Annotated in this window: 55 protein-coding genes, 2 pseudogenes and 1 riboswitch; of the genes and pseudogenes, 32 read left to right on the top strand and 25 right to left on the bottom strand. The window is 63.5% G+C overall.

The window, feature by feature from the left end; all coding sequences use genetic code 11:
- Positions 1-105: 105 nt before the first annotated feature.
- Both mnmH and selD read right to left on the bottom strand, forming a co-directional pair.
- Positions 106-1,218 carry a tRNA 2-selenouridine(34) synthase MnmH gene (mnmH, locus tag ACK4OE_RS06950; protein ID WP_409883946.1) on the bottom strand — a complete coding sequence of 371 codons (1,113 nt, stop codon included), beginning with the start codon at positions 1,216-1,218 and terminating at the stop codon, positions 106-108.
- A gap of 20 nt (positions 1,219-1,238) precedes the next feature.
- Positions 1,239-2,276, bottom strand: a complete 1,038-nt coding sequence (gene selD, locus ACK4OE_RS06945) for a selenide, water dikinase SelD (RefSeq protein WP_409883945.1) — start codon at positions 2,274-2,276, stop codon at positions 1,239-1,241.
- A gap of 128 nt (positions 2,277-2,404) precedes the next feature.
- Between selD and ACK4OE_RS06940 the strand changes: the two genes are divergently transcribed.
- Entirely contained in the window at positions 2,405-3,070 is a 666-nt protein-coding gene (locus ACK4OE_RS06940; RefSeq protein WP_409883944.1) for a YkgJ family cysteine cluster protein, read from the top strand.
- Between the two features lie 61 nt (positions 3,071-3,131).
- The gene (locus tag ACK4OE_RS06935) at positions 3,132-3,662 is read left to right on the top strand and encodes a hypothetical protein (RefSeq protein ID WP_409883943.1); all 531 of its coding nucleotides are present in this window, start codon (positions 3,132-3,134) and stop codon (positions 3,660-3,662) included.
- Positions 3,663-3,792: 130 nt separating this feature from the next.
- Here ACK4OE_RS06935 and ACK4OE_RS06930 read toward each other — a convergent pair whose 3' ends face one another.
- The 4 genes from ACK4OE_RS06930 to ACK4OE_RS06915 form a co-directional block, all read right to left on the bottom strand.
- Positions 3,793-4,101, bottom strand: a complete 309-nt coding sequence (locus ACK4OE_RS06930) for a hypothetical protein (protein WP_409883942.1) — start codon at positions 4,099-4,101, stop codon at positions 3,793-3,795.
- A 92-nt stretch (positions 4,102-4,193) separates the two neighbouring features.
- The gene (locus ACK4OE_RS06925) at positions 4,194-4,436 is read right to left on the bottom strand and encodes a hypothetical protein (RefSeq protein ID WP_409883941.1); all 243 of its coding nucleotides are present in this window, start codon (positions 4,434-4,436) and stop codon (positions 4,194-4,196) included.
- Between the two features lie 36 nt (positions 4,437-4,472).
- Positions 4,473-4,619: a hypothetical protein gene (locus tag ACK4OE_RS06920; RefSeq protein ID WP_409883940.1), complete on the bottom strand. Its 147-nt coding sequence runs from the start codon at positions 4,617-4,619 to the stop codon at positions 4,473-4,475.
- Positions 4,620-5,091: 472 nt separating this feature from the next.
- Positions 5,092-5,310, bottom strand: a complete 219-nt coding sequence (locus tag ACK4OE_RS06915; RefSeq protein WP_409883939.1) for a hypothetical protein — start codon at positions 5,308-5,310, stop codon at positions 5,092-5,094.
- 445 nt (positions 5,311-5,755) lie between these two features.
- Between ACK4OE_RS06915 and ACK4OE_RS06910 the strand changes: the two genes are divergently transcribed.
- The 3 genes and pseudogenes from ACK4OE_RS06910 to ligD all read left to right on the top strand — a co-directional run.
- Positions 5,756-7,288, top strand: coding sequence for an iron-containing redox enzyme family protein (locus ACK4OE_RS06910; protein WP_409883938.1), 1,533 nt, complete (start codon positions 5,756-5,758; stop codon positions 7,286-7,288).
- A 125-nt stretch (positions 7,289-7,413) separates the two neighbouring features.
- Entirely contained in the window at positions 7,414-7,590 is a 177-nt protein-coding gene (locus tag ACK4OE_RS06905; RefSeq protein ID WP_409883937.1) for a DUF3606 domain-containing protein, read from the top strand.
- Between the two features lie 297 nt (positions 7,591-7,887).
- Positions 7,888-8,158, top strand: a pseudogene (gene ligD / locus ACK4OE_RS06900) (ATP-dependent DNA ligase); the annotation flags it as partial.
- A 157-nt stretch (positions 8,159-8,315) separates the two neighbouring features.
- Here ligD and ACK4OE_RS06895 read toward each other — a convergent pair.
- A complete protein-coding gene (locus tag ACK4OE_RS06895) occupies positions 8,316-8,930 on the bottom strand; it encodes an ATP-dependent Clp protease proteolytic subunit (RefSeq protein ID WP_409883936.1) in 615 nt (204 codons plus the stop codon).
- 125 nt (positions 8,931-9,055) lie between these two features.
- Between ACK4OE_RS06895 and ACK4OE_RS06890 the strand changes: the two genes are divergently transcribed.
- Positions 9,056-9,856 carry an RNA polymerase sigma factor gene (locus ACK4OE_RS06890; protein WP_409883935.1) on the top strand — a complete coding sequence of 267 codons (801 nt, stop codon included), beginning with the start codon at positions 9,056-9,058 and terminating at the stop codon, positions 9,854-9,856.
- 71 nt (positions 9,857-9,927) lie between these two features.
- Positions 9,928-11,007 (top strand): serine hydrolase domain-containing protein, encoded by a 1,080-nt coding sequence (locus ACK4OE_RS06885; protein ID WP_409883934.1) that lies wholly within the window; start codon positions 9,928-9,930, stop codon positions 11,005-11,007.
- A gap of 87 nt (positions 11,008-11,094) precedes the next feature.
- On the opposite strand, the gene ACK4OE_RS06880 is transcribed toward ACK4OE_RS06885, so the two are convergent.
- From ACK4OE_RS06880 to ACK4OE_RS06860, 5 genes are all read right to left on the bottom strand, one after another.
- Positions 11,095-11,526, bottom strand: coding sequence for a GreA/GreB family elongation factor (locus ACK4OE_RS06880; RefSeq protein ID WP_409883931.1), 432 nt, complete (start codon positions 11,524-11,526; stop codon positions 11,095-11,097).
- A 713-nt stretch (positions 11,527-12,239) separates the two neighbouring features.
- Positions 12,240-12,671, bottom strand: a complete 432-nt coding sequence (locus ACK4OE_RS06875) for a GNAT family N-acetyltransferase (protein ID WP_409883930.1) — start codon at positions 12,669-12,671, stop codon at positions 12,240-12,242.
- Positions 12,672-13,366: 695 nt separating this feature from the next.
- Entirely contained in the window at positions 13,367-13,576 is a 210-nt protein-coding gene (locus tag ACK4OE_RS06870; protein WP_409883929.1) for a hypothetical protein, read from the bottom strand.
- Positions 13,577-14,171: 595 nt separating this feature from the next.
- Positions 14,172-14,627, bottom strand: coding sequence for a LysE family translocator (locus ACK4OE_RS06865; protein ID WP_409883969.1), 456 nt, complete (start codon positions 14,625-14,627; stop codon positions 14,172-14,174).
- 15 nt (positions 14,628-14,642) lie between these two features.
- Positions 14,643-14,813: a LysE family transporter gene (locus ACK4OE_RS06860; RefSeq protein ID WP_409883927.1), complete on the bottom strand. Its 171-nt coding sequence runs from the start codon at positions 14,811-14,813 to the stop codon at positions 14,643-14,645.
- A 360-nt stretch (positions 14,814-15,173) separates the two neighbouring features.
- Between ACK4OE_RS06860 and ACK4OE_RS06855 the strand changes: the two genes are divergently transcribed.
- Positions 15,174-16,385 carry an IS4 family transposase gene (locus tag ACK4OE_RS06855; protein WP_409883968.1) on the top strand — a complete coding sequence of 404 codons (1,212 nt, stop codon included), beginning with the start codon at positions 15,174-15,176 and terminating at the stop codon, positions 16,383-16,385.
- Positions 16,386-16,440: 55 nt separating this feature from the next.
- Here the strand turns inward: ACK4OE_RS06855 and ACK4OE_RS06850 are convergent, their stop codons facing one another.
- The 8 genes and pseudogenes from ACK4OE_RS06850 to ACK4OE_RS06815 all read right to left on the bottom strand — a co-directional run bounded on the left by ACK4OE_RS06850 (position 16,441) and on the right by ACK4OE_RS06815 (position 23,748).
- The gene (locus ACK4OE_RS06850; RefSeq protein ID WP_055393898.1) at positions 16,441-16,656 is read right to left on the bottom strand and encodes a molybdopterin-binding protein; all 216 of its coding nucleotides are present in this window, start codon (positions 16,654-16,656) and stop codon (positions 16,441-16,443) included.
- 232 nt (positions 16,657-16,888) lie between these two features.
- Positions 16,889-17,698 carry an ATP-binding cassette domain-containing protein gene (locus tag ACK4OE_RS06845; protein ID WP_409883926.1) on the bottom strand — a complete coding sequence of 270 codons (810 nt, stop codon included), beginning with the start codon at positions 17,696-17,698 and terminating at the stop codon, positions 16,889-16,891.
- 74 nt (positions 17,699-17,772) lie between these two features.
- Positions 17,773-18,636, bottom strand: a complete 864-nt coding sequence (gene ssuC, locus ACK4OE_RS06840) for an aliphatic sulfonate ABC transporter permease SsuC (protein WP_409883925.1) — start codon at positions 18,634-18,636, stop codon at positions 17,773-17,775.
- A gap of 26 nt (positions 18,637-18,662) precedes the next feature.
- Positions 18,663-19,840: pseudogene (gene ssuD / locus ACK4OE_RS06835) on the bottom strand (FMNH2-dependent alkanesulfonate monooxygenase).
- Between the two features lie 62 nt (positions 19,841-19,902).
- Positions 19,903-20,901 carry a sulfonate ABC transporter substrate-binding protein gene (locus tag ACK4OE_RS06830; protein WP_409883924.1) on the bottom strand — a complete coding sequence of 333 codons (999 nt, stop codon included), beginning with the start codon at positions 20,899-20,901 and terminating at the stop codon, positions 19,903-19,905.
- A gap of 24 nt (positions 20,902-20,925) precedes the next feature.
- Positions 20,926-21,894, bottom strand: a complete 969-nt coding sequence (locus ACK4OE_RS06825) for a sulfonate ABC transporter substrate-binding protein (protein WP_409883923.1) — start codon at positions 21,892-21,894, stop codon at positions 20,926-20,928.
- Positions 21,895-22,067: 173 nt separating this feature from the next.
- Positions 22,068-22,658: an NADPH-dependent FMN reductase gene (gene ssuE / locus ACK4OE_RS06820; RefSeq protein ID WP_409883922.1), complete on the bottom strand. Its 591-nt coding sequence runs from the start codon at positions 22,656-22,658 to the stop codon at positions 22,068-22,070.
- A gap of 70 nt (positions 22,659-22,728) precedes the next feature.
- The gene (locus tag ACK4OE_RS06815; protein ID WP_409883921.1) at positions 22,729-23,748 is read right to left on the bottom strand and encodes a sulfate ABC transporter substrate-binding protein; all 1,020 of its coding nucleotides are present in this window, start codon (positions 23,746-23,748) and stop codon (positions 22,729-22,731) included.
- A 155-nt stretch (positions 23,749-23,903) separates the two neighbouring features.
- On the opposite strand from ACK4OE_RS06815, the gene ACK4OE_RS06810 reads away from it, so the two are divergent.
- The 14 genes from ACK4OE_RS06810 to ACK4OE_RS06745 all read left to right on the top strand — a co-directional run bounded on the left by ACK4OE_RS06810 (position 23,904) and on the right by ACK4OE_RS06745 (position 37,340).
- The gene (locus tag ACK4OE_RS06810) at positions 23,904-24,176 is read left to right on the top strand and encodes an oxidative damage protection protein (RefSeq protein ID WP_409883920.1); all 273 of its coding nucleotides are present in this window, start codon (positions 23,904-23,906) and stop codon (positions 24,174-24,176) included.
- Between the two features lie 184 nt (positions 24,177-24,360).
- Positions 24,361-26,271, top strand: coding sequence for an FAD-dependent 5-carboxymethylaminomethyl-2-thiouridine(34) oxidoreductase MnmC (gene mnmC / locus ACK4OE_RS06805; RefSeq protein WP_409883919.1), 1,911 nt, complete (start codon positions 24,361-24,363; stop codon positions 26,269-26,271).
- Between the two features lie 147 nt (positions 26,272-26,418).
- Positions 26,419-27,222: a sulfite exporter TauE/SafE family protein gene (locus ACK4OE_RS06800; RefSeq protein ID WP_409883917.1), complete on the top strand. Its 804-nt coding sequence runs from the start codon at positions 26,419-26,421 to the stop codon at positions 27,220-27,222.
- Positions 27,223-27,233: 11 nt separating this feature from the next.
- Positions 27,234-29,018: a nitrite/sulfite reductase gene (locus ACK4OE_RS06795; protein WP_409883916.1), complete on the top strand. Its 1,785-nt coding sequence runs from the start codon at positions 27,234-27,236 to the stop codon at positions 29,016-29,018.
- 40 nt (positions 29,019-29,058) lie between these two features.
- Positions 29,059-29,448, top strand: coding sequence for a DUF934 domain-containing protein (locus ACK4OE_RS06790; RefSeq protein WP_409883967.1), 390 nt, complete (start codon positions 29,059-29,061; stop codon positions 29,446-29,448).
- 8 nt (positions 29,449-29,456) lie between these two features.
- Entirely contained in the window at positions 29,457-30,092 is a 636-nt protein-coding gene (locus ACK4OE_RS06785) for a phosphoadenosine phosphosulfate reductase family protein (protein ID WP_409883914.1), read from the top strand.
- Between the two features lie 9 nt (positions 30,093-30,101).
- Positions 30,102-31,067, top strand: a complete 966-nt coding sequence (cysD, locus tag ACK4OE_RS06780; protein WP_409883913.1) for a sulfate adenylyltransferase subunit CysD — start codon at positions 30,102-30,104, stop codon at positions 31,065-31,067.
- Positions 31,067-32,440: a sulfate adenylyltransferase subunit 1 gene (locus ACK4OE_RS06775; protein ID WP_409883912.1), complete on the top strand. Its 1,374-nt coding sequence runs from the start codon at positions 31,067-31,069 to the stop codon at positions 32,438-32,440. Before cysD ends, ACK4OE_RS06775 begins: the two co-directional genes overlap by 1 nt.
- A 125-nt stretch (positions 32,441-32,565) precedes the next feature.
- A complete protein-coding gene (gene fdxA, locus ACK4OE_RS06770) occupies positions 32,566-32,895 on the top strand; it encodes a ferredoxin FdxA (RefSeq protein ID WP_409883911.1) in 330 nt (109 codons plus the stop codon).
- A gap of 27 nt (positions 32,896-32,922) precedes the next feature.
- Positions 32,923-33,990, top strand: a complete 1,068-nt coding sequence (locus tag ACK4OE_RS06765) for an NAD(P)/FAD-dependent oxidoreductase (protein ID WP_409883910.1) — start codon at positions 32,923-32,925, stop codon at positions 33,988-33,990.
- A gap of 127 nt (positions 33,991-34,117) precedes the next feature.
- Complete coding sequence (locus ACK4OE_RS06760) at positions 34,118-34,477, top strand: nuclear transport factor 2 family protein (RefSeq protein ID WP_409883908.1); 360 nt, start codon at positions 34,118-34,120, stop codon at positions 34,475-34,477.
- A 16-nt stretch (positions 34,478-34,493) separates the two neighbouring features.
- The gene (locus ACK4OE_RS06755) at positions 34,494-35,375 is read left to right on the top strand and encodes a helix-turn-helix domain-containing protein (RefSeq protein WP_409883907.1); all 882 of its coding nucleotides are present in this window, start codon (positions 34,494-34,496) and stop codon (positions 35,373-35,375) included.
- Positions 35,376-35,412: 37 nt separating this feature from the next.
- Positions 35,413-35,517, top strand: a riboswitch (TPP riboswitch).
- A 73-nt stretch (positions 35,518-35,590) separates the two neighbouring features.
- Entirely contained in the window at positions 35,591-36,874 is a 1,284-nt protein-coding gene (locus ACK4OE_RS06750; RefSeq protein WP_409883906.1) for a purine-cytosine permease family protein, read from the top strand.
- 70 nt (positions 36,875-36,944) lie between these two features.
- On the top strand, positions 36,945-37,340 hold the full coding sequence (locus ACK4OE_RS06745; RefSeq protein WP_409883905.1) for a glutaredoxin family protein: 396 nt from the start codon (positions 36,945-36,947) through the stop codon (positions 37,338-37,340).
- Positions 37,341-37,385: 45 nt separating this feature from the next.
- On the opposite strand, the gene thiD is transcribed toward ACK4OE_RS06745, so the two are convergent.
- On the bottom strand, positions 37,386-38,240 hold the full coding sequence (gene thiD, locus ACK4OE_RS06740; RefSeq protein ID WP_409883904.1) for a bifunctional hydroxymethylpyrimidine kinase/phosphomethylpyrimidine kinase: 855 nt from the start codon (positions 38,238-38,240) through the stop codon (positions 37,386-37,388).
- Positions 38,241-38,517: 277 nt separating this feature from the next.
- On the opposite strand from thiD, the gene thiO reads away from it, so the two are divergent.
- The 4 genes from thiO to ACK4OE_RS06720 all read left to right on the top strand — a co-directional run bounded on the left by thiO (position 38,518) and on the right by ACK4OE_RS06720 (position 41,658).
- Positions 38,518-39,651, top strand: a complete 1,134-nt coding sequence (gene thiO, locus ACK4OE_RS06735) for a glycine oxidase ThiO (protein WP_409883903.1) — start codon at positions 38,518-38,520, stop codon at positions 39,649-39,651.
- The gene (thiS, locus tag ACK4OE_RS06730; protein ID WP_409883902.1) at positions 39,648-39,845 is read left to right on the top strand and encodes a sulfur carrier protein ThiS; all 198 of its coding nucleotides are present in this window, start codon (positions 39,648-39,650) and stop codon (positions 39,843-39,845) included. Before thiO ends, thiS begins: the two co-directional genes overlap by 4 nt.
- An 81-nt stretch (positions 39,846-39,926) precedes the next feature.
- A complete protein-coding gene (locus ACK4OE_RS06725; RefSeq protein ID WP_409883901.1) occupies positions 39,927-40,736 on the top strand; it encodes a thiazole synthase in 810 nt (269 codons plus the stop codon).
- On the top strand, positions 40,729-41,658 hold the full coding sequence (locus ACK4OE_RS06720) for a thiamine phosphate synthase (protein WP_409883899.1): 930 nt from the start codon (positions 40,729-40,731) through the stop codon (positions 41,656-41,658). The genes ACK4OE_RS06725 and ACK4OE_RS06720 overlap by 8 nt, the downstream gene beginning before the upstream one ends.
- 140 nt (positions 41,659-41,798) lie before the next feature.
- Here ACK4OE_RS06720 and ACK4OE_RS06715 read toward each other — a convergent pair whose 3' ends face one another.
- Complete coding sequence (locus ACK4OE_RS06715; protein ID WP_409883898.1) at positions 41,799-43,970, bottom strand: FimV family protein; 2,172 nt, start codon at positions 43,968-43,970, stop codon at positions 41,799-41,801.
- 72 nt (positions 43,971-44,042) lie between these two features.
- Between ACK4OE_RS06715 and ACK4OE_RS06710 the strand changes: the two genes are divergently transcribed.
- The 5 genes from ACK4OE_RS06710 (at position 44,043) to ACK4OE_RS06690 (ending at position 49,682) form a co-directional block, all read left to right on the top strand.
- Positions 44,043-45,566, top strand: a complete 1,524-nt coding sequence (locus tag ACK4OE_RS06710) for a 3-hydroxyacyl-CoA dehydrogenase (protein WP_409883897.1) — start codon at positions 44,043-44,045, stop codon at positions 45,564-45,566.
- 7 nt (positions 45,567-45,573) lie between these two features.
- Positions 45,574-46,353: an oxepin-CoA hydrolase, alternative type gene (locus ACK4OE_RS06705; protein WP_409883896.1), complete on the top strand. Its 780-nt coding sequence runs from the start codon at positions 45,574-45,576 to the stop codon at positions 46,351-46,353.
- A gap of 183 nt (positions 46,354-46,536) precedes the next feature.
- Positions 46,537-47,256: a Crp/Fnr family transcriptional regulator gene (locus tag ACK4OE_RS06700; RefSeq protein WP_409883894.1), complete on the top strand. Its 720-nt coding sequence runs from the start codon at positions 46,537-46,539 to the stop codon at positions 47,254-47,256.
- Positions 47,257-47,272: 16 nt separating this feature from the next.
- Complete coding sequence (locus tag ACK4OE_RS06695; protein ID WP_409883892.1) at positions 47,273-48,358, top strand: phosphotransferase; 1,086 nt, start codon at positions 47,273-47,275, stop codon at positions 48,356-48,358.
- 49 nt (positions 48,359-48,407) lie between these two features.
- Positions 48,408-49,682 carry an acyl-CoA dehydrogenase family protein gene (locus ACK4OE_RS06690; RefSeq protein WP_409883891.1) on the top strand — a complete coding sequence of 425 codons (1,275 nt, stop codon included), beginning with the start codon at positions 48,408-48,410 and terminating at the stop codon, positions 49,680-49,682.
- A gap of 123 nt (positions 49,683-49,805) precedes the next feature.
- Here the strand turns inward: ACK4OE_RS06690 and ACK4OE_RS06685 are convergent, their stop codons facing one another.
- Positions 49,806-50,519 (bottom strand): hypothetical protein, encoded by a 714-nt coding sequence (locus ACK4OE_RS06685; RefSeq protein ID WP_409883890.1) that lies wholly within the window; start codon positions 50,517-50,519, stop codon positions 49,806-49,808.
- A 230-nt stretch (positions 50,520-50,749) separates the two neighbouring features.
- Here ACK4OE_RS06685 and ACK4OE_RS06680 point away from each other — a divergent pair, with 230 nt between their 5' ends.
- Positions 50,750-51,331: a hypothetical protein gene (locus ACK4OE_RS06680; protein ID WP_409883966.1), complete on the top strand. Its 582-nt coding sequence runs from the start codon at positions 50,750-50,752 to the stop codon at positions 51,329-51,331.
- 84 nt (positions 51,332-51,415) lie between these two features.
- Here the strand turns inward: ACK4OE_RS06680 and ACK4OE_RS06675 are convergent, their stop codons facing one another.
- Both ACK4OE_RS06675 and ACK4OE_RS06670 read right to left on the bottom strand, forming a co-directional pair.
- Positions 51,416-52,435 (bottom strand): asparaginase, encoded by a 1,020-nt coding sequence (locus tag ACK4OE_RS06675; protein WP_409883889.1) that lies wholly within the window; start codon positions 52,433-52,435, stop codon positions 51,416-51,418.
- A gap of 28 nt (positions 52,436-52,463) precedes the next feature.
- A partial coding sequence (locus tag ACK4OE_RS06670) for a penicillin acylase family protein (protein ID WP_409883888.1) occupies positions 52,464-53,909 on the bottom strand: 1,446 nt, incomplete at its 5' end.

Here is a 53,909-nt window from a genome sequence, read left to right as displayed (position 1 = left end):
TTTGTTGTTGTGGGTTTTTTTGTGGGGGGGGGGGGGGGGGGCCGCCCCCCCCCCCCCCAAAAAAAAACCCCCCACGGCAAGATCCGCGACCAGACTTCGACAAGCTCAACGCGAACCGCCCGCAGCCTGCTCGCGAAGGTAGGCCAGCACCGCTGCCTCATCCCCCTCAAACACAACGCGCTCGGCCCGGCTGCTGCGCTGAAACGCATACATGGGGTCGTAATACTGCCGCATCAGCACGGTGATCCAGTCGCGGTGCAGGTCCACATTGCCGGTGTCTTTCTGCAGCACAAGCGCGCGTTGCATCACTTCGCGCAAAGTCTGGTGCAGGCTGCCACCCAGCCGCTTTGCCAGTTTGTCCAGGCTCTCCAGCAGGCGGGCTGCAAACAGGTCAGCGCCCGCCACGGGCCCGTGCGCGGCCACAAAGGCTGCGCATTGCTGCACCACATAGTCTTGCAATATGCGTTCGACCCGGCGGTCAAAATCATCCGTCAGGCAGACGATGGGCACCTGCTCCAGCCGCTGGCGCAGCGGCAGCGGCACCGAGCATTTGCCCACGTGGCGGCCTTCGTCTTCCACCACCAAGGTGTGGTGCCCAGCGGCACGTTTTTTCAGGATGTCGATGGCCAGGTGGTTTTCAAAATCAATCTGCGCAGGCTGGCCGGTAACGCGGCTGCCAAAACTGGAGCCGCGGTGGTTGGCATGTCCTTCCAGGTCCAGACCGTGGGCCAGCTGCGCCAGCACTTCGGTCTTGCCGGTGCCCGTCAAGCCGCTCAGCACAACAAACCCGCACTCTGCGGACGCGGCCTCTGTGGTCTGCAGCAAAAACGTGCGCATGGCCTTGTAGCCACCAATGACGCGCGGGTAGGCAATGCCCGCCACGCTCTGCAACCACTGCTGAACAATCTGCGACCGCAGCCCGCCGCGAAAGCAGTACAGCACCCCGTGCTGCGCGTGCGCTTTGGCAAACGCGGCCCAGGCTTCGATGCGGTCTTGCTTGTTGTGGCCTGACACCAGCTGGTGGCCCAGCGCGATGGCGGCCTGCTGGCCCTGCTGCTTGTAGCAGGTGCCTACCTGCTGGCGCTCGCTGTCGTTCATCAACGGCAGGTTGACGGCGCCGGGGAACGCGCCCTGCGCAAACTCCACCGGCGCGCGCACGTCCATCAGGGGCACATCGTTCAGAAAGATGTGCGCGTAGTCGACGAGGTTGTCACGCATCGGCACAGTCCATGAGGCGGTCAATGCACTTCAACAGCAAACCGCTGTCGCGCTGTCATCTGGCCGATGGGCTGCAGTGCCAAGCCCAACGCTTGGGCTACCGATAGGAACTCGGCTTCGCCATCGGGCTCCACGGCCACCAGCAGGCCACCGCTGGTTTGCGGGTCGCACAGCAGCAGCTTTTGCTCCTCCAGCGCCAGCGGGGCGATCTTGTCGCCATAGCTGTCAAAGTTGCGCAAGGTGCCGCCGGGCGCACAACCTTCGGCCAGGTAGTGCGACACGCCCGCCAGGCGCGGCACGGCGGCGTAGTCGATCTGTGCGGTCAGCCCGCTGCCGTCGGCCATTTCCAACAGGTGGCCCAGCAGGCCAAAGCCGGTGACATCGGTCATGGCGGCCACGCCGGGCAGCTTGCCAAAGCGGCTGCCGGGGTTGTTCAGCGTGCACATCCAGTCGCGCGCCAGGCCCACGTCTTCGGGCCGCAGTTTGGACTTTTTTTCGGCGGTGGTCAGGATGCCGATGCCCAGCGGCTTGGTGAGGTACAGGCGGCATCCTGCGGTGGCGGTGTCGTTGCGCTTGAGGTGCCGCTTGTCCACCACGCCGGTCACTGCCAAGCCAAAGATAGGCTCTGGCGCGTCGATCGAGTGCCCGCCCGCCAGCGGTATGCCGGCTGCATCACACGCCGCCCGCCCGCCGCGAACCACCTCGCGTGCCACCTCAGGCGGCAACACGTTGACAGGCCAGCCCAATATGGCAATGGCCATCAACGGGTCGGCGCCCATGGCATAGATGTCGCTGATGGCATTGGTGGCTGCAATGCGGCCAAAGTCGTACGGGTCATCGACGATGGGCATGAAGAAGTCGGTGGTGGACACTACGCCGCGCTCGCCGTCCAGCGCGTACACCGCAGCATCGTCGCGCGACGTGTTGCCCACCCACAGGCGCGGGTCCAGGGTTTGCGATCCGCTGCCGGCCAGGATCACGTCCAGCACCTTGGGGCTGATCTTGCAGCCACAACCGGCGCCGTGGCTGTATTGGGTAAGGCGAATGGGCTCGGTCATGGGGTGGATCTCGGTGGGTCAACGGTGGGCCGACTGTGGGCGGTGAAGCCGGTCAATATAGCAAGGCATCGCACGCACAGCCCACCGGTTCAGTCGGCGGACAGGGGACAGGCGGTATAAGACACGCCATGCTTTCCGACGACGAACAATCTGCCTTTCAGGAATCCATCGCCCGGGTGCGCAGCCTGGCGGCGCGCGCGCTGCAGCAAGCCCACGGTGCCGACGAAGCCATTGCCTTCACCGCCCAACTGCACCGCAGCCTGGACACCGTGGCCGTGCAGGCCAGCGCCGCCGGCCCGGTGCCCGACTGCAAGGCGGGTTGCGCCCACTGTTGCCATGTGCGGGTGGAGGCCACCGAGCCCGAGGTGTTTCGCATTGCGCAGCACCTTGCGGCCGAGTTGGCTGACAGCATGGACGCCATCACGGCCCGGCTGCGCCAGCACATCAGCAATGCACACAGCGGCGCAGTGCGCCAGCCCTGCAGCTTTTTGGTGGACGACCGCTGCGCCATCTACAGCGTGCGCCCCGCCGCGTGCCGCAAGGCGCATTCACTGTCGGTACAGCACTGCGCCACGCAGGCGCCGCAGATTCCGCAAAACCTGCGCCTGCTGCTGGACGCCGAGGCGCTGATGGCGGGCACCGCACAGGCGTATGGCGATGTGCAGCTGGCCGCCAACGCGCACGAACTGAACGCGGCCGTGCTGGCGGCGATGACCGAAGCGACTGCGAAAGAACGTTGGTACCAGGGAGACAGAAACGCGCTGGGCCCGGCTTGCAAAATGGATGCGCCTTGACTTCCGTCAAGCCCAGCAACCCACCCGTCGGCACACAATGCCCCAGCCCCGCCAACACCCGATGAACATGCCCTCACCCCTGCGCCCCCTGATTGCCGCCACGCTGCTGCTGCCGCTCATGTCCCTGCTGGGCTGCGGCAAGCCCGAAACCGGCGGCCCCGCGCAAACAGGTTTTGATGCGTTGGTGGCGTCGTGCACCCAGTTTTTGGCCGCGCGCGAACCGCACGTGCGCCCCGGCGGCAGCGGCGAGTGGATCAAGACCGGCTACAGCCCTGCCCTGGTGGTGCCGGAGCTGAACCGTACCGAATCAACGGTGACTCCGTTTGTCGGCAAGATCGTTGTCAAAGACAACGAAGCCCAGGCCGCCGCCACCACACAGGATGGCGCCCAAGCCATCACCCTGACGCCTGCGCACCTGCTGTCCAACCGCACGCACACCTTTGTGTACAGCTTTGACGGCAAAACGTGGCGCTGGCAAAACGGCCAGCTGCTGACCAAGATTCCGGGGCAGAACGACACCACGGTGGCGTTGGCGCTGGCGGACGTGTCTGCGGTGGGGCCCAAAGGGTTTACAGGATGCCTGCCACGCTGATGTGAGCAGGCATCGGCGGCGCCAATCGCTACTAAATTGATAGCTGTCAGCGCTTATTCAACAAGCGCAAATAACCAATTTCTCTAAATATTTCGACCCGGTATGAGGCCAGCCATGGTTCGGCCGGGTGCTACAGGTCCTCCGCAGCGGGTGCGTCTGGGTAGACGCTTTCGCCTCCCACGGTGGTCACGTAGCGCTCTTGCAGCGCCAATGCTTCGGTGCGTGGAGCAGCAGGCGCAGGCAGCGCTGCCAGGTCCCGAATCGTCGGCGCACCGGGCATGTAGTCAGCGCCAATGGGGCTGAAAGCCAGGGCGCTCAGGAACATCGCAATCAGGACCACGCCCACCAGAAAAGTCCGCCAATCGCCCGGCGCACCGGACGGGTACGGTGCAGGCACCACAGGCTGGGTTTCGCTGGTGAAGTGACCGGACGATTTCATGGCGACCTCGGCTCAAAACGGGGGTTGGAAATGGTGCAGCGCGACGCTACGGGTTGTGACGCGGCAATGGCGCGAAAGGGAAGCAGACTGCGCTACCGCTTCTTGTCATCCGTCTCGCCAATGTCGGCACGGCCCATGCGTGACGATGGCTTGGGCGAAGGATGCTCTTCGATCTTTCCCTCGCGATGGCCTGATGGATCTACCGCGTCAGCGGGGCCCACTCCGGGCTGCTCACCGCCCTCACGGTTGGCATAGGTCTGTTGAGCAGTCCCGTCGCTGTCCTCGTCCTTGAGGCCGTACTGGTTGAAATCTGGATAGGGTGGCTTGGCGGTCATGTTGATGCTCCGGGCTTTGCGGCACAGGTTTTGTCTTCAGCCCAAGGGCTTCCACACAGGAGGGTCGGGATACGGAAACTGCACGGGTTCGCGGCGCGGGCGCAGCGCTGCTTCGGACTGCCGCTGGCGCTTAAGCGCGCGCGGTTTGAGCGCATGGGAACCGGTGGATCGACTGGTGTGCATGGCGGTCTCCTGAGGCGGTGGGCTGTGAGCCCAAGCGTCGTGCCGGGCTCTGGCTCTATTAATGCCGCCCCCGCGCTTGCAGAACGTAAGACAACGCTGATTCCGTGGATCAGAAGCCAGCCACCGGTACAGCACGCCCCGACAGGACTACAACCCGCTGCGGCCACCCCTACGGGCGACCACCGCCGCCGCACATCCACACCGCAATCGGTACCGCAACACGTGCAAGGATGGCCGGTATGCAACGAGCGCTGCGCAGAAAAATGGCACGCGCCAACAGGCGCTGCTGCTGACGCTTGAAACGTTTATGGCAACGACGGATATGCCCAAATCACAGCAGCACGACCGCGGTGGGCGAAGAGTGAAAGATGCAGTGAGCGACGATGCCCCACCGCTGTTGAGCAGTGGGGCCAAGAGGCGTTGGCAGCGGCGCAACCACCCCGATGAATGAGAGGCTGCGTGGCTGCGCGCGCTACGGAGATCGCTCCAGCTCCTGTGCGAGCATCTGCCGGCCTTTGGGTGTGATGGCCAGCACCCGTGCAAACTGCTGCGTATCGGCTGTGGCGCTGGGCAGCATTACAGACACAAGGTCTGCCGCGCGCAAAACCCGCAGCTTGTCGATATTGGCTTCCGTATCCACGGTCAGTGGAAGTTGGGTTCGCGCAATCTCTCGGAGGTATTCAAACGGCATGTCGTTTCTCCTGCGGGCGTGACAGAAGGTGCATTGTGGTAACCAAGGCGCCCGTCGCCTGTAACAAATTCACAATTCCACAACGTGTACAGGGAGGCAGCTTCTGGGTAGTCACGGTCGCTACCCGACGTTTTGAATGCATATCCATCAGTTCAAAACTGACTATGCCGCGCGTGCCGAGTTCGCCGAGTTCGCCGAGTTCGCCGAGTTCGAATCAAACCCTTCGCCGCTCAATCACCGACGCGCTCCTTGCCAATGCTCAAAACCACTGCACACAGCCCGAGAGCCATGTTTGGCGGGCGCCTGCCCTTCGATGCAGACCAGTACACAACCAACCGCCGTAGGAGACAGCCCACGCAGGCAAGGGCTTCAGCCCGATGCAGCGATGACGCAGGTGTGGCCATGCTTGAGGTACCCCTCCACTTCGGCCACTTTTTGCCACGCCATGTCCGCCATTCTCAAAGCACCACAACACAGCCCATACACCCCACAGAACTCTGACCCAGCCAATCGCCTCGACAACATCGCCGCCCCTTTGCCGCCCCAAAACCCTGGCCCGTTCCGCGCTTTGTACGAGCCCTTGGTCAACGGCATTCCCACCCAACAGGAGCGCGCCGCTGCAGCCGATTTCTTGCGGGTCTCGCTGCGAGACACCGCATTTGGAGTGGACGATCTGCCCAGCAGCGGCGCGGGCCTGATCGAGTGGATGGAGACCAATATGCGGGCGGTGCATGGCAAGTACCAAAGCTATCTGCAGTCACGCCAAAGCGGCGCGCCGCGCAAGTACTTTGTCAACCGAGCGCACGCGCTGTACTTCTTGCGGCAGGTGGCTCCCACCAAGCTGGTGGACGGCGCGTGGCTGTATGGCTTGTGCGTGTATGCAGACAACCCACGCCTGTCAGACCTGGTGGTGACGTATCTTGAAGAGCTGGGCAACGGCGACGCGGACAAGAACCATGTGACGCTTTACCGCGGGCTGCTTGCGCGCTACGGGCTCGACCCGGTGGATGGACTGCCCGACACACACTACGAGCAGGGCCTGATCCAGCTGGCGCTGGGCTGGAATGCGCAGGATTTTTTACCCGAGATCGTGGGCTTCAACCTGGCCTATGAACAACTGCCTCTGCACCTGTTGATCAGTGCGTATGAACTGAACGAACTGGGGATTGACCCCTACTACTTCACGCTGCACGTCACGGTGGACAACACCGACACCGGCCACGCACGGCGCGCCTGCCAGGCCGCCATCGATGCAGCTCCACGCATGGACGACGGCAGCGAATACTGGCGCAGGGTGCGCGCTGGCGCCAAGCTGGGTAACCTGGGCGTCGGATCGCTTGATGTGGTTCGCGGCTTCAACATCGACAACGAGGTGGTGCGCATATTTGCCCACAAGGCGCCTGCGGGCAACGGCGCGCATTCGGACTTTTGCAAAGTGGCCGGGCGCAAGGTGAATGACTGGCTGGCACACCCGAAGGATGTCCCGGCTTTTCTGGCGGCACTGGAGCAGGCAGGATGGATCAAGAGAAACCAGCCCGCTGTCGAGAGCAGGTTCTGGAACCTGCTGCAGGGAGACCGGGCCGAGATGTTTGGCGTGTTTTCGCCGTACGAGCTTCAGGTCATTCATGACTGGATTCGCGGAGACGCCTGCACGGATGGCGCGTCGTTCGAAGCGACCGCTGCGGCGTCAGGCACTGGCACAGTCGCCCAGGTGCCGCGCCGTCCTGTGAGCTTTCGGGTTGCTGAAAGACTGCGCCTTGCCCGCAGCGGAGGCAGCCATGCCAGCCATCAAAGCGCTGCCAGCAATGAACACCAGTGGCTGGATACCGACCTGTCACTCTTGCGTGAGCAGCTGCCCACCCTGGGCCCTGCCGAGCAGCGCGATTTGCTGGTACGCGCCATGTCGCCCGCGCTGCACTGGACACCCGCAGGGCTGGTGGCAACCAAGGCGTTTGTGGTGCGCGCGTATTCCGCCTGATCGGCACGCCGCTGGGGTGCGAGGCAGCTTCAGCAGCACCCTACTGCGTGGCTGGGGCTTGTCTTACAGCGCCTGCGCCGCAGCCGCATTACGTTTGAGTCTGTTTGTTATTCAGGAGTTGGCAAATGAGCGACGACACCCACGAAATCGTGCATGACCGCAATTTCATCAGCCTGACGGAGCGCGGCGAGGTCCGCGACTGGACCAACAGCCTCGCCGTGACTGAGACAGAACTGAGGGAGGCCGTTGCAGCCGTTGGTCACTCGGCCGACAAGGTGCGCGAATACCTGGCTTCGCAATAAATTAAACAACCAAGCACGGAGTTGCCCATGGCAGAAGACGCAGGCCAAGCGCCCTCATCCACATCCACACGCACGCGCACGATGTGAAAAGGCGCCATCAGTTTTGGCAAAGGGACCGCCACGCCGACATTGTCAAAGGCGTTGAATATGAAGGCGGCCGCTACGTGATGCTGTCTCCCGAAGCTGTCGCCCGAAGAGACTGCCGCCGCGTTCCCCAACGTTACGCAGCCCATTGAAATCGAAGCGTTTCTGGATGCCGACGAAATTCCGTTTGTGTCCGTGGAGCGGCCCCACTAGACCGTCAAGGGCTTCAGCCATGAGGTGGTGCAACACCTGGCCCGCACCATTTCGCAGCGGTTTGTGGCCAAGAGCAGCCCCAAGAACCGCGTGGCCAGATCGTTGCCGGCTACCTGCGCAACGGCCTCGGCACCACCACCAGCGCCTGGACCGCCCCGGCATGGGCATGTCAGTGCCTGTGGCGTGGGACGAGCTGGGCAAGGTCACCAGCGGCGCGCACTGGACCGTGCAATCAGACGGCCGCAGGGTGCGCACCGGCAATGGCCCGTAGCAGGGGTATGACAAGGCGGCGGTGTCTTTGACTGCCGCCATGAAGGCGCTAGGACGCGCCCGCTGAAAATCAAAATTGATAGCTGCTAGCTCTTATGCATCAAGCGCTAGAGCCCTATTTCATTCAAATTTGGGGGCAAAGCGCTGCGAGGCAGGCTTCAAACAGCGCGCAGCTCTGTCTTGCGCTCAATGATCCGCGACACCAGGCCGTAATCCACCGCCTCTTCGGCCGACAGCCACCGGTCGCGTTCGATGTCGATCAGAACCTCCTCCAGCGACTTGCCCGTCTCGCGCGCAATGGTGCGAGCAATGCGTTCGCGGGCCTTGACGATCTCGCGCGCCTGGATGGCGATGTCGCTGGCCGGGCCACCAGAGCCGCCGCTGGGCTGATGGATCAGGAAGCGCGTGTTGGGCAGGCAGTAGCGCCTCTCGCGGGGCACGGACAGATACAGGTGCGTGGCAGCGCTGCCCACCCAGCCCGTGCCGATCATGTTGACCGGCGCAGCGATGAACCGCACGACATCGTGGATGGTGTCGCCCGACTCCAGGTGCCCGCCGGGTGAGCTGACCAGGATGTCGATGGGGTCGGCGCTGTCGGCGTCCAGCGCGATCAGGCGGCGCGTGACATCGGCGGCGGTGACGTCCGTCACAGAGCCAAAGATCAGCAGGGTGCGCGCCTTGAAGGCTTTTTCTTCCAGATAAGAGGTGCGCGGCTCGGTCGCGCTGGATGGCGTGGGGGTGTCGGGCATGTGGGGGGAGTCAGGGGTGTCCATGGCGCAGGTTCAAAGTGGGTGAACTGCCATGACGAACGAGGCACACGTTTCGTGACATCGCGCGTGCCACAGCCTCTGCGCGGTTCTGAAACCCGCCCCACAAACGGCTATGGCAAGATTTGAAAATGCAAGATGACCACGCACTGTCCCTCATCAACGCCGACCACCGCCGCCTGGTGCGCGCCGCCACCCGCCTGCTGGGCCCGGTCGACGCAGAAGATGCCGTGCAGGACGCATATGTGCGCGCCCTGGAGGCCGACGCGCTGCACCTGAACGCAGCACAGGCCTGGCTGCTGACGGTGGTGCGCAACCTTGCCATCGACCGACTGCGCAGGCGCCAGTGGATGCAGCAGTGGGTGAGGGGTGAAAACGCGGTGCATACCGAACCCATATCAGCCTCCGCCGAAGCGGATGCCGCGCTGGCGCAGGAGGCCCACCACGCGCTGCGCACGCTTGCGGCACACCTGGCGCCCACAGACGCAGCGGCCGTGCTGCTGCACGAGGTGTTCGAGGCCAGCCACGCAGAAATCGCACAGGCCACCGGCCGCACAGAAGCCGCCAGCCGCCAGCAGCTGCGCCGGGCACTGCTGCGGTTGCGGCGGCCAGGCCCATCGCCAGCGCCCCACGCCACCGCGGAGCGAACCGCTGAAGATGACACTGTATTGCGCCTGTACGTGCAGTCGCTGCAGCTGCGCGACCCGAAAGCCCTGTGGGCCATGCTGCGCCAGCCACCGATTCATGCCTTGGCGATGGGTGGGGAACCCACAGGGACGACCCACGCGGCAGCGCACGCGCCCGTCACTAGGTGCGGTGTTGTGCAGGTGGGCGGACAACTGGGCCTGGTACTGACACTGGACGGGGTCACCCTGTGCGTAGTGCCGCTGGGCGTGCAGAACCTTCGCGACGAAGCGGCTGTGCTGCTGTAGATAAAGATTCAACTGCGCCTGCCGCTGCAGCAGTTTCGCTCTCTGGCCCATTGCCCCACCACGGAAACGCCATGCAAACAAATCAACGAGCCAGAACGCCGCTGCACGCTATAGCGGCCCTTGCCATTCTTCTGTGGGCGGGGCAGGCAATGGCAGCAGCCAAGGCGGCCACCACGGTTCCGTCGGCGCAATGGCAGCGCATCGCATCGCCAGAAGCCGTGGGCTGGTCCACCGAAAAACTCGCCCTGGCGCGCGAGCATTCCAAAAGCCTCGACACGACTGCAGTGATGCTGGTGGTGAACGGCCAGATCCTGGATGAATGGGGCCGCACCGACGAGCGGCTGAACATCCACTCCATCCGCAAAAGCATTCTGAGCAGCCTGATGGGCACAGCGGTGGCCAATGGCCAGGTGCGGCTTGACGCCACCCTGGCCGAACTAGGCGTGGACGACAACAAACCCGCGCTGACGGCAAGCGAGAAACAGGCCACGGTGGCAGACCTGCTCAAGTCACGCTCGGGCATCTACCACCCTGCCCTGTATGAAACAGCGGCCATGGCCGCCCGCCGGCCCACGCGCGGCAGCCACGCGCCGGGGGCGTTCTGGTACTACAACAACTGGGACTTCAACGCGCTGAACACGATTTACGAAACGCGCACAAAGACCAGCATCTACACCGCGTTTGCCACCCAGCTGGCCAAGCCGCTGCAGATGCAGGACTGGCGCGCGCAGGACGGCAGCTACTACACCGGCAAAGAGTCGGTGCACGCCGCCTACCCCATGCGCATGTCGGCACGCGACCTGGCCCGCTTTGGGCTGCTGTACCTGCGCGATGGTCGCTGGGCTGGCAAGCAGGTGGTGCCCGCAGCGTGGGTGCGCCAAAGCCTGCAGCCCTATTCAGACACCGGGGCGGATGGCGGCTACGGTTACATGTGGTGGGTGTCGGTGGACGGGCGCCACCTGCCTTCCATCAAGGTGCCTGCAGGCACCTTCTCAGCCCAGGGGTACGGCGGGCACATGGTGGTTGTGGTGCCAGCGTACGACCTGGTGGTGGTGCACCGGGTGAACACCGACATTGCCACGAACGTGGTGAGCGATGCGCAGTTCGCCAAGCTGCTGGAGCTGATCCTGGCTGCGCGCCTGCCGCGATGACCACGCCGACCACCCTGCCCCCGCAACCGGCTGGGGTGGTCACCCCGTTTGCAGGGCAACCATCCCATTCGACTGCCGTTGCACTGGTTACGTGAGGTAGTCGCCCGTGGCCTCCGGCTGGAACAGAATGCTCTCGACCACGGCCGCGCACTCTTCGCCATGCGGTGTGTGCCACCTGGCCACATCGCCGGTTCGAAGGCCCAACAAGCTCATGCCCACGGGCGACAGCACCGAGATAAATCCCGCTGCGGGTTCAGCGTCCTGCGGGTAGCAAATGGTCAGCACCTGGCGCCGGTGGGTGTGCACGTCCACCAGCTCCACCCGCGAATACATGGTGACCACATTGGCCTGTACGGTGCGCGAGCTGGTGACATCTGCGTTGGCCAGCAGATGGTCAAGAACGGGCGGGGGCTGGTGGCCCACCAACTTGGTCAGGCGCGAATAGTCCAGGTCGGTGAGCATGCGCTCGCCATGGGCCACGACACCAACATCAATACCAACAACTGCTGCTGCATGCATAAAAAGCACTCCATCAAATGCGGCTGTCGCCCCGTGTAAACAGGACAGCCGCGACCGCGCGAGGCTGGTGCCCGGCGGTGGATGGTTGCGCAAAAAGAGGATGAGGAGAGAGGGTGCCGCCGGGCTTAGGAATGTGCTGGCGTCAGCTGACGACGCGCGTTTTTCTTGGCCACCGCTCGCGCGCAGGCCGCTGCGTGGAGCAGTGCTGTCAGGGCGGCAAAAGTGCAAACCAGGAGGGTCGTCATGGGCGGGAGTGTAGGCCGCGTGGGGTGATTTGCGGTCAATGGCCCCAGGGTTCTTGCCAGATAGAGGGTGGCGGTGGACTCATTTTTTGATAGCTACTAGCGCTTATCCATCAAGCGCTAGAGGCCAATTTTGCTTGAAAATCTACATATCCCGGATCTGCCGGTGTCCGTTCGGGCTGCGTCTGTCGAAGCCATGGAACGCTATGGGAACAGCCTTCGACCCGTCTCAGACCGCAGGGCAATCCGACAGGCTTAGGACGAGCGCACGGTCTATCTGAGTCAGGCGCCGCCCCTCTCGACTGAAGGGCTAGTGCAGTGTTTCATGCTTGATGGCACAAATAAAAAGGATGGATTTTTGACTCTGGCAAGGCGCAAACCGGAGCAATACCGGGTGTATCGCGAGGATTTGCAACGCCGCCAGGGGCGAAAAGACGCCTTTTTATGTGCCAGATAGCGTGAAACACTGCACTAGACCTCTCTGAGGTAGCCCCGCTCCACCTGCTGCTGCTGATTCTCAAAGATGGCCATCGCAGTCTTCATGCGCATGAAGCCGAACTTTCTGTAAAAAGGCTCTTTGCCAGGGACCGCATACAAGATGATTTTCTTGTGACCGCGTGACATTTCCACCAGGTCGCTCACCACCTGTTTACCAAGGCCTGTGCCTTGATGGCTCGGCAAGACCGCAATGTCGCAGATGTACGAACAGTCCCCACCATCTGCGAGCGCACGCCCCGCCGCCACGAGTTTTGCATTCTCATAGACGAAACACTGAAACATGCTGTTTGAAAAGACCTTCAGCAAATGATGCGGCGGCTTCTCGCCCAGTGGGGCGGCCCGATACAGGGCCGAAAGTTCTGCCCAGTCGACTCCATCGGTGGAGTGTTTCCATTCCAGTGTCACTTGACGTCTCCTTGTGAAGCCTAACGTTGGCGATGATTGGGCGACACCGGCGTGACCGCTACCGAAGAATGGCAGCTGCGCTGGCCGCCGGTGGCGGTCCAATCGATCAACAGGTTATGAGGCCCGCTACTCATAGATCTTCCCCAGGTACAAGAAGGTAGCGAATTTCTTCCAAGGAGATGCGCCTCGAAGACCCTGCGACTCACCAAAACCCGTGTCTTCGGCCCACGAACATGCGGACTCCAAAAAAGACTCGATCGTCACGTTCTCCCAACCACTCTGAGTCGGTCCATATGGGCTGGAAGGTGACGCCTTTTCAGCGGCGACGTCTACTTCGCGATCCTTTCGCAGAGCGCTCACGAACGTCAAGAACGACTGCTCGTCCGAGACCGACTCAAGAAGGTCGTGGAGTTCCATCGGTTGGCTCAAGCCTAATAACGAAAAAGTTCAGTGGGCGGCGTAGCCGATCCACTGCAACGCCGGGTTAGCACGGCGCTTACTACTGTGCACCTGCGCAAACCAACGGAATTATGAAAAAAAGAGCGGATAGCGCAAGCCACACCTGCTGGAGCACGATTTGACCTCAAACCTCCGGCCACCATCGGAACCGCGAGCGCGAAGGCAGTGGCGAGATGGAGGAAAAAGCGCGGGATTAACCATGGCAGATTATTAAGGCTGACCAGCTAAAATTTGGCTCATCTTTGGCTTTCAAGTAGCAACTCTTGCTCAAGCAAACGCGATCCTTCGAAAAATAATAGTCCAAGCGGGAAGTGCCTGCCCGCGCTACCGATAAAAAATGCGGTACCAAAACCATCACTATTAATATACTGAAGGGCGGAGAGTAAATAAATTACTGAGGGCAAAATGCTGAGCGCCATAAGAAGGACTGCGACGATCCGGAGCATGCGGACCGGGCCAGATCTAGTAATAGTATAGAGTTTAAATTTTCCAAATGCTACGCCGAATATTCTGAAGGCAACCAAAGATAAAACTGCCAGTTCCGCGACATTTGTTATCACAACGATCAATATGGTTGAAAAGTTGTACGTCTCGAAACGATGTAGCACTTGCAACGTAAGGTAGAGGGGAGGAATTGAAGGAATTCCAGCAAAAATTAAGCAAATGCAGTAAAGGGACCGAACAAATAAATTTGACGGAGTAAGCATAACTTTAGATTGATAAGAAAATAAGGCTAACGTAATTTAGACCGCAAAACCTGCAGGATAAACTGGAAATTGCGGGATATTCTGGACACCGATTTCCTCTGAAAGTGGCTCGCAGCTTGCGATTGCGGACGATCTACTGCATAAATGCACAGGTATAAAAATTTCGACAAACCCGGCGCGCTGTTTTGGTGAGGACTATAACTTTCACGTACCGGACGGCGGCTTGGCTGCAGTTGATCGCCTATGCCCAACCACACCGCGTAATAGCGGCACGACAGCCTCCTATGGCACAGCACCCCGCGCTGCCTCAGAACCCAACACCCAGTGCTGAGCGTCAGCTCACATCGCGAGACATCAACAACCGTAAACTCGCGTAGGCAAAAACGACCGACAAAGTCGCGTTGAACCACCGTTGGGTTTTCAGATAGGCAGAGCGCGCCACCGTTGTAGAGAACGCGATGGCATACCCAAAGAACACACACTCCCCGAGCGCAGCGCAGGACGCCACCACCGCAAAGGCATGCCCCTGGCCTGAGCCAGGCGGCAGCGCCAAAGCCACGATAGAAAGCCAGACGAAGATGGCCTTGGGGTTGGTGATGTGCATGCCCAGGCCATTGATGAACGCCCGCGCGTTGGAGGCTGCTTCAATCTGAGGTGACTGCGTTGGTGTGTGGGGCGCCCACGCGGACCGCGCTGCTTTCCAGGACAGGTACAGCAAATAGGCTCCGCCCAACAGCTTGAGCACGACCATCGTCCATGAATAGGTGACCATGAAGGCTGACAAGCCCAGTGCCGCTGCCAGGCCTCAGGCGAGCGAGCCGCAAACAACGCCTGCCGCCAACGCCATGGCCTGCCTGCGGCCTTGGGACATGGCGGTGGACATGATGGCCATGTTGCTCGGGCCGGGGCTGGCAACACCCAGGGCGTAGGCCGAGAGTGCGATGGCCAGCGAAGGTGAGAGAAATTCAGCAGTCATGAGTGGGGTGGTGTTGCGCCGCCTGAAGCATCGCGTCAGGCGACGCAACCCGGATAGGGGCGAAGCACCGTAGTGCTTGGCGCGCCAGAGTAACGCAGCAGTGCATGCGAAGCGAGGCGCGTGCATGCCGTTGGCTTGCACACGCTGGAGAAACAATCAATTTTCATAGCTACCAGCGCTTAACCACCAAGCGCTGGAGCCCTATTTCATACAAATTTACACTACTGTCCGGTAAACCTCCCAGAAAAGTAGTTCAAACATAGACTGGGCGCGGTCTCCCAGAGGATTCTCAATTCCGGCGATTTGAAACGCGATCCACGTCAGTGGCGTACCGTGACCTCATTTTTTGAGGGCTACACCATGAACACTGGGCGCACAGTATTCGCACAACTGCTGGGGGTCGTGCCGTTTAGCCACTTTGAACACCTTGTTGACAAATACCAAGCCAACCGATGGACGCGCGACTTCACCGCATGGAGTCACTTCATCTGCATGGCTTACGCGCAGCTCACCCGCAGAGAGGGTTTGCGTGATCTGATCGCGTGCTTGAACTCTCACAGCAGCAAGCTCTATCACCTGGGCCTGCGCCATCGGGTGTCACGTTCCACCTTGGCCGATGCCAACGAGCGGCGCGACTCGGCATTGTTTGAAGCGTTGGGTCATCGGCTGACAGAGATGGCGCTGGCTTTGTACCAAGACCATGACATTGGGTTGGGCCTGAAGGAGCCGTTGTATGCCATGGACTCCACCACCATCGATTTGTGCCTGAAGGAGCCGTTGTATGCCATGGACTCCACCACCATCGATTTGTGCCTGAGCTTGTTTCCCTGGGCTGACTTTCGATCCACCAAGGCAGGTGTCAAAGCCCACACCGTGATCGACTTGCGTGGCGCAATTCCGGTCATGCTCACCATCACCACAGGCAAGGTCAGTGATGTGAGCTTGCTTGACAGTTTGACTCTGCCAAAGGGCTCCATCGTGGTGCTGGACAGGGGCTACGTGGACTTTGCCCGGCTGTACCTGCTGGTGCAGCAGGAATGCAGCTTTGTGGTGCGCGCCAAAGACAACTTGAGTTTCCATTGCATTGACGCAAACCCCACCGACGCCAAGGCAGGAGTCTGGTCAGACCAGACAATTGTGCTGACCGGGGAGCGCTCCAAGAAGGGCTACCCACAGCCTTTGCGTCGGGTACGCTTTTATGACGCTGTGAGTTGCCTGGAGTTAGTGTTTCTGAGCAATCGCCTGGACTTATCGGCCCTGACCATCGCAGCGATCTACAAGCAGCGTTGGCAGGTAGAGTTGTTCTTCAAGTGGCTCAAGCAGAACTTGAACGTCAAACACTTCTTTGGCAACTCCCTGAACGCGGTGCGCTCGCAAATCTGGATTGCACTGTGTACCTATCTCATGGCCTTGATCGCCCACAAGCCGTTTCATGCGCGGATTTCATTGCGCAACTTCCTGCATCTGGCGGAGGTCAACATGTTCGAGAAGGTCACCCTGGCACAGATGGTGACCAACGCACTCACCGGAGATGAGATTGAGCAGGGGCAGCATCAGACGGAGCTATTCTGATACACCAGGGAAATTTACCGGACAGTAGTGACAAATTTACTGCATTCCTGCCGCGTCACAGCTTGGCAATTGACACCTCCGTGGACTTGACCAGCGCGACCACGTCGGAGCCGACGATGAGCCCGAGGTCGTCCACCGAGCGGGTGGTGATGACGGAGGTGACAACGCCCCAGGGCGTTTCGACATCGACCTCGGAGACGACGTCACCGCGGATGATTTCGCGGACTTTGCCTTTGAATTGGTTGCGTACGTTGATGGCTTGGATGGACATGGGGTTCTCCTTGAAAGTCCGTTGAAAAAAGCAGGGGTAAAACAAGTAGGCAGATGGGCGGTATCAGAGCTGGCGGTGCCCGCTTCAGCGTTCGCACTGAGTCTGTCGAAGGGCTGCGCGCAGAGGGCGCCACGGCTTCGGCGGGCTCAGCCCGAAAGGATTGAGGCGGCGCTCTGGCTTCGCCACGTTCAGCCCGAACGGTTGTTGTGTTGACATAGGCAGCACACGCAAATCACACCGCCCATCGCAGGCCATGCGCGGCCACGCCGGGCCACGGCGCCACGTGCGCTGGCTCCCCATCAGGCTTTTGCAGCACGCGGTCGAGGATGCGTCTTTCAATCGCCGCAAACGCTGCGTCGCCTTGCGAGCGGGGGCGCGGCAGGTCGATGTGCTGGTCCAGCGCGATCTGGCCGTCTTCGATCAGGATCACGCGGTCGGCCAGGGCCACCGCCTCTTGCACGTCGTGAGTGACGAGCAATGCGGTAAAGCCGCTGCTGCGCCACAGGCCTTCGATGAGGCGGTGCATCTCGATGCGGGTCAACGCATCCAGCGCGCCCAGCGGTTCATCGAGCAGCAGGAGGCGCGGGTTGTGCACCAGGGCGCGGGCCAGGGCAACACGCTGGCGCTGGCCGCCGGACAGGCGCGCAGGCCATTCGCCCAGGCGGTCACCCAGTCCCACGCGGGCCAGCACGTCGGCGGCTGCACCACGCTGTGCGGGCGGCAGGCCCAGGGCCACGTTGTCGGCCACGCGCTTCCACGGCAGCAGGCGCGAGTCCTGGAACATGATGCGGGTTTCGCTGCTCAGGCCTGTGATGTCTTTGCCATCGAGGCGAATAGCGCCGCCGGAGACAGATTCGAGCCCCGCCACCAGGCGCAGCAGCGTGCTTTTGCCGCAGCCGCTGCGGCCCACGATGGCAACGAACTGGCCGGGCTCAATGATGAGTTCAGTCTTCTTGAGCACGTCGCGCGTGCCGTAGCGTTTGTCGACGCTGCGCACTTCCAGGCGCACGCCTTGGGGTTGTGGAGATGAATTAATGGTCAAAATGGCCTCCTGCGCTTATCTATCAAGCGCTAGCAGCTATAAAAATGTGAGTACTCAGGCGCTCAAAGCGGATGTCACGCCTGATAGCCGGGATGCCAGCGCAGCCAGTAGCGCTCGAGGCCCTTGGCAAAGACATCCGCCAGCTTGCCCAGCAGCGCATACAGCAGGATGCCCACGAGCACGATGTCGGTCTGCAAGAACTCCCGCGCATTCATCGTGAGGTAGCCAATGCCCGCCTGCGCCGAGATGGTTTCGGCCACGATCAGGATCACCCACATCAACCCCAGCGAGAAGCGCAGGCCCACCAGGATGCTGGAGAGCGCGCCAGGCAGGATGATCTGCCGGTACAGCTGCCAGCGGCCCAGGCCGTAGGTGCGGCCCATCTCGATCAACCCAGGGTCCACGTTGCGGATGCCGTGAAAGGTGTTGAGGTAGATCGGGAAGAACACCGACACGCTGATGAGGAACAGCTTGGCCGATTCGTCGATGCCGAACCACAGGATCACCAGCGGGATCAACGCCAGCGCGGGGATGTTGCGCACCATCTGGATGGTGGAGTCGAGCAGCGTTTCGAACAGCTTGACCGAGCCGGTGAGCAGGCCCAGCAGCAGCCCCAGGCCGCCGCCAATGGCCAACCCGGCCAAAGCGCGGCCCGCACTGACTTTGACGTGGGTCCACAGCTCGCCCGAGGCGGCCAGCGTCCACGCGGCTTTCACGACCTCCAGCGGCGCGGGCAACACACGGGTAGACAGCCAGCCTTGCGACGACGCGATCTGCCACAGCGCGATGAGGCCGATGGGCACAGCCCATGGCAACAGGCGCTGTGCGACGTTGGCGAGAAAGCGGGTCAGCGGCGCGGGGAGTAGAGGCCCCTCAATAGGCAGGTCCACGGCGTCGGCCACCGGGGATACCTGCAGTTCTCTTGCGATGTTGGTCATGGTTGGGTTCCGGTTCAGTTGGCTGTTCAGCTTTGCGACGCACGCGGCACAAAGTCGTTGGCCACGGTTTCGCCGAACGGGCCCAGCGGGTTGCCAAACAAGGGGTTGCTGCTGGCCAGCTGGTTGCGCAATGGCAGGGGCAGCAGCGGGAACACCAGCTCGGCAAAGCGGTAGGCCTCGTCCAGGTGCGGGTAGCCCGACAGCACGAAGGTGTCGAGCCCCAACGCGGCGTATTCCTCGATGCGCGCAGCCACGGTTTGCGGGTCGCCTACCAGGGCGGTGCCTGCGCCGCCGCGCACCAGGCCCACGCCGGCCCACAGGTTGGGGCTGATCTCCAGGTCTTTGCGACTGCGTTTTGCGCCTCCCGCATGAGGGACGCCATGCGGCGCTGGCCTTCGGAGTCCATGCGTGCAAACACCGCTTGAGCGCGCACCACGGTGTCGTCATCCACGTGGCGGATCAGGTCTTCAGCGGCGGCCCATGCCTGCTCGTCGGTCTCGCGCACGATGACGTGCAGGCGGATGCCGAAATTGACGGTGCGGCCATGTTTGGCGGCACGGGCGCGCACGTCAGCCACCTTTTTCGCCACTTCGGCCGGTGGCTCGCCCCAGGTGAGATACGTCTCGACCTGCTCGGCCGCCAGGTCGTGGGCTGCATCGGACGAGCCACCAAAGTACACCGGTGGATACGGCTGCTGCAGCGGCGGGAAGAGCAGCTTGGCGCCCTTGACCGACAGGTGCTGGCCTTCAAAATCCAGTGACTCGCCCCGGTGGCTGCGCGCCAAAATTTCGCGCCAGATGCGGATGAACTCTGCCGATTGTTCGTAGCGTGTGGCGTGGTCCAGAAACACGCCGTCGCCCTCCAGCTCGGCCTTGTCGCCGCCGGTCACCAGGTTGATGAGCAGCCGCCCGCCCGACAGGCGATCAAACGTGGCCGCCATGCGCGCGGCCAGCGCGGGCTGGTGCAGGCCGGGGCGCACTGCCACCAGAAACTTGAGGTTGCGCGTGACGGGCAGCAGGCTGGCCGCCACCACCCACGGGTCTTCGCACGAGCGGCCGGTGGGGATGAGCACGCCTTCGTAACCCAGGCTGTCGGCCGCCACTGCGACTTGCTTCAAGTAGTCGTGGTTGAGCTGGCGCGCGCCTTTGGCTGTGCCGAGATAGCGGCTGTCGCCGTGGGTGGGGATGAACCAGAAAATTTTCATGAATGCCTCGGGGAGTTGGGTCTTGACGTGGTTTTTTATGGCTGAGCGGGTGCAGCGGCCAGTTACACGGCGGCGGGCCGCCAAACGATGTCAGCCACGTTCACCGGTTTGGGGATGAGCCCGAGCTTGAAAAACGCATCGGCCACGCGCTGCTGGTCAGCCACTGTGGCGGCGCTGAGCAGCCCCACGGGCGACGACGGACGGCGCTGGATGAACAGGCTGACCACACCGGCGTCCAGCCCACTGAAGTCGGCGATCAGCTTGATGGCGTCCTTGCGCGCCTCTTGCGCCAGGCGGTCGGCGCGGCTGAGTTCTTCAAACAGCACGCGCAGCACCTGGGGGTGGGCTTGCACAAACGGGCGGGCGGCCAGGTAGAACGAGTTGTTGCTGCTGGCCAGGTCGCGCCCCGTGGCCAGCACGCGCGGCTTGATGGCCAGCTCGGTAGCGGCATAGAACGGGTCCCAGATGGCCCAGGCATCGACGCTTTTGCGCTCGAAGGCGGCGCGGGCATCGGCGGGTGTGAGGTAGACCGGTTGGATGTCGGCCCACTGCAGCCCTGCCCGCTCGACCGCCTTGACCAGCAGGTAGTGCGCGCTGCTGCCCTTTTGTACGGCGATGCGGCGTCCCTTGATGTCGGCCAGGGTGCGCAGTGGCGAATCATTGAGCACCAGCAGCGCGGAGCTGTCGGGCTTGGGCGGCTCGGCACCTACATACAGCAAGTCTTTGCCAGCGGCCTGGGCAAACACGGGGGGCGAGTCGCCGGTCAGGCCGAATTCGAGGCTGCCCACCGACAGCGCCTCCAGCAACTGCGGCCCGGCCGGAAACTCCAGCCAGCTGATTCGCGTGCCGGGGAAGCGCTTCTCCAGCACGCCCTGCTGCTTGAGGATGACGAGGTTGACGGCCGACTTTTGGTAGCCGATGCGCAGCAGCTCGGGGCCTTGTACGGCGCTGGGTTGTGCTTGGGCGTAGCGGCTGGCGAGCGCCCAGCTGAACGCGGTGACGCCCAGCAGTTGCAGTGCGCGGCGGCGCTCTGCGTTCAGGGTGGGGGTGAGGTGTGTCATGGCGACATGTCCTTGCAGCGCGGGTTACAGCAGGTCGACCGGCGCGGCGTGCAGCAGGTTGAGCTTTTTGGGGATGAGCTTCAGGTCGAAGAAGGTGTCGGCAATGACCTGCTGCTCGGCCAGGATCTCGCGGGTGACGGGCGCGGTGCCGTAGCGCGCGCGGCTCAGGTACAGGTCGGTGATGCTTTTGTCGAGCCCCAGCACGGCTGACAGCTCGGCCGCGGCGGCCTCTTTGTTTTTGGAGGCCCAGGTGTCGATGGCATTGATCTCTTCGATCGCAATGCGCAGCACATCGGTGTTTTTGGTGGCGAAGTCGCGCGAGGTGAAGTAGTAGCCGCGGTTGTTGACCACGCCGGTGGCGTCGGCCAGCAGGCGCGCATCCAATGTCTTTTGCGCGGCGGCGAGGAAAGGGTCCCAGATGATCCAGGCGTCCACGGCGCCCTTCTGGAAAGCGGCGCGCGCGTCGGCCGGGGCCAGAAAGACCGATTGCACGTCGCCGTACTTCAGTCCGTTCTTCTCCAGTAGCTTGACCAGGAAGTAGTGCACGTTGGAGCCCTTGTTGTAGGCCACGCGCTTGCCCTTGAGGTCGGCCACAGAACGGATTGGCGAATCCTTGGGCACGATCACCGCCTCCAGCGCGGGGCGCGGCACGGTGGCACCGGCGTAGACCAGCGGGGCGCCTGCCGCCTGGGCAAAGATGGGCGGGGCTTCGCCCACATCGCCAAAGTCGATGGAGCCGACATTGAGGGCTTCAAGCTGCACGGGGCCCGCGTTGAACTCGGTCCAGGTCACCTTCACACCCAGCGGGGCCAGGCGCTTTTCGAGGGTGCCACGGCCTTTGAGGATGGAGAGCCAGCCTTTTTGGTGGCCCACGCGCAGCACGCGGTTGGCGGTTTGCGACCAGGCCTGGGGCGTGGTAACCACTGCGGTGGTGGCGGCTGCGGCTGCCAACAACTGGCGGCGCTGGAGGGAGAAACGGGTCAGTTCGTTCATGGTGCGGGCTCCGAATTCAAGGCAGATGAGGGTTTGGCGACCGGCTGGGCTGGCAGCAGGCGGCACACCGCCCTGCCCGCGCACCCGGCGCAGCAAAAACAAGATCAAAAAATGGGAAGGAAAAGAAGGGGGCGGCGCTGGCGCTGCAGGGCTGCTGCAGCGCGGGGCCTGCGTCAGACGCTACATCGCACCTGCGAAAAATGCACCGGCGCAAACCGTGTGGCCTGGGCGGGCGACGGACGCAAGGTTTCAGTCACCAGCACGTTGACGGCTTCGTCCAGCCGGGCAGCGATGTCCTCATGAAGGTGGTAGCTGCCCTCGGGTGTCAGCGTGACCTGGGAGTCGGTGGCGTAGATGCCGGGCAGGATGCTTTTGGCGCCCAGCGACTGCAGCACGGGGCGCAGTGCGTAGTCGAGCGCCAGCATGTGGTGGGGGCTGCCGCCTGTGGCCAGGGGCAACACGATCTTGCCTTTGAGCGCGGTCTGCGGCAGCAAATCCAGAAACACCTTGAGCACGCCGCTATAGGCCGCCTTGTAGACCGGGGTAGCCACCACCACCACGCGAGCCTGGGCCACCTGGTCGATGGCTTTCACCAAGGTGGGATGGCCAAAGTCAGCCAGCAACAATGCCTGGGGCGACAGGTCGCGGATGTGGATTCGGTCCACCAGCGCTCCGCGCACCGACAGGCGCTGGGCTACGGCGTCGAGCAAGGCGGCGGAGCGGGAGCGCTCGGAGGGGCTGCCAGCAATCAACAGGGCGGACATATCTTTCCTTTACTATTATTTTGATAGCTACTAGCGCTTTAAAAATAAGCGCTGAAGGCCATTTTTATTGTTATTTCCGCGAGTAGATCTGGTCAAACGCTGCGCCGTCGGCAAAGTGGTCCTTGGCCGCCTTTTCCCAGCCACCAAACGCGTCGTTGATGGTGAAGAGATTGATCTTGGGCAACTGCTTGGCGTACTTGGCCTGGGCCTTGACGGAAGTGGGGCGGTAGAAATGCTTGCCAATGATGTCCTGGGCTTCTTCCGTGTACAGGAACTTGAGGTATTCCTCAGCCACGGCGCGGGTGCCCTTCTTGTCCACGTTCTTGTCCACCACCGTCACGGGTGGCTCAGCCAGGATGGAGAGCGAGGGGTACACAAAGTCCACCTTGCTGCCAAATTCCTTTTCGAGCAGGTAGGCCTCGTTCTCCCACGAGATGAACACGTCGCCCTGGTTGCGCTGCGCAAAGGTGACCGACGAGCCGCGTGCACCCGTGTCCAGCACCGGCACGTTGCCGTACAGCTTGGCCACAAAATCCTTGGCCTTGTCGTCACCACCGTACTTGCGCTTGGCGAATTCCCAGGCGGCCAGATAGTTCCAGCGGGCGCCGCCCGAAGTTTTGGGGTTGGGCGTGATCACGCTGATGCCGGGTTTGATCAGATCGTCCCAGTCCTTGATGTTTTTGGGGTTGCCCTGGCGCACCACAAGAACGATGGTGGAGGTGTAAGGCGAAGAGTTCAGCGGCAGGCGCTTTTGCCAATCCTTGGGAATCCAGCCGCCGTTGGTGTGCAACGCATCCACGTCACCCGCCAGAGCCAGCGTCACCACATCGGCATCCAGGCCGTCAATGACCGAGCGCGCCTGTTTGCCCGAACCGCCGTGGGATTGCTTGATGGTGACGTCCTGCCCACTCTTGGCCTTCCAGTGCTTGGCAAACGCCTGGTTGAACTCCACATACAGCTCGCGGGTGGGGTCGTAAGACACATTGAGCAGCGTTACCGACTGCGCAAACGACGGCAAAGCCGTCAGGGCCAAACTGCCCACCAGGGCGGCGGCAAAGGGAAACTTGATAAAGTCGCGGCGAAAGTTCATGGGGAGGCCTCTTTGAATGAATGTGTTGCGGTGCAAAACACCGATGAAACGCATTCTGGAAGGCGCTCCTTAAAACTGGAACTACTGAGATTTCAGTTCTTTATATCCAAATCATCTGAGCGACTCATTTCGCTCCCCCGCTACAAGGAAATCCCATGGCACGCACCGTTCAATGCATCAAGCTCGGCAAGGAAGCTGAAGGCCTCGACTTCCCACCCTACCCCGGCGAGCTGGGCAAACGCATCTGGGAAGGTGTGAGCAAGGAAGCCTGGGCAGGCTGGCTGAAGCACCAGACCATGCTGGTCAATGAAAACCGCCTGAACCTGGCCGACGCCCGCGCCCGCCAGTACCTGGCACGGCAGATGGAAAACCATTTCTTTGGCGGGGGTGCAGACGCTGCGGCGGGCTACGTCCCGCCCAGCGCGTAACGCAGTGAAGCACTTCAAGAAATGGTTTCGCCATAACCATTTTTTTGGCAGTGGCGCAGACGCTGCAGCGGGATATGTCCCGCCCAGCGAGTGACGCAGCGCAACACGCCCCGAAGCGGTTCGCGGTAAAAACCGCCTTCCCTTTCCAACAAGGCCGGCGCCACGCCGGTCTTCTGCCGTTCCCATGACTGAACCCATCGAGTGGCTGCCGGACGGCACCCCCTACAGCGCCCGCTTTGGCGACCGCTACCACAGCGAAAACGGCGGCCTGGACCAGGCCCGCAAGGTGTTTTTGCACGGCTGCGGTCTGCCTGCCGCCTGGGCTGGCGCGCCGCAGTGGCGCATTCTGGAAACCGGATTTGGCTTTGGCCTGAATTTTCTGGTGACCTGGGCCGCCTGGCGGGCCGACCCGGCGCGGCCCACGCTGCTGCACTTTGTATCGACCGAGGCCTGGCCCGTGAGCGCGGCCGACCTGCTGCGCGCCACCACCGCCCACGCTGACCTGGCACCATTGGCCGAAGAGTTACACCGCCAGTGGTGGGGCCTGCTGCCGGGCGTGCACCGGCTGCGGTTTGACGAAGGCCGGGTGCTGCTGACGCTGTATGTGGGCGACACGCAAACCATGCTGCGAGCGCAGCAGCTGACCGTGGACGCCATCTATCTGGACGGCTTCAGCCCCCAGCGCAACCCCGACATCTGGGACCTGCACACCCTCAAGGCTGTGGCCCGCTGCGCCCGGCGCGGCACCCGTCTGGCCACCTGGACCTTTGCCCGGTCGGTGCGCGATGCGCTGGCGCAGTGCGGGTTTGAGGTGACCCGAGCGCCGGGTGTGCCGCCCAAACGCGACAACCTGCACGCTGTGTACAACCCCCGCTGGGAGCCGCGCACCACGCGCCAGCCGCAAATCGCGCCGGCGCTGCCCCCCGGTGAATGCATGGTGATTGGCGGCGGCATTGCAGGCGCGGCCACAGCCGCCAGCCTGGCCCGGCGCGGGTGGCAAGTGCGCGTACTGGACCAGGCCGCTCAGCCCGCCGCAGGCGCATCGGGCCTGCCTGCCGGGGTGTTTGCACCGCATGTGTCGCCCGACGACAGCGTGCTGTCGCGCCTGTCGCGCAGTGGCGTGCGAACCACGTTGCAACAGACGGCATGGGTATTGAAAGACGGCGTCGATTGGTCACCGTGCGGCGTGCTGGAGCACCGCACCGATGGCACGCCAGGCCTGGCGCCCTACTGGATGGACGGGCCTGGCGCCGACTGGAGCCAGCCCGCGCCATCCGCCCGGCTGGCCGGGGCCGGTCTGCCCGCAGATACCGCCGCTTGCTGGCACCATCAGGCGGGCTGGCTGCGCCCCGCCCGGCTTGCAGCGGCCCTGCTGGCGCAGCCCGGTATTGAGTGGCGGGGCAATTGCAATGTGGCGGCGCTGCGGCGCAATGAGACAACGCGGGCTGAAGGCAGCCCCACCGACCCAGTCTGGCAGGCGCTGGATGCACAAGGCGCTGTGATTGGCGAGGCGCCCGTAGTCATCATCGCGGCCGGCGCGGGCAGCCTGGACCTGCTGAACCACCGCTGGCCGTTGCAGCCTGTGCGCGGGCAGGTGTCTTGGGGAGTTCGCCCGGGATCGGCAACTCCGCTCGCGCCCTTCCCGGCCAACGGGCACGGCAATCTGGTTCCGGCGTTTCCGTGGGACGACGGCGCGGGCGGGCACATGGCATGGGTGATGGGCTCCACCTTTGAACGGGACATCGACACCCTGCCGCCGTCAGCAACCGATGTTCAGGCGGCCCATGCCGCCAACTGGGCCAAGCTGCAGACCTTGCTGCCGCGCGCGGCACCCGAGCTGAAACCTGAATTCGCCTCCTCCTCTTCCGCGCCCCGCACCTGGGCAGCAGTGCGCTGCACCGCGCTGGACCGACTGCCCATTGTTGGCCCGGTTGATGCAGTGGAACTCCCCGGCCTGTGGGTGAACACCGCCATGGGCGCCCGGGGGCTGACGCTGGCGCTTTTGTGCGGCGAACTGTTGGCCGCGCGCCTGCAGGGCGAGCCGCTACCGCTGGACACCAAGCTAGCCAAGGCGCTGGGCTCTGAGCGTCTGTAGCTGTTTTTGCGGACGCCGGGCCGCGAGCGATCTACAGCGCGATTCACCGCGCAAACCCGCCCCGGACATTGCTTATATGAATATCAGCATATCGGCAGAGCAAAACAATAGTTTGCATCCATAAGTGCGCCCCCTACATTCGCAGCCATGCATGAATTGGCGTTTATTTTTGCGGGCTTCGCTGTCGGGCTGATCGTGGGCCTGACGGGTGTGGGCGGTGGCTCGCTGATGACGCCGATCCTGATTTTCTTTTTTGGCGTGAAGCCCCACCTGGCCATTGGTACCGACCTGCTGTTTGCTGCGTTCACCAAAATGGGCGGCACGGTGAGCATGGCCCGCCAGCGCCTGGTGCCCTGGCGCGTGGTGGGTCAGCTGTGTGCAGGCAGCATTCCGGCGGCGCTGCTGTCGCTGTGGGCGCTCAAAACCCTGGGGCCGGCCAGTGGAGAGGCCCAGCGCATCATGACCACCACGCTGGGTTTTACGCTGTTGCTCACCGCCGCCGCCACGCTGTACAAGGTGGTGGCGTTCTCAAAACAACGCCAGGCGGCCGACCAGGCCAAGCGCCAGACGCTCTCGGAACAAGTCACACGTCCCCGCCACTGGAGCCTGCCCGTGTTGCTGGGCGCAGTCATCGGCACGCTGGTCACCTTCACCTCGGTGGGAGCGGGCGCCATTGGGGTCACGGTGCTGTTGCTGGTCTACCCCTTGCTGCCACTGCCGCGCGTGATTGGAGCAGACATTGCCTACGCCGTGCCTTTGACGCTGGTCGCTGGGCTGGGGCATGCCACGCTGGGCTCGGTGGACTGGCCTTTGCTTGCACAATTGCTGGTGGGCTCGTTGCCGGGTATCTGGATAGGCTCCCGCCTCGTCACCCGCACGCCTGAACGCCTGATTCGCTCTGCCCTGTCGATACTGCTGGCCTGGGCGGGTTTCAAACTGATTTTGATCTGAGTTGCTCCACGATGTACCAATACACAGAATTCGACAAGACGTTCGTACAACAGCGCGCGAACCAGTTCCGCGACCAGCTCACGCGCTGGCAAACCGGCAAGCTGCCGGAAGATGACTTCCGCCCGTTGCGCCTGCAAAACGGCTGGTATGTGCAGCGCTATGCGCCCATGCTGCGCGTGGCCGTGCCCTATGGCGAGATCGCCAGCCGCCAGATCCGTGTGCTGGCCACCATTGCGCGCGAATACGACGAGCCCGAAGCCGCAGTGTTCAAGGCTGCCATGGACGGCCAGGGTCTGCTGGGCACCACGTTCTTGCCCAAGAACTGCGCCCACTTCACCACGCGCACCAATGTGCAGTTCAACTGGATTCCGCTGTCCAAAAGCGCGGACGTGATGGACCTGCTGGCCACGGTGGACATGCACGGCATCCAGACCAGCGGCAACTGCATTCGCAACACCACCACCGACGCGCTGGCCGGTGTGGCGGTCGATGAGATCGTGGACCCACGCCCCTACGCAGAAATCATCCGCCAGTGGACCACGTTGCACCCCGAGTTCGCGTTCTTGCCGCGCAAGTTCAAGATCGCCATCAGCGGCGCAAAGGACGACCGCGCCGCCACGGGCTGGCACGACGTGGGCCTGCACCTTGTCAAGAACGACGCAGGCGAAGTCGGCTTCAAGGTGTTTGTGGGCGGTGGCATGGGCCGCACGCCGGTGATCGGCACGGTGATCCGCGAGTTCCTGCCGTGGAACCAGATCATGAATTACATCGAGGCCATCGTGCGCGTGTACAACGAGCACGGCCGCCGCGACAACAAGTACAAAGCCCGCATCAAGATCCTGGTCAAGGCTGAGGGCCAGCAGTACATCGACGATGTGGAAGAAGAGTACCGCCAGATCGTGGAGATCGACGGCGGCCCGCACACCATCCCCCAAGCAGAGTTTGATCGCGTGGCGGCCTGTTTTGTGACGCCCCGGCTGGCAGACATCGCCGATGTCGAACCCGCTGCACTGCAAGCGTCGCTGGACGCCCAGGCCGCCGAACATGTGATGTTTGGCCGCTGGCTCAAGCGCAACGTGCATGCACACCAGAACCCGCAACTGCGCGCCGTCACGCTGTCGTTCAAGCGCCCCGGCCAGTCGCCCGGCGACGCCACCAGCGAGCAATTGATCGCCCTGGCCGACCTGGTGGACAAATACTCCGCTGGCGAAGCCCGCGTGACACATGACCAGAACGTGGTGCTGCCCTGGGTGCACGCCAGCCGCCTGTTCGACCTGTGGCAAGAAGCCAAGGCCCTGGGCCTGGCCAGCGCCAACGTGCAGCTGCTGACCGACATGATCGCCTGCCCTGGAGGCGACTTCTGCGCGCTGGCCAATGCCCGCTCGCTGCCGATTGCCGAGGCCATCACCCAGCGTTATCAAGACCTGGACGAGCTCGATGACATTGGCGAGATCGACCTGCACATCAGCGGCTGCATCAACAGCTGCGGCCACCACCACAGCGGCCACATCGGCATTTTGGGTGTCGATAAGGACGGCAAGGAGTGGTACCAAGTCACGCTGGGCGGCTCCGATGGTTCTGACCTGTCGGGCGCTGCGGTGGCCGGCAAGGTGATTGGCCCGTCGTTCTCGGCGGCCGAAGTGCCCGATGTGATAGAGGCCGTGCTGGGTACGTACCGCGATCTGCGCGAACCCGGTGAAACCTTCCAGGCGGCCGTGCGCCGCACGGGCCTGGACCCGTTCAAGGAAGCCGCCAAACAAGCGCGCCACAAAGAACCAGAAACCGCCGCCGCCTGACCCGGCACCACACAGTACGGCACAGCCCCCTTCCAAAATGTTGAAACTACTCGCCGCCCAAGACCACCAGCCGCCCGCAGAGGGCGACACCCGCGCCGTGGCCCTGCCCAACGACGCGGACGCCCTGGCACTCCCGCTTGATAACGTGGAACGTGTGGACCTGCACTTTCCCAACTTCACCGATGGCCGCGCGTTCAGCCAGGCTTTCTTGCTGCGCCGCCGCCGTGGCTTTGCAGGCGAGATCCGCGCCACGGGCGACGTACTGATTGACCAGCTGGTGCAGATGCAGCGCACGGGCTTTAGCTCGGCCGTGCTGCGCGAAGGCGTGGACGCTGCCGACGCGCAGCGCCAGTTTGAGATGTTCCCAGGCTTCTACCAGGGCGATGCCGTCAACCCCCAGCCGCTGTTTGCAGAGCGGACCGCAGCATGAGCACAACCATGAGCCCCACCGTCACCGCCACGGATCTCACCCGCATCAACGCCGAACTCGGCCGCAATGCCCCCGACCTGGTCAGCTGGGCGCTGGGCCTGGGCCAGCCCGCCATCGTTACCACCAACTTCCGCCCCTTTGAGGCGGTGATCCTGCACATGGTCACGCAAGTGAACCGCGACGTGCCTGTGGTGTGGATGGACAACGGCTACAACACTGAAGCCACCTATCGCTTCGCCGACGAAGTGACCAAACAGCTCGGCCTGAACCTCCAGATTTACCTGCCGCGCCGCTCGCGTGCGCACCGCGAGGCTGTGGAGGGCGCCACCCCCGCGCTGGACGACCCGCGCCATGCGGCCTTCACCGCAGAAGTGAAGCTCGAACCCTTCGCTCGCGCCTTGCGCGAAACAGCACCCAAGGTCTGGTTCACCGCACTGCGCGCCACAGATACCGCCGTGCGTGCGCAGATGGACCCGGTGAGCATTAACCCCGATGGTCTGATCAAGGTGGCGCCGCTGCTGCACTGGTCATCCAAAGACCTGCACGAATACTGCGTGAAGCACGGCCTGCCCAACAACTTCGACTACGTGGACCCCACGAAGGGCGAAGACAACCGCGAATGCGGGCTGCACCTGAGCCACTGAACCCCGACCATGAATGCCCGCACCGATGCCGCGCTGCTACAGAAGAACCACAAAATGAGCCATCAACTCAGTAACTCACACCTGGATGCCCTGGAAGAAGAAACCATCTTCATCCTGCGCGAAGTGGCAGCCGCCTTTGAACGCCCCGCCCTGCTGTTTTCGGGCGGCAAGGATTCGCTCGTCATGCTCAAGTGCGCTGAAAAGGCCTTTGGCACCAAGGCCAGCGGCGGTGGCATTCCCTACCCGCTGCTCATGATCGACACGGGCCACAACTTCCCCGAGGTGACGGACTTCCGTGACTTCCGCGCGAAGGAACTGGGCGCTGAACTCATCGTGCGCAACGTCGAGGATTCGATGGCACGCGGCACTGTGCGCCTGGCCCACCCCGGCGAATCGCGCAACGTGCACCAGTCCGTCACACTGCTCGAAGCGATTGAAGAGTTCCGCTTTGACGCGCTCATCGGCGGCGCCCGCCGCGATGAAGAAAAGGCCCGCGCCAAAGAACGCATCTTCAGCCACCGCGACAGCTTCGGCCAATGGCAGCCCAAGGCCCAGCGCCCCGAGTTGTGGACCCTGTTCAACACGCGCCTGCAGCCCGGCGAGCACTTCCGCGTGTTCCCCATCAGCAACTGGACCGAGCTGGACGTGTGGCAATACATCGACCGCGAGCAGATCGCCCTGCCCAGCATCTACTACACCCACAAGCGCCAGGTGGTGGACAAGAAGGGCCTGTTGATGCCCGTGACCGAGCTCACACCGCCCCGCGAAGGCGATGTGGTTGAAACGCGCGACGTGCGCTTTCGCACCGTGGGCGACATCACCTGCACCGCGCCAGTGGAAAGCACGGCGGCCACTGCGGCCGACATCGTCATCGAGACCCTGGCCGCCGACGTGAGCGAGCGCGGTGCTACGCGCATGGATGACAAGACGAGCGACGCGTCGATGGAAAAGCGCAAGAAAGACGGGTACTTCTAATGACCACTATGAATTCGATAGCTGGAAGCGCTTATCCATCAAGCGCTAGCGGCCAAAATGACCATATTTCCGCACTCAAGTTCATCACCTGCGGCAGCGTGGACGATGGCAAAAGCACGCTGATCGGCCGCCTGCTGGTCGACAGCAAGGCCGTGCTGCAAGACCACCTGGCCGGCGTGCAGCGCCAGGGCGAGACCGATCTGGCCCTTCTGACCGACGGCCTGTCGGCCGAGCGCGAGCAAGGCATCACCATCGACGTGGCCTACCGCTACTTCGCCACCGAAGAGCGCAAGTTCATCATCGGCGACGCACCCGGCCACGAGCAGTACACCCGCAACATGGTCACCGCCGCCAGCAGCGCCGACGCCGCCGTGGTGCTGGTCGATGCCACCAAGCTTGACTGGAAAAACCCCGGCCTGGCACTGCTGCCCCAAACCCGCCGCCACAGCCTGCTGGCGCATCTACTGCGTGTGCACTCGCTGGTGTTTGCCGTGAACAAGCTCGACGCCGTGGAAGACCCGGTGCAGGCGTGGAAGAACATTCAAGGTGCACTGGCCAAGTTTGCCCAGGACGCAGGCATTGCCGTGCGCGCCACGGTGCCCGTGTCGGCGCTGAAGGGTTGGAACGTGGTGGATGCACATGCAGGCTGGTGCGGCTACGAAGGCCCCACGCTGCTGCAGGTGCTGGAAGTGCTGCCCAACACGCCTGCGGACACCGGGCTGCCGCTGGCCTTCCCGGTGCAGTGGGTCGAAAAGTCCTCCTCCTCATCGGCCGACACCAGCCAGGGCCGCCGCGTGTTCTGGGGCCGCGTGGCCGCGGGCACCGTGGCGCCCGGCACCGCCGTGCAGATTTTCCCGAGCGGCCAACTGGCCACCGTGGCCCAGGTGCTGGACCACGCACGCCGCCCCAAGGACGTGCCCGCAGGCACCAGCGCCGGCATCATCCTGGACCGCGAGGTCGATGTGTCGCGCGGCGACTGGATTTTGGCGGCACCCACCGCTGCCGCAGCCCCGGCCGACGATGATTTTGGCGATACACCGGCCGCCACGCCCGCCTGGCCAGCCAGCCGCGAGCTGCGCACCACCGTGGCCTGGATGGACGATGAGCCCCTGGTCGCAGGCCGCGTGTACTGGGCGCTGCACGGCCACCGCTGGGTCAAGGCCAAAGTCAAGGCCGTCGTGCACCGGCTCAACATCAATTCGCTGGCCGAGGAAGACGCCACCCAGCTCGACCCCAACGCCATCGGGCACGTAGAGCTGCTTCTGCAAGAGGCGATTCCGGCGGCACCCTTTGGCAAAGCCCGCGTGCTGGGCTCGCTGATTCTGGTCGACACCGCCAGCCACAAAACCGCCGGCGCTGTGCTGGTGAACTGACCAAGAACTGATCCAGATCAGCGCCCCATTCCCCAGTCACCCCAGCGCGGTGAGGGCCCCTGTAACCAAAGGTCGGTGAAAGCTTCTAAAATCGAGGGTTTTCACCGACCCACACAACTCCTGTCATGACCCACGTCGTCTCCGAAAACTGCATCAAGTGCAAGTACACCGATTGTGTGGACGTGTGCCCCGTGGACTGCTTCCGCGAAGGCCCGAACATGCTCGTCATCGATCCTGACGAATGCATCGACTGCGCCGTGTGCATCCCCGAATGCCCGGCCAACGCCATCTTTGCCGAAGAAGATCTGCCGGCCGAACAGCTCGCCTTCATCAAACTCAACGCTGAGCTGTCTTTTGCCGACGGCTGGAAGAGCATCACCAAGCGCAAGCCTGCACTGCCGGATGCCGACGAGTGGAATGGCAAGCCTGGCAAGGTCAACGAGCTGATCAAGTAACACTGCAAGCTGCTGGTGAGCCAAGCGTTGCAATCTGCTGTTGTGGTTGAAACCGATGCCGTCGTCATCGGCGCCGGCCCGGTGGGCCTGTTCCAGGTCTTCCAGCTGGGGCTGCAGGGCATCACTGCGCACCTGATCGATGCACTGCCCCATGCGGGTGGCCAGTGTGTCGAGCTGTATGGCGACAAGCCGATTTACGACATCCCAGGCGTCCCCGTCTGCAGCGGCCGTGAACTGGCGAATTTGCTGCTCCAGCAGATCGCGCCTTTCAAGCCGCATTGGCACCTGAACACCCTGGTTTCATCCCTGACCCTGCAGACTAATGGCCGCTTGCTGCTGCAGACCAGCGCCGGGGCGCAGCTGCTGGCCCGTTCGGTGTTCATTGCGGCTGGTGTGGGCGCCTTTGTGCCACGCACGCTGAAGATCGAAGGCATCGAGCGTTTTGTGGGCACGCAGGTCCACTACCAGGTCCTTCCCCGTGGTTTTGAGGTGTCCGGCAAGAACATCGTCGTGCACGGAGGCGACGAGCCCGCCGTGGCGCTCGCGGTGGAACTTGCGGAACAAGGCCATGCAGCACGCATCAGCCTCCTGCACCGCCGCGACGTCTTCCAGGCGCCCGATGTGTTGCTCCAGCGCCTGCAGCAACTGCGCGACGCGGGGCGCATCACCGTCGAGGCAACACAGATCACCGGTATAGATGCATCCCAAGACCGCCTGACCGCCCTGCAGATCGTGGACGCCGAAGGCGCGACGCGCGCTCTGCCGCTCGATCTGCTGGTCGCCGTGTTGGGTATCTCCCCCCGGCTCGGGCCCATCGCCGACTGGGGCATCGCCCTGGAGCGCAAGCAACTCATGGTGGACACCGAGGCCTTTCGCACCAGCGTGCCCGGTATCTACGCCGTGGGCGATATCAACACCTACCCAGGCAAGCGCAAGCTCATCCTGTGCGGCTTCCACGAGGCCACGCTGGCCGCTTTTGGTGCCGCCGAAGCGCTCAAGGGCAACAAGGTGGCGTTGCAATACACCACCACGAGTCCACGGCTGCACCAGTTGCTGGGTGTGGCACCGGCATCCGCGCCTTCCGCCAGCGCGTAGCCCCGGCGGGCCAAGGCACCGTCGCTCATGGCAGAACGGCTCGCCCGCAAATAAGCACAAAATGTCCAATCGGCGCACAAGCGCCCGGCACGATGGCGCCTCCCTTCAACACCTATCGGAGCACACCATGAGCCAACAACCCCTTCAATCCATCTGGGACACCTACACCGCGTCGTGGGAGACGGACTCGGCCAAAGACAGAGAAGCCCTGTTTTCCCAATCCCTCGACCCCGCCTGCACCTACAACGACCCACTGGCCACCGCCCAGGGCTGGACGCAACTGACCGCCTACATGGACGACTTCCACCGCCAGGTGCCCGGCGGCCATTTTGTGACCCACTACTTCGCCAGCCACAACCAGCAGAGCATTGCCAAATGGCACATGGTGGATGGCAGCGGGCAGGTGATCGGGGAAGGCGTGAGCTACGGTCGGTACAACGACCAGAATCGGCTGGTTGCGATGACCGGTTTCTTTGAAACCCATTGAGCAGGCGGACCCACCCGTGCTTTATCTCCGGCAAATCCAGGAGGGCATCGACTTCATCGAAGCCCATCTCGAATCCGATATCGAGCTTGTCGATGTGGCACGGGCCGCGGGGATGAGCCAGTGGCACTTCCAGCGGATCTTCAAGGCACTCACCAACGAAACCTTGAAGACCTACATTCGCTCGCGCCGGTTTGCCAAGGCGCTGGAGCAATTGACCAACACCCGCCTGAGCGTGCTCGACATTGCGCTGGCGTCGGGGTACGAGACACAGGAAAGCTTCACGCGCGCGTTCAGGGACTGCTTTCGGCTCACGCCGTCGCAGTACCGCAAGATGAGCAATCGCTCGCTATTCGTGCGCAAGATCCGGTTTGATGGGAGCTACCTTGCACACCTGCACCAGAACATTTCCCTGACGCCCGACATAAAGGAGCAACCCGCCATGCAGATGGTCGGACTGCCCACGGACTACTACGGCATCGATTCCGAAAAGAACAACTTGGGCAAGAAGTTGCCACCGCTGTGGGCGCAATTCATGGCACGGTTGGGCGAGATTTCCAATGTTGTCCCCGGCGTCTGCTACGGCGTGGTGGTGCCAGCGGGGACAGACACAGAAAAACTGCGCTACCTGGCCTGCATCGAAGTACAAAGCCCTGGCGCGTTGCCCACGGGCATGGTGGCCATGGAAATCCCCGCATCCAACTATGCACACTTCACCCACCGGGGTCCTGCGCAGAATGTCGATGCGACGGTGAACTACATCTATTCGAGCTGGCTGTTGTCAGCCGGGCAGTCGCACACCCTGGGGCCCGATCTGGAGATCTACGGTTCGCAGTACCACCCGACGGCCGACAGCTCGGTCATGCACTACGCCATCCCCATCGCCTGCCCCGCGCCCTGATCACCCCACTACAATGGCCCCCGCGTTCCTTCGGGATCGCCAACGCTAGGGGTGTCGAGGCCGGGCTACCGGAATCGACTGAGAGAGTCCCTTTGAACCTGATTGAGATCATCCTCGCGCAGGGAAGCACGTCCGCCTCGGCACAGCCCTGAATGCAATGACTTTGGGGCGCGCTGGCGGGCCGCCCCTGCTCTGTCCTGCTACGGAGCCTTTCCATGTCTTCATCTCCCGCCGCGCCCGCTGCCAACAACAACGAAGCGCTGGCCCCCATCTCATCGGACCGCCGCGTCTTCCAGTGGCATGACCACGCCTCGCTCTGGTTCAGCCTGGGCGTGGGCCTCTTGGTCATGCAAGTGGGTGCCTATCTGATGCCTGCACTGGGCACCAAAGAAGCCCTGATCGCCATCGTGGCCGGCTCCATCGTGGGCGCGGGCCTGCTGGGCTGGGTGGCCAAGCTCGGTTGCGACAGCGGCCTGGCCAGTGCGGGCCTGATGCATGCGGTCTATGGCCGCACCTTTGCCAGCCTGCCCATCATCCTCAACATCGTGCAGCTGATCGGTTGGGGTACGTTTGAGCTGGTGGTGATGCGCGACGCCACCGTTGCCATCGGACAGCAGTCCGGGGCCCTGGCCGGTGCGCACTGGCCGGTGCTGGCCACGCTGCTGTGGGGTGCCGTGGTCATGCTGCTTATCAGCGGATCGATGGTGCACCTGGTGCGCAAGGTGATTGCGCGCGTGGCGCTGCCTTTGGTGGTGCTGTCGCTGCTTTGGTTGTCGTGGCAGTTTTTGTCGCTGGCGCAAGCGCAAGGGTTTGACGCGCTATGGAACCGCCAGGGCGCAGGTGGCATGGGCGTCTTCTCTGCGCTGGACTTGGTGATCGCCATGCCGATTTCGTGGCTGCCGCTGGTGGCCGACTACGCGCGCCATGGCAAAAACGGGGGCTCTGCCCTGCGCGGCACCTGGCTGGGCTACGCGCTGGCCAATATGTGGTGCTACAGCCTGGGCGTACTGGTGGCACTGACCCTGCCCAGCAAGGACCTGGTGCAGGCGCTGCTGCTGGCCCAGGGCGGGCTGATTGCGCTGTCGCTGATCTTGATCGACGAAGTGGACAACGCTTATGGCGACACCTATTCGGGCGCTGTGTCGGCCCACAGCCTGCTGCCGCGCTGGAGTGTGCGCAAATGGGGCCTTGCGGTGGCCGCCGTGTGTACCGGCCTGGCGCTGGTGCTGCCCATGCACAGCCTGGAGCCGTTTTTGCTGCTGCTCAGCTCGGTGTTTGTGCCGCTGTTCGGTGTGATTCTGGGGCGGCTGGCCTTTGGCACCAACGCTCCCGCACTGCTAGCGCAGGCACGCAAAGTCAACCCCATACCGGTTGCCATCTGGCTGGCGGGTATCGCGTTCTATCACCTGCTGCCCATGGTCTCCACGGTGCTGGGCGCCACGCTGCCAACGCTGGTGCTGTGTTTTGCACTGGCGTTCGCCACCCGACCACGCCGGTAAGCGCGTTCAACCAAGGGCAGTCGGTGGTTGGCCTGCAACAGGGCAACGCTTCGGCTGCCTAAAATGGCCCATGAAATACTTAGTTCGAACCTTTTTCAAGACCCTGCGCATTGTTCTGGGCCCTGTGATGCTGCTCAAAGAAGCGTTGACTCGTCCGCAGGGCATGGTGCGCTCCCCGGCAGGGCAGGATGCAGTGGACCAATCGTGCCGCGCACTCGCCCTGTACCAATACAAAACCTGCCCGTTTTGCATCAAGGTGCGCCAGGAGATGCGGCGTCTGTCGCTGAAGATCGCACAGGTGGACGCGCAGCCGGAGGGCCCCGCCCGGGCCGAACTGACGCAGCAAGGTGGCCACACCAAGGTGCCTTGCCTGAAGATCACCGACGAGGCGGGCAACAGCCACTGGCTCTACGACTCAGAAAAAATCATCGCCTACTTGCGCAGCCATTTTGCGCAGGTGGTGTAAGGCAACCCAACACCAGCAACGTACGGGTCACACAGGCATTCAACGTCAGGTGTTCAGCACCCGCTGGGCCAGGGGCGCATAACCGTGGTTGAGGGGCCCATGGCCGCGGCCCGTTTGCACATCAGCACCTGCAGCAATGGCGCCCAGGATATAGGCACGGGCCCGCTCCACAGCTTGCTGCAGCGTCGCGCCCAGCGCGAGGTGCGCCGCAATGGCCGACGACAAGGTGCAGCCGGTGCCATGTCCGTTGTGCGTGGCAATGCGCTGCGATGACAACCGCTGGCACTTGCCGTCTGGCAAAGCCAGCACGTCGACCACCCAGTCCCCCGGCAGGTGCCCGCCTTTGAGCAGTGCCGCTGGCGCGCCCAGCCCCCGCAGCGCCTGAGCGGCCTCGTCCAGCGCATCCAGTCCGTCAATGTGCCGCCCCAGCAGCCAGCCCGCCTCGTCCAGGTTGGGGGTGATCACCTCGGCCAACGGGAAGAGTTCGCGCACCAGCACGGCCACGGTTTCCTGGGCGATCAGGCGGTCGCCACTGGTGGCCACCATCACCGGGTCCAGCACCACATGGGGCAACTGGTAGGTGCGAATGGCATCAGCCACCACGCGCACCACCTCGGGCGAGTGCAGCATGCCGATCTTGACAGCGTCCACGCCAATGTCCTGCACTACAGCGTCGATCTGGGCTTTGAGCATCTCGGGCGGGATTCCGTGGATGCCGGTCACCCCGCAGGTGTTCTGCGCCGTGATGGCGGTGATGGCGGTCATGCCGTAGCACCCGAGGGCGCTGAAGGTTTTGAGATCGGCCTGGATACCTGCGCCGCCGCCGCTGTCGGACCCGGCGATGGAAAGCACGCGGGCATAGCGGCGGCCTGTGGAGGGCGATGGTGTCAAAGAAGTCATGGCAAAAATTATGGCCTATGCGCCAGCGCAAAAAGTGCGGACGGTCGATGTGCTGTAATTCATTTTTCCGGACGAAACAGGGGTGTCCCGCCAATATGGTGTGCGACTGAGAAATACCCTGGGGCCCGCTCGATGCGCTGCGATGTATTGCACCGCTTGCACCACACCACGGCCCCGCTACCCGATCCAGGTCATGCTGGCGTGGGGAGTTTCCACCAACGGCGCTGCCCCGTTTTGTCCATTGCCGCTTGCCAGCACCCGGACACCCTTCTTCTCTATGCCGCTTCATCCGTCTACCTTTGCCGTTCTGGGCGCGGGCCTCATGGGCCGATTGCTGGCTGTGGAACTGGCCCGCCAGGGGCACAGCGTGGACATCTACGACGCGGGCGGCCCGGCCGCCGAACACTCGGCTGCCACCGTGGCGGCGGCCATGCTGGCGCCACTGGCCGAATCGGCCATCACCGAACCGGGGGTGGTGCGCATGGGGCACCATGCGCTTACCCGCTGGCCCCAACTGCTGGCGCCGCTCGCACAGCCGGTGTTTTTTCAGCAAGCGGGCACCCTCATCGTGTGGCACCGGCAGGACGCCGCCGAGGCCCAGCGCTTTACCCGCCAGCTGGAAGCCAACCAGAACACGCTGCCCGAGCTACCGCCCCTTCAAAAGCTGGACAGCAGCGCCATGGCAACCGCCGAACCCGCGCTTGCACACCGCTTCGCACAAGGCCTGTATCTGCCGGGTGAAGGCCAACTGGACAACCGACAGCTGCTGGCGGCGCTGGTGGTCGATATGGAGCGGCTATCGGTGCGCATGCACTGGCACACGCCCCAATCACCCGAGTCGTTTGCACCTGGCACGCCGGGCCAGCCCGACTGGGTACTGGACTGCCGTGGCCTGGGAGCCAAGGGGCAGTGGCCCGCGCTGCGCGGTGTGCGTGGCGAGGTGGTGCGCATCCATGCGCCGGACGTCACGCTGCAGCGCCCTACCCGGCTGGTGCACCCGCGCTACCCGATCTACATCGCGCCCAAAGAAGACCATCTGTTTGTGATTGGTGCCACCGAGATCGAGTCGGACGACCTCTCGCCCGCCAGCGTGCGCTCGACGCTGGAGCTGCTGAGTGCCGCTTACGCCGTACACCCCGGCTTTGCCGAGGGCCGCATCCTCGAAGTGGCCACACAATGCCGCCCCACGCTGCCCGACAACCTGCCCGCCATCCGCCAGCCGCGCCGGGGCGTGCTGGAGATCAACGGACTGTACCGCCACGGGTTCATGATCTCGCCCGCGCTGCTGGATGTGACGCTGGAAGTGCTGAACACCGGACAATCTCCCCTCTCGCAACGTTTTGACCTCGCACTGGACCTGGAGCCGAGTAGGCTCGCCCCGTCCAGCGCTGCCGCCCCCGTCTTTGCATGAATATCACCATCAACCAGATCCCGCACGAGCTGCCCGATGGCGCCACCGTGGCCGACGCCGTGGCCGCCATTACCGCACGCCCGCCTTTTGCCGTGGCGGTGAACACCACCTTTGTGCCCAACACCCGCTATGCCGCGCACGCCCTGCAGCCCGGTGACAGCGTGGAGGTCATCTCGCCCGTGACGGGGGGGTGAACTGTTGGATAAAAATTTGAGCCAAATTGGCCTCTAGCGCTTATCTGATAAGCGCTAGTAGCTATTAAAAATATAGTAAACATGATTTCTTCAATGCCCCAAGACCCTCTGGTGCTGTACGGCCAGCAGTTCACCAGCCGCCTGTTGCTGGGTACATCGCGCTACCCGTCCCCCGCAGTGCTCGAAGCCGCCGTGTTGCGCGCGCAGCCTGCCATGGTCACTGCGTCGCTGCGTCGCCAGGGCAGCAACCCGGCCGAAAGCGGCAGCAGCTTCTGGGAGCTGCTGCGCAAGCTCAACGTGCCTGTGTTGCCCAACACAGCGGGTTGCCACAGCGTGCAAGAGGCCATCACCACCGCGCAGATGGCGCGCGAGGTGTTCAACACGCCCTGGATCAAGCTGGAGCTGATTGGTGACGACTACACCCTGCAGCCAGACACCCTGAACCTGGTAGGCGCGGCGGAGCACCTGATCAAGGAAGGTTTTCAGGTGCTGCCCTACTGCACCGAAGACCTGGTGCTGTGCCAGCGCCTGGTGGATGTGGGCTGCCAGGCCGTGATGCCCTGGGCCGCACCCATCGGCACGGGCCGTGGCCCCGTCAACCCCTACGCCCTGCAGATGCTGCGCGAGCGCCTGGATGTGCCCATGCTGGTGGATGCGGGCCTGGGCCTGCCATCCCACGCCTGCCAGGTGATGGAATGGGGCTATGACGGAGTGCTGCTGAACACCGCCGTGGCCCTGGCACAAGACCCCGTCGCCATGGCGGGCGCATTTGCCGACGCCGTGAACGCGGGCCGCGCCGCCCGCAATGCAGGCGCCATGGCCGCGCAAGACGCCGCCCAGCCCAGCACCCCCGTTCTGGGCACCCCTTTCTGGCACCACGCCAATGCATAACGCACACAATGCCCACGACGGCGACGCAATGGCCGAAGCCATCGTTGCGCACCATGCCGCCACGTTCAGCGGCTTCGCTGCGGAGCCAACGCCCGCACCCACGTCGCAAGAGCCTGCGTACCGGGCTGCTCTCAAGGCCTGCAGCGCCCTGGGTTTCATCGCGCACGACGCCGAATGCGTGGCCCGGGCATGGCAGGCGCAGACACAACGCACCGGCGCTTTTGACGCCGCGCAATGGCCTGATGAACCCGACGACTTTGGACTGCAGCCCCTGCCGCGCGCACAAGCGTTTGCGCCCTGCCCCAACCGATTGGGTCTCTACGCCGTGTTGCCCGACGCACCCTGGGTAGGCCGCATGGCCCGCGCGGGCGTGCCCACGGTGCAGTTGCGCTTCAAGTCCACCAACGCGCAAGCGATTGCACGGGAGGTGCGCGCTGCGGTTGAAGCGGTGCAAGGTACGGGCGCCCTGTTGTTCATCAACGACCATTGGCAAGCAGCCATTGACGCAGGTGCCTACGGCATTCACCTGGGCCAGGAAGACCTGGATGCCCTTGATGCCACGCAGCTGCAGTCGCTGCGCGCGTCCGGGCTGCGCCTGGGCGTCAGCACCCATGGCTACGCCGAAATGGTACGTGCCGACGCGGTGGGTCCCAGCTATATCGCCATGGGGGCAGTGTTCCCTACCACGCTCAAGAAGATGGCCACCGCCCCCCAGGGTGTGGGTCGGTTGGGCATGTATGCCCGCCTGCTGCGCCACTACCCTCAGGTGGCCATTGGCGGCATCGGAGCCGAGCAGTTTGCGCAGGTCCTGACCACTGGCTTAGGTTCGATCGCGGTGGTGAGGGCGCTGGTCAACGCGCCCGACCCAGAGTCGACTGCCGCCCAGCTGATGCGCGATATGGCGGACATCAAGGCGGGTTGACGCAGGTATTGAGTCGGCACCAACCCACTTGACTCCGTTCACGACAAACCTGTCGAGGCGCGGTGCGAGGTTGCGACAAGCCTGTCCCGAGCCCGAAAGGGTGTTTCAAATTGAAAGAAGCGTCTGCCGCTGCTGGCGTGCTATTTGGGTTCTGACTTGCGCTGCTCTAGTTCCAGGCGCAGCTCTAGCAGATCGTTGTCCATGCCAAACCCTACCGCCTGCCCCGCTGCAGGCGGTGCGGTAACAGGTACCGCGGGCAGATCATTGAGTGTGAGGTGGGGCGGTTCGGACAGATCCAGATCCAGCGGCATGCCGCGCGTGGTGACAGGGTCCAGCACGGCGGGCGCCGTCGTGCCCTTCATGGATTCGGCCACCTGTGCGGGGACGAGGTCAAAGTCAAACTCAAGGGCGGCGGCGATAGAGTCCAGCGGCTGATCCTCTTTTCTTCGGCCCACCAAGGGTGTCGCAGCAGATTCTGCCACCAGCGTTTCGGTGCGTGGCGGTGCCAACGGTGTGGTGCGCTTGCGCGGCGCAGGTTCGCCCCGCGCACTGGCGGGCGTGGTCTGCGCGATGGACAGCAGCAGCAGCAGGTCGTCATAGGCTGCCAGGTCAAACGGTTCCACCGCCTCTGCACCCGTGCGGCGGAACAGCAGTTTTTCCAGCAGCAGCAGCACTTCGGGAGACGTCCACTCGGCCTCGATCTCGGCCAACGCATCCGTGTAGTGGTACAGCATGCGGCCCGTGCGATGAAACGTCGTGAATTCAGGCACCTGCGCGTTGAACGACTCCATGAACTGTTTGCGCAGTTGCGTGAACTCGTCCACCCGGCTGAGCGTGTGATAAAGCCGCAGAAGCTCCAGATACGCCAACGGCGACGATTCACGGTGCTGGGCGATGTGCTTGCGCAGCACCTCGATGGCCTGTTGATGCTCGCCCACCGACACAAAAAACTCGGCCTGCTGCTGAACGTCGAACAACTCTTCGGGATTGACGATATGCAGTGCAGCAGCGGACGCCGTCGCCGACACAGACGCACCCACCGGAGCCGCCGCCGTCGGCCGTGGCGGCGCCACCGGAACGGCATCGCGTTCCAATGCCGCAGGTGCACTGACGGCGGGGGACGTGGAGACAAAACGTTCCTGTAGCGGAACCGGTGCCGACATCGGCATCATTCCCGACGGGGTGGGCAAGGCGCCCGACGGGGTCCATGTGTCTCCCGGGTGAGGCGTCAGACCCAGCGCGGCATCGTGGGCTGCCACCGCATCACGGTTGCCCATCGCCACAGAGTCACGCCAAGCTTGCACCGCTTTTTCGGATGCGCTGCGCAGACGGGCCCAAATCCATGCAGCCAGCAGCAGTGCCAGCAGTAACAATCCGCCGAGCACATAGACCACCATGGCCGGGAAACGCTCCTGCTCTGCCGCATCCAGTTGTTGCTGCAATTGCGCTACAGCCGCACGGTCTCGGCCTGCCTGCGCTCGCAAGGTGGCGGCGTCAGCTTCCAACGCCTTGAGGCGGTCACTATCCTGAATATCCTGGGGCTGCGCGTTCAGTGACCGCCACAGCGCAGCTGCCTCAGCGCGTTGTGCCGACGGTTCATCGGATGGGGAGGCGAATAGCTCTTGGGACGGCCGCAAGACCACCGGACTGTCGAGCCAGGTATCCAGAGGCTCAACGACGAGGCGAGAGCGCGCAGCAGGCTGCGGGGCAGCGGCAGCGGCCCTGGGCGCCGCAGAGGGGCGGGCTGGAGGGCGCGCTGTGGGACGGACCTGCGCCCGTGCAGCCGATGGCGCCACGGGTGACGATGCCGCAGGAAGAGCAGCGGCCGCAGGCGCCTGCTGGCTCTGTGCTACTTGCGGGATGCGCGACAGACTCGCCACAGCACCGGACGCCTGAGAAAGACGCGACACATCGACCGGCGAAGCAGACCGTGCAACGGCCAAAGGAAGCTCTGAAAGAAATGTGTATGTGCGCGTGGTCTTGCCAACACACCCTGCGGTCAACGTGACGGTGAGCACCGGCTCATCGAGCGCCACCGCCGCCTGCACACGCACAGCGGGCGAACGCCCACGCACTTCAGGGAGGGGCGTAACACGCACCCGGGCGTCGCCAATGGGGGTGTCCCCTGCGACCAGTGCGGCCGCCACGCAGGACGATGCGACATCCGAGCCGGGGTCGGGCTGCACCTCAAAAGTCAGATCCACCGGGGCACCGAGCACTACCGCACCCCTGCTACCACCCAGCGACAGGGCGGAGGCTCCGGAGGCAACCACCCACAGACCGGCCCCAAGAATGGTGTTACGGATATTCACAATATGTTCTGTTTCTGGTTGCGGAGATTCTTGCACATAAGTCCCACCCAAGGCCACAGCCATAATGGCGCTATGAAAATTCAGTATCCCAACATCGCCGTCGTGGGCACCGGTGCCATGGGTCGGGGCATTGCACAAATTGCTGCCCAGGCTGGAAGCCAGGTTTTTTTGCTCGACACCAACCCCGGTGCCGCAGATGCAGCCAAAGTAGCCTTGCAGGACCAATGGAGCAAACTGGTCGCCAAGGGCCGCGTTGACGAAGCGCAGGCCAACGCTTGGGCCGCAAACCTGCATCCCGTGCGGACCGTGAACGATCTGGCGGACTGCGACCTCGTCATCGAGGCCATCGTGGAGCGCCTGGATGCCAAGCAGACATTGTTCTCGCAACTGGAGTCCGTGGTCCGCCGAGAAGCAGTGCTGGCTACCAACACCTCGTCGCTTTCGGTCACCGCCATTGGTGCAGCCCTAAAGCACCCGGACCGCCTGGCAGGGTTTCACTTCTTCAATCCGGTGCCGCTGATGAAGGTGGTCGAGGTGATTGCCGGCCTCAAAACCAACCCCGCCATCTGCGCCGACCTAGCCGCATATACCAAACAGATGGGCCACACCCCGGTGCAGGCGCAAGACACTCCGGGTTTCATCGTCAACCACGCGGGGCGTGGCTTTGGCACTGAGGCCCTGCGCATCGTGGGCGAGGGCGTGGCCGACTTCGCCACCATTGACCGTATCCTGCGCGACCAGGTGGGCTTCAAGCTGGGGCCGTTTGAGCTGATGGATCTGACGGCGCTGGACGTATCGCACCCGGTGATGGAGTCCATCTACCGCCAGTACTACGACGAGCCGCGTTTTCGCCCCAGCGTTATCACCGCACAGCGCCTGGCCGGTGGGGTGGTGGGCAAGAAGGTAGGCGAAGGGTTTTATCGCTATGTGGACGGCGTGGCACAGGTGCCCGCTGAAGCCCCGCCGCCTGTCGTGGCGGAGATCCCTCCGGTGTGGGTGTCCCCTCGGGCCGCACGCCGCGCAGAGCTGTACCTGTTGCTCAAGGAGCTGGGCGCCACCATCGAAACCGGTCAGTCGCCGTCCCCGCATGCACTTACGCTGGTAGCGCCTCTGGGTTTTGACATCACCACCGTGGCTGTTGTCGAGCGCCTGGATCCCGCCCGCACCATCGGTATCGACATGCTGATTGACGACGCGGCCACCAAACGCCGTGTGCTAGCAACCAACCCTGCCACCCGGGTTGACATCCGCAATGCGGCCCACGCCCTGTTTGCACGCGACGGCAAGCCCGTGAGCGTGATTCGCGACAGCGGCGGGTTTGTCACGCAGCGTGTGGTGGCCACCATCGTGAACATCGCCAGCGACATTTGCCAGCAAGGCATTTGTTCCCCTAAGGACCTGGAGACCGCCGTCACCCTGGGCCTGGGCTATCCAATGGGGCCGTTGGCCATGGGCGACCGCTGGGGCCCGACCAACATTCTCGAAGTGCTGTTCAACATGCAGACCGTTTACGGTGACACGCGCTACCGCCCCAGCCCCTGGCTGCGCAGGCGCGGTGCCATCGGTCTGAGCCTCACACACGTCGAAGAAGATTGAGGCCTCCATGCCCGCAGAACTCCAGAGCACCAGCCAGGGCCAGACCCTGATCCTCACGCTTCGCAACCCGGAGCGGCGCAACGCCATCGACCCTGCGATGTACGCCGCGGGCATTGAGGCCTTGAGCGGAGCCGAAAGCAGCGCGGACATCCGCAGCGTGGTCATCACTGGCGCCGATGGCATGTTCTGCGCGGGCGGCAACCTGCAGCGCCTGCTGGCCAACCGCCAGGAAGCCCCCGAAGTGCAGGCCCAGAGTATCGAAGGGCTGCACAACTGGATCGAGACCATTCGCACCTATCCCAAGCCGGTGATTGCCGCCGTCGAGGGGGCGGCAGCGGGCGCGGGGTTCTCTCTGGCGCTGGCGTGCGACTTCATCGTGTCGGCCCGCAATGCCGTGTTTGTGATGGCCTACAGCAATGTGGCTCTGTCGCCCGACGGCGGAGGCAGCTGGAGCCTGGCACAGGCCCTGCCCCGCCAGATCGCCACCGAGATCCTGATGTGCGGCGACCGCATGAATGCAGAGCGCTTGCACACGCTGGGCCTTATCAACCACATCGCCGAGCCCGGTCAGGCGCTCGACACGGCCCTGGCGCTTGCCGAGCAGCTCAATGCGCGCGCGCCCAACGTGCTGGCGAGCATCAAGGAGCTGGTGGCAGAAGCGCCCCACAACAGCCTCACACAACACCTGGGCCACGAGCGCGATCACTTCGTGAAAAACCTGCACCACGCCAACGGCGGCGCAGGCATCACGGCCTTTCTTGAAAAACGCGTTCCCCGCTACGAATAACCCGTCACCCGAGCGTTTCAAGTCACCTCAACGCATCACAACAAAAAGCCCCCTGCGCGCTACCCACAGCGCCAGGGGGCTTTTGCTTGAAGTGCGTACAGACACGCAGGTGACAACCCTGAGCCAGAGCGGAGGTCCCTGACGTGACAATGGGTCTGTTTCTAGTCACCCAAAAGACAGGCCATGGACGACCCGATTCTTACTATCGAAGAACGTGAAGCGATCAACTCAGGTCGCTGGTTTTCATCACTCTCACCTTCACTACGCCACGACATCCTGCGATGTGCATACGTCAAACGCTACAAGGACGGCGGCCTCATCGCCGCACGCGGCGATCCGCCCGAGGAGTGGATTGCGTGCGCCAGGGGTGCCGTGCGTGTGAGCTCTACATCCATCTCGGGCAAGCAGATCACGCTGACCTATGTGGAGCCGGGCATCTGGTTCGGCGACGTGGCGATCTTCGACGGAGACCGGCGCACACACGATGCGTATGCGCATGGCGACACCACCATCCTGTGTGTGGCCAAGGCCGACTTCAAGAAAATTCTTGCGGCGCATACCGAGTTTTACGAGGCCATGCTGCGTCTGCATGCACGGCGCATTCGCCAGTTGTACGGCTTGGTGGAGGACCTCAACACGCTGCCGTTGCGGGCGCGGCTGGCCAAGCAGCTGGTTCACCTGGTGCGCAGCTACGGAATCCCCAGTCTGTCGGATGGCAGCGAGATGCGCATCGGGCTGCAACTGGCGCAGGAAGAACTGGCCCAACTGCTGGGCGCATCGCGCCAGCGGGTGAACCAGGAGCTCAAAGCCATGGAGCGCGAGGACGCCATCCGCATCGAACCGGGCGGCCTGGTGGTGCGAGACCGCGACGCCCTCATGCGCATCTCTGAGACCGACAACTGACCCCTGCACCCCATCCATGAGCAATTTCGACCACTTTGTAGGCACGCGCCCTGTTTCTGAGCAGCATGCATTTGACACATCAGCGCTGACCGCCTGGCTCACGCAGAACATGGCAGGCTTTGCCGGCCCGTTGACGGTTGAAATGTTCAAGGGCGGGCAGTCCAACCCCACGTACAAGCTCATCACGCCCTCCAAAAGCTATGTGATGCGGTCCAAGCCCGGGCCGGTTGCCAAGCTGCTGCCATCAGCCCATGCCATTGAGCGCGAGTTCGCGGTGATGAGCGGCCTGTATGGCACGGACGTTCCTGTGCCCCGCATGTATGTGCTGTGTGAGGACGAATCGGTGATTGGCCGCGCGTTCTACGTGATGGAGTGCATGGAAGGCCGTGTACTGTGGGACCAGTCTTTGCCCGGCATGACACAGGCCGAGCGCGGCGCCATCTACAACGAGATGAACCGCGTGATTGCTGCGCTGCACACCGTAAAGTTCGCGGACCGGGGCCTGGCGAGCTACGGCAAACCCGGCAACTACTTCGACCGCCAGATCGGCCGCTGGAGCAAGCAGTACGTGGCGTCCATCACCCAGCCCATCGAAGAGATGGACAAGCTCATGGAATGGCTTCCCGCCCACATGCCTGCCAGCGCACGCGACGAAGGCCATGTGTCCATCGTTCACGGCGACTTCCGGCTGGACAACCTGATGTTTCACCCCACAGAGCCCCGCGTCATTGCCGTGCTGGACTGGGAACTGTCCACACTGGGCCACCCGCTGGCTGACTTTAGCTACCACTGCATGAGCTGGCACATCCCCGCAGCGATGGGTCGCGGTATCGCAGGCCAGGACCTGGTGGCGCTGGGCATCCCCGACGAAGACAGCTACATCCGCGCCTACTGCGAGCGCACTGGCATCACTACACCGGACGCGCTGCGCGCGGACTGGAACTTTTACCTGGCCTACAACCTGTTCCGCATCGCGGCCATCCTGCAAGGCATCGCCAAGCGGGTGGAGGCAGGCACGGCATCGAGCGCGCAGGCCAAAGCATCTGGCGACACAGCACGGCCCATGGCCCAGCTGGCCTGGTCGTTTGCGCAACGCGGCTGATACCACCCCGCCCACCGCACGGCCCCACTGATTTTTAGACGGAGACCCCATGGACTTTGATTACTCCCCCAAGACCAAAGAACTGCAAGCCAAGCTGCTCCAGTTCATGGACGACCACATCTACCCCAACGAGGCTTCGTACAAGAACGAACTGGCGGCCAACACCGTGGCCGGCAAACGCTGGACCGCACTGAACACCATTGAGAGCCTCAAACCCAAGGCGCAGGCCGCAGGCTTGTGGAACCTGTTTTTGCCCGTCGACAGCGCTGCTGCATCGGGCTACGACGGCGCAGGCCTGACCAACCAGGAATACGCACCACTGGCCGAAATCATGGGCCGCGTGCCATGGTCGAGCGAGGTGTTCAACTGCTCCGCGCCTGACACCGGCAATATGGAAACCATCGCCCGCTACGGCGATGACGCCAACAAGGCACGTTGGCTCAAGCCCCTGCTTGAAGGCAAGATCCGCTCGGCCTTTGCAATGACCGAGCCGGACGTGGCGTCCAGCGACGCCACCAACATAGAAACCCGCATCGAACGCGATGGCGACGATTACGTCATCAACGGCCGCAAGTGGTGGATCTCCGGCGCAGCCGACCCCCGCTGCTCTGTGTTCATCACCATGGGCAAGACCGACCCCGACGCGCCCCGCCACTCGCAGCAGAGCATGGTGCTGGTGCCAGCCGACGCCAAGGGCATCACCATCATCCGCCCCCTGAATGTGCTGGGCTATGACGACGCGCCCCACGGCCATGTGGAAATGACGTTCGAGAACGTGCGTGTGCCCGTCTCCAACATCCTGCTCGGAGAGGGCCGCGGCTTCGAGATCGCCCAAGGGCGCCTTGGCCCCGGGCGCATTCACCACTGCATGCGACTGATTGGCCTGGCAGAACGCGCGCTCGAGCTGATGTGCAAACGTGCTTCGTCACGCACCGCATTTGGCAAGACCGTTGCCCAGCAGACGGTGACGCAAGAGCGCATTGCCGAAGCCCGGTGCAAGATCGACATGGCTCGCCTGCTCACCCTCAAGGCTGCCTGGCTGATGGACGTGGCTGGCAACAAGGTGGCCAAGACCGAAATCGCCATGATCAAGGTCGTGGCCCCCAGCATGGCCTGCCAGGTCATCGACTGGGCCATGCAGGTGCACGGTGGTGGAGGCATGTGCGACGACTTCCCGCTCGCATCGGCCTATGCCAACGCCCGCACCCTGCGCTTTGCGGACGGCCCGGACGAAGTGCACCGCAACGCCATTGCCAAGTGGGAGCTGGGCAAGTACGGCACCTACGGTCGCGATGCGGGTGTGCCGATCACGCGCGGTAGCTAAGAGCTCCCCCTGAGGCGCCATGCGCCTTCCCCCGGAGGGGGACGCCACCAGTGGCCTGGCAAAGCCGGCTCCACGGTGGCACTGGCGTTACGCGCGCCAGTTCAAGGCCCACAGGCTCTTGGCTCAGGCCGAATCCGGCGTCCGCGACAGCTGCGGCGGGGGCAGGTTCTGCAAAGCCCCTTGCGCTGCAGCCAACAGCAACTGGGTGGCCTGCGCGATTTCTGGCAGGCTGCGGTGTGTGTGCTCCATGCGCAGGTACACCTTGCCACGCACCAGCATCAGCAGCAGCGGCGACTCGGCCCGCGCTGCGCCGCCCTCGCCTTCCAAGATGTTCAGCAGTTGCGACACCACCGGCGCGTGGATCCAGCGCTGCGCGGGTTCGATGTGCTCAGCCACCACCGCAAAGTGCCGCCTGAACGATATCGGGAGTTCCGGCCAGGCCACCTCTTCAAACATCGCCAGCCAACGCATTTCCTCGGGCATGCTGGCGTTCACCGTGGTCTGCAGGGTGTCGGTGATGGCACTGTAGGCGTTGCCCTCCAGCGCCTCCTGCAACGGGCGGTTGAGCACCATCACGGCGGCGTCGGGGTCGGCGCCCACGTCCGCCCGGCCACGCAGTTCCAGGCCCCGCACGTACTCGCGCGTGGACGCACCACACTCCAGCCGCCAGGGGTGGCCGTTCAACTCGCCACCCAGGTCGAAATGCCCCTCGGTCGCTTGCGCCACGATGGCCAGGCGCTGTGTGCCGGCCCAGCGCACCACCTCCTGGTTGGACACCGGCTTGCCTGCGGACGAACCGCCCGACGGTTGTAGTGCTTTGCGGAGGCGGTCAAACATGGCGGGTTCGGAGCACGGCGCTCCGCCGTAGTCGCGGGTACGGGCATTATTGTGGGCATTGGCTTCCACGGCAAACCGCTACGATGGCCCCCTTCGCTGATCTCCTTTGCATGCCCGTGACCTGCAACCTCCGCCCTTCCCCGCCGCCCGCGCCGTTCACTCCGCTGCGCCGTCGCCTGGTGACCAGTGCCGTCGCCACAATCTGCAGCGTGTTGCTGGCACCCGCTGCCATGGCCACGCCCCTTCCGGCACAACACTGGCCACCCGCTGATGCATCGACCAACGCCCAACGCCTGGTGCGCTGGGCCACAGACACGGTAGACCACCAGAACATGCCGTTTGCCGTGATCGACAAGCCTGCGGCACGCATTCACGTGTTTTCGGCCCAGGGACACTGGCTGGGCAGCGCCCCGGTGTTGCTGGGCGCTGCGCTGGGTGACCGGTCTGCCCCAGACATCGGCACGCGCCCCCTTTCACAGATTCGACCCGATGAACGCACCACGCCAGCCGGCCGGTTTGTGACCGAACCCGGCCACAACCTGCGGGGCGATGACATTGTGTGGATTGACTACGACTCGGCCGTGTCGCTGCACCGGGTACGCAGCGTGAGTGCTGCAGAGCGCCGCCCGCAGCGCCTTGCCAGCCCAGGTGCGCGCGACAAGCGCATCAGCTACGGTTGCGTGAACGCGCCCGAGGCGTTCTACAACCAGTTCATTGCACCGGTGCTGGGCAGAGGGCCCGGTGTGGTGTATGTGCTGCCAGATACCGAACCATTTGCTTCAATATTTATAGCTGCTAGCGCTTACCAGTAAAGCGCTGGAGGCACTTTTTACCTAAATTTTTTACTGCGGCGCCAATGTGCACCGGCCACAGGCACTACGCGGGTACCGCGCGCGTCACGCGCTGGCACGTGCCAGATTGAACACAGGTCGGCGCCCGCCCACCCGCACACCGCGTGCATTAATGATGTCCGAGGCCCGGCGGTGCGCGAGCGCCTCGCGCTGCGAATCATCGAGCCAGCCCAGTTGGTCCATCACCTCCACGGCCGCAGCCACCTGCGCCACCATGTTGCCGTCCATGATCTTGAGCGCAAATGCCTCGCCCCGGCTGCGACTGCCCACCACCTGTACGCCGTCAGCGCCGGTCTTGGACACCCAGTCGCCACGGCCCACCCGCATGAAATCCTGGTCGTGCCGACCGGTGCCCGACCCCAGTTCGGGGTGGGCCACCATCGCATCGGCCAACGCGGTCAGGCTCTCGTCCAGATCGGTATCAGGCGTGCCGCCTGCCAGTCGCGCGTAGCCGCGGGCCAGGTGGGCCAGCGGCATGGCGTAGTTGGGGGCCGAGCACCCGTCAGTGCCCACCTGCAATTGCTGCGGCTCCAGCCCCACCGCCTGCGCCACCCGTTCGCGGATGGCAATCTGCAAGGGGTGACCGGGTGCCAGATGGTCGTCCTGCGGCAAACCCTGCAACACACAATACGCTGCAAAGCCCGCGTGTTTGCCGCTGCAGTTGTGGTGGCGCTCGTCCGCCACAAACCCCGCTGGCAACTCGAGCCCTGGCAGCCCCATCGCAGCAAACATGGGCACATGGCAACCACAGCGCAGGGCCTTGTACGTCAGGTCCACGGTGCCCAGCATGTGGTCCACCTGCGCCACATGCATGGGTTCGCCGTTGTGGCTGGCGCACAGCAGCGCCAGGTCTGCCGGGCCCCAGCCCAGGCTGCGGGCACCGCCCGACAGCATGAACGGCAGGGCCTGGAACGCCTTGATGGTGGAGCGCGTGAACGTGACCGCATACGGGTCTCCCACCTGGGCCAGCACACGCCCGGTGCGGTTGGCAACGGCGACTGCACCCCAGTGCTGGCACTCGGCCAGGTCGCCGCGGGTCACTTCAATCAATGGAACGAACTGCACACAGGTCCTGAAAATCGAGCGTGGCGTTTTATTTTGCGACGGGCGCCAGTGTCAGCTGATGCACCCAGACCGCAGGCTTGCGCTGCAGGGCGCGGTAACCGGTCTGGGCCCAGGTAGTGCTCATGTCGCGGTAGCGGGGCGAGAACACCAGGCCACTCTGCCCGGTTTGATAAATGAAGCGCGACTGTTCCAGGTCCGCCAGGTCATACACCGCGCGCAGCGATGCCGCGTGCCGGTTCACGAACGGGCCTTTGGCTTCGCCTGCGTTGTACTGGCCCACGTTGACGGTGTACGCGTCGCCGTGGGACGGCACGCTCACATCAAAAAACCGTGCCAGCGCGGCCACGTTGCCAAAGGGTCGGTGGGCGCTGAGCGCCGGGTGCGCCGCACCCCAGCGCCACTGCGCCGGGTCGCCGCCGTATGCGGCCTGCAGGCGATCCAGCGCGCGGCCCAGGGCTGCAGCAGATTGTTCTGCACAGGTGGAGGGCTGGCACCACCAGGTGTCATTGCGTTCCAGCACGCCTTCAATGCTGGCGCGGTAGTCGCGTTTGCCGTAAGTGGCGGTGAACCGCTCTTCGCCGATGCGCGGAATGATCAGGCCACGGGCCAGCTCATCCGTCCATGCCGCAAACAGCAGCGGCGCGGCCGCGTTGGCATCCATCACACCGTCAAAGCCCTTGAGCTGCGCCTGTGCGGCGGCAGCGAGCGGATGCGTGGACTGCGCCTGCAGCAGGTGCGGCAGCAGGCGACGTGTGGCCAGCGATGTCACGTCGCTGTGGATGGCCTGCATGCTCTGGGCATCGTGCTTTTCCGTCGCTTCGATCAGTTGCGCAATGCGTTCATAGCGGTAGGGCAGCGCCCAGTCTTGCGTGAGATAGTGCGTATAGCCTGGCGCAGTGATGCGCTGGTTGGCGGTAGCGATCCAGCCCTGGGCACCATCGTCCTGTGGGGTCTGGTCATAGGGCAGCCAGCCCTGCCAGTCGTAGCGCGCCTCCCAGCCGGGCGACGGGGCCACGCCGCGAATGTCGTTGGCGGCATCGCGCAGCGGCACACGGCCCACGGCCTTAAAGCGGATGTTGCCCTGGTCATCGGCAGCCACCACGCTCTGCATGGGCGAGTGGTAGTGCGACAGGGCCTGGAACAGTTCATCGACCGACTTGGCCTGGTTGGTTTGCAAACCTGCCAACACCGTCTGGTTGTCGGCATCCAGCGCGCTCCAGCGCAGCGCCAGCACGTACTTGTCCAGGTCCAGCACGTCGGCATGTACCTTTTGCGCATCGCTCAGCACGGGGCCGTGGCGCGTGCTGCGCAGTTTGATCGCCACGTCGGCAGCGCCTTTGACGCGAATGGTTTCATTACGCACCGTGAACGGCGCCCAGCCATCGGGCGTGCGGTACTGCGAGGCATCGGCGGGGTTGATCTGCTCCAGGTACAGGTCCTGTACGTCGGGGCCGGTGTTGGTAAAGCCCCAGGC

Origin of the sequence: Acidovorax sp., assembly GCF_046314175.1 — a bacterium.
GTDB lineage: Bacteria > Pseudomonadota > Gammaproteobacteria > Burkholderiales > Burkholderiaceae_C > Acidovorax.
Note: the sequence above shows the minus strand (reverse complement) of the source record. Positions and strands in the feature narration are given on the sequence as shown.

Coding starts and splice junctions, on each gene's coding strand:
- mnmH (WP_409883946.1), bottom strand. CDS start 1,218: ATGCGTGACAACCTCGTCGACTACGCGCACATCTTTCTGAACGATGTG.
- selD (WP_409883945.1), bottom strand. CDS start 2,276: ATGACCGAGCCCATTCGCCTTACCCAATACAGCCACGGCGCCGGTTGT.
- ACK4OE_RS06940 (WP_409883944.1), top strand. CDS start 2,405: ATGCTTTCCGACGACGAACAATCTGCCTTTCAGGAATCCATCGCCCGG.
- ACK4OE_RS06935 (WP_409883943.1), top strand. CDS start 3,132: ATGAACATGCCCTCACCCCTGCGCCCCCTGATTGCCGCCACGCTGCTG.
- ACK4OE_RS06930 (WP_409883942.1), bottom strand. CDS start 4,101: ATGAAATCGTCCGGTCACTTCACCAGCGAAACCCAGCCTGTGGTGCCT.
- ACK4OE_RS06925 (WP_409883941.1), bottom strand. CDS start 4,436: ATGACCGCCAAGCCACCCTATCCAGATTTCAACCAGTACGGCCTCAAG.
- ACK4OE_RS06920 (WP_409883940.1), bottom strand. CDS start 4,619: ATGCACACCAGTCGATCCACCGGTTCCCATGCGCTCAAACCGCGCGCG.
- ACK4OE_RS06915 (WP_409883939.1), bottom strand. CDS start 5,310: ATGCCGTTTGAATACCTCCGAGAGATTGCGCGAACCCAACTTCCACTG.
- ACK4OE_RS06910 (WP_409883938.1), top strand. CDS start 5,756: ATGTCCGCCATTCTCAAAGCACCACAACACAGCCCATACACCCCACAG.
- ACK4OE_RS06905 (WP_409883937.1), top strand. CDS start 7,414: ATGAGCGACGACACCCACGAAATCGTGCATGACCGCAATTTCATCAGC.
- ACK4OE_RS06895 (WP_409883936.1), bottom strand. CDS start 8,930: ATGGACACCCCTGACTCCCCCCACATGCCCGACACCCCCACGCCATCC.
- ACK4OE_RS06890 (WP_409883935.1), top strand. CDS start 9,056: ATGCAAGATGACCACGCACTGTCCCTCATCAACGCCGACCACCGCCGC.
- ACK4OE_RS06885 (WP_409883934.1), top strand. CDS start 9,928: ATGCAAACAAATCAACGAGCCAGAACGCCGCTGCACGCTATAGCGGCC.
- ACK4OE_RS06880 (WP_409883931.1), bottom strand. CDS start 11,526: ATGCATGCAGCAGCAGTTGTTGGTATTGATGTTGGTGTCGTGGCCCAT.
- ACK4OE_RS06870 (WP_409883929.1), bottom strand. CDS start 13,576: ATGCTCCGGATCGTCGCAGTCCTTCTTATGGCGCTCAGCATTTTGCCC.
- ACK4OE_RS06860 (WP_409883927.1), bottom strand. CDS start 14,813: ATGACTGCTGAATTTCTCTCACCTTCGCTGGCCATCGCACTCTCGGCC.
- ACK4OE_RS06855 (WP_409883968.1), top strand. CDS start 15,174: ATGAACACTGGGCGCACAGTATTCGCACAACTGCTGGGGGTCGTGCCG.
- ACK4OE_RS06850 (WP_055393898.1), bottom strand. CDS start 16,656: ATGTCCATCCAAGCCATCAACGTACGCAACCAATTCAAAGGCAAAGTC.
- ssuC (WP_409883925.1), bottom strand. CDS start 18,636: ATGACCAACATCGCAAGAGAACTGCAGGTATCCCCGGTGGCCGACGCC.
- ACK4OE_RS06830 (WP_409883924.1), bottom strand. CDS start 20,901: ATGACACACCTCACCCCCACCCTGAACGCAGAGCGCCGCCGCGCACTG.
- ACK4OE_RS06825 (WP_409883923.1), bottom strand. CDS start 21,894: ATGAACGAACTGACCCGTTTCTCCCTCCAGCGCCGCCAGTTGTTGGCA.
- ssuE (WP_409883922.1), bottom strand. CDS start 22,658: ATGTCCGCCCTGTTGATTGCTGGCAGCCCCTCCGAGCGCTCCCGCTCC.
- ACK4OE_RS06815 (WP_409883921.1), bottom strand. CDS start 23,748: ATGAACTTTCGCCGCGACTTTATCAAGTTTCCCTTTGCCGCCGCCCTG.
- ACK4OE_RS06810 (WP_409883920.1), top strand. CDS start 23,904: ATGGCACGCACCGTTCAATGCATCAAGCTCGGCAAGGAAGCTGAAGGC.
- mnmC (WP_409883919.1), top strand. CDS start 24,361: ATGACTGAACCCATCGAGTGGCTGCCGGACGGCACCCCCTACAGCGCC.
- ACK4OE_RS06800 (WP_409883917.1), top strand. CDS start 26,419: ATGCATGAATTGGCGTTTATTTTTGCGGGCTTCGCTGTCGGGCTGATC.
- ACK4OE_RS06795 (WP_409883916.1), top strand. CDS start 27,234: ATGTACCAATACACAGAATTCGACAAGACGTTCGTACAACAGCGCGCG.
- ACK4OE_RS06785 (WP_409883914.1), top strand. CDS start 29,457: ATGAGCCCCACCGTCACCGCCACGGATCTCACCCGCATCAACGCCGAA.
- cysD (WP_409883913.1), top strand. CDS start 30,102: ATGAATGCCCGCACCGATGCCGCGCTGCTACAGAAGAACCACAAAATG.
- ACK4OE_RS06775 (WP_409883912.1), top strand. CDS start 31,067: ATGACCACTATGAATTCGATAGCTGGAAGCGCTTATCCATCAAGCGCT.
- fdxA (WP_409883911.1), top strand. CDS start 32,566: ATGACCCACGTCGTCTCCGAAAACTGCATCAAGTGCAAGTACACCGAT.
- ACK4OE_RS06760 (WP_409883908.1), top strand. CDS start 34,118: ATGAGCCAACAACCCCTTCAATCCATCTGGGACACCTACACCGCGTCG.
- ACK4OE_RS06750 (WP_409883906.1), top strand. CDS start 35,591: ATGTCTTCATCTCCCGCCGCGCCCGCTGCCAACAACAACGAAGCGCTG.
- ACK4OE_RS06745 (WP_409883905.1), top strand. CDS start 36,945: ATGAAATACTTAGTTCGAACCTTTTTCAAGACCCTGCGCATTGTTCTG.
- thiD (WP_409883904.1), bottom strand. CDS start 38,240: ATGACTTCTTTGACACCATCGCCCTCCACAGGCCGCCGCTATGCCCGC.
- thiO (WP_409883903.1), top strand. CDS start 38,518: ATGCCGCTTCATCCGTCTACCTTTGCCGTTCTGGGCGCGGGCCTCATG.
- thiS (WP_409883902.1), top strand. CDS start 39,648: ATGAATATCACCATCAACCAGATCCCGCACGAGCTGCCCGATGGCGCC.
- ACK4OE_RS06725 (WP_409883901.1), top strand. CDS start 39,927: ATGATTTCTTCAATGCCCCAAGACCCTCTGGTGCTGTACGGCCAGCAG.
- ACK4OE_RS06720 (WP_409883899.1), top strand. CDS start 40,729: ATGCATAACGCACACAATGCCCACGACGGCGACGCAATGGCCGAAGCC.
- ACK4OE_RS06710 (WP_409883897.1), top strand. CDS start 44,043: ATGAAAATTCAGTATCCCAACATCGCCGTCGTGGGCACCGGTGCCATG.
- ACK4OE_RS06705 (WP_409883896.1), top strand. CDS start 45,574: ATGCCCGCAGAACTCCAGAGCACCAGCCAGGGCCAGACCCTGATCCTC.
- ACK4OE_RS06700 (WP_409883894.1), top strand. CDS start 46,537: ATGGACGACCCGATTCTTACTATCGAAGAACGTGAAGCGATCAACTCA.
- ACK4OE_RS06695 (WP_409883892.1), top strand. CDS start 47,273: ATGAGCAATTTCGACCACTTTGTAGGCACGCGCCCTGTTTCTGAGCAG.
- ACK4OE_RS06690 (WP_409883891.1), top strand. CDS start 48,408: ATGGACTTTGATTACTCCCCCAAGACCAAAGAACTGCAAGCCAAGCTG.
- ACK4OE_RS06685 (WP_409883890.1), bottom strand. CDS start 50,519: ATGTTTGACCGCCTCCGCAAAGCACTACAACCGTCGGGCGGTTCGTCC.
- ACK4OE_RS06680 (WP_409883966.1), top strand. CDS start 50,750: ATGGCCACGCCCCTTCCGGCACAACACTGGCCACCCGCTGATGCATCG.